Origin of the sequence: Shewanella sp. Shew256 (assembly GCF_002196695.1) — a bacterium.
GTDB lineage: Bacteria > Pseudomonadota > Gammaproteobacteria > Enterobacterales > Shewanellaceae > Shewanella > Shewanella mangrovisoli.
In genome coordinates this window covers 1-54,621 of the sequence record NZ_NAJR01000020.1, presented here as the reverse complement: position 1 = coordinate 54,621, position 54,621 = coordinate 1, and the positions used below count along the sequence as shown (strand labels likewise).

The following is a 54,621-nucleotide window of genomic DNA, read 5'->3' as shown; positions in this document are numbered from 1 at the left end:
GCCGTTGGCATCATGCGCAGGAACAACCAGATCACCAGTGGTAAAAACTACGTGAGAGGGGTTCTTTTCGCGTAGTGCCTGTGATTCTTTCCAGTTTGCCCCGATTAACACTTTGGGGTCATTTTGCAAGGCCGATGGTTCAGGAATAACGAGCAAGTTACCCGCTTTGGCTTGTTTAACTTGCAAGTATTTCTCATTTCCTGTCGGTAAATTGCATACTTCTAGTAAACGAGTGATACCTTCGCCCACGCTTTGATGTTCAGCTGCTTGAGCCGCTTCTCGCTCTTGCTTCTTCGCAGCCGCTTGAGCATTTAAAACCGCTTTTTCCTCATTGGTCATTGAATAGCCCTTCGATGACCAATTCTGTGATTCCCCGGTACGATTATTTGAGATATAAGCCGCTGGTATGCCGTCTGTAAATGCTACGTACATACCTCCACCGCTTTGATCTTTCACAGAAGCTTTATCAGAGAGCAGTCGGCATCGATGTTTCTTGCCGTCCATAATGGGGTGCTCACCAGTCACATCAAAGCCCATGTCTTTCATCACAAGGGCTAATTCTTCTCTAGCTGTTAGGGCTGGGGCTTGCTCAGTGGGGCGATTTTCAACGAGCCATTTATCAATTAATTGCTTATCAGTGCTGGGGTCTACATACCAAGATTTTTGATGTTTATCCCATTTTGCACCAATGCGTTTAGCCTCATCTTTTTCTGAATAAGGCACCGCAATAAACAGTTTAGTTTCTGGCTTGGCCTCAACCTGAACAACAGGCCATTTATCATTAAGCTTGGGTAACTCTGATTTATCAATAGACCAGTAACCAGCTGATCTATCCCATCGAGCGCCAGCTGCTTTGGCTTCGTCTTTTTCTTTAAATGGTACATCGATAAAAACCTTTTCAGTTTTTTTATCCATGCTTTGCGACTCCATATTGATATTTTGGCGCACAGACTCCAAAGGAGTATTACTAGGAACTGCGGCACTTAACCCCTGTTCTAGATTTTGCTCTTGCTTTTGTTCATAGCTGAGTAACAGCGTTTGTATTTTTTCTGCGTCAGCTGCGGCGCGGAAAATTTCTAGAGGGTCATCCTGCAATACTTTAATCCAGCTTTTTACGTAGGCTGTATGTTGTTCTGGATTGTGGCCTATCCCGAGTTCTTCACCCATGATCATTGATGATATTTCGGCGCGTAGTTCTTCCTTTGCGTAAGCCTCACTGCCGAATGGATGCCCAAGATCACGATTTAAGCGGGAGGGGTGCCCTGTCCAGTGGCCTAGCTCATGTAAGGCCGTTGCGTAATAGCCAGCTGCATCACTGAACTGGTTCTTTTCGGGTAGGGTAATACTGTCCCTGCCGGGGCTATAAAATGCCCTATCTTGCGATTTGTGCATAATATTCGCGCCAGATGAGCTAAGAATTTTTTCCGCTCGATTTACGGCGTCCCACGTTTGCTCGGGGGTTTTAGGTTTAATTTCAATCGGGGGTAAACCCTCGATCTGTTCTGCGTTAAACACAGAAGCAAAAAACACTCTTGGCCGTTCTAACGGCACAATAACCGTTTTGGCCTTGCCTTGGCTGTCTAAAATAGGTTTCCCATTGTCGTCTAATAATTTCTGTTCTTCGTTGAACTTCCAATATTGAACGGGGGTACTTTTTGCCCCTTTTATCACTTGAGCATTAACCGAATTTGCTTGGTCGTATGTCATCCAGCGTGGATCGGAAAACCCCTGTGACATAAGGTTTAAGGTATTGATACCTCTGTATCTTTTACCTGTTGACGGATTGTAGGGTAAGGAGTGGTTATCTTGCCCAGGCACCCACGGTTTTTGCCAAGGTGCAGTGCCTTGTTTGAGCTGTTCTATCAAGCGTTCTGCAACAACTTCGTGGAACGGTTTTTTAGGGGTTTTCTTATTCATTTGAACCCCCATCCAGTGCAGACGTTAGCGCATCTTCTTCACTCATTGCGTCCTCGATGAATGCGCCCATCAAATCCGCTTCGATTGGTGAAACCTCAACTTGAAGTTGAGGGGTAAGAGCATCATCCAGTTTTGCATCGATGACTGATTGCTCAGTGACATTCGTTTCGTTACTCATGGGATTTCCTTACTTGAAATAAAAGAGCGCACTAGGCGCTCATTTAGGGGGGTTATTGTTGGGGGGCTTTTTCTTTCGGCACGATAGGTTTTGAATAATTCGGTCTACCGTTAATATCTGCGTACATTTGTTCACACGTTGGATAATGGCTGCAACCCCACCAGAACCGCCCTTTAACCGATGTTGGGCGGCGCACTAATCCATGATTACAGAGCTTACATTTATAAATATCAGAGATTGGTAGAGGTGATTTCGCGCCGGCGATTTTTACCGCCCCGACATTGGCCTTTTCAACTTGCTCAGTTACAAACTTTACTTGTGCTGCGGTAAAGGCATCGAGAGACATTTTGCCGGATTCAACGTCTTTAAGTTGGCGTTCAACTAATGCAGTTAACACCGGGCTCTTTACCATTGTTGGTAAAGCGTCCACGACACTGCGGCCAAGGGCTGAACTAACTAATGCCTTGCCTTGTTCGACCAAATACCCCCGTTCTTTAAGTTCGGTAAGGATTCCGGCTCTTGTGGCTTCGGTGCCGAGTCCATCTTCTTCACGGAGTAATTTCTTCATGGCTGGATCATCGACAAACTTATGAATCCCGACCATGGCCGCAAGAATAGAACCCTCATTAAAGCGGCTTGGTGGTTTTGTTTTCGCGTCTTTGCGCTCGATGACGCTACACGTTAACGAATCCCCTTTTTTCACTTTAGGGAGGCTTTGATCATCCTCTTTTTCGCTATCTTCTTCCGATTCACTATAAACGTCCTTCCAGCCGTTCAGAGTGATAATTTTACCCGAGGCGGTGAAGCATTCGCCGCCAATATCAATTTCAATATTGGTGCTGCGGTATTCATGCACAGGGTAAAACTGCGCTATGTAGGTACGCACAATCAGCTCATAAATGTTGCGCTCCATTTCTGATAGGGCGCTTTTGTTTGCTACTTCGTGAGTTGGGATAATGCCGTGGTGCGCGGTTAACTTGCTGTCGTCCCATGTTTTGGATTTCAGCTTTGGATCGGCTTTATCAATGATAGAAACCAGTTCAGGGTTAACCTTTTTCAATGATTCCAAGATGCCCGGTACATCGGTAAATTGCGATTCAGGCAAGTAACCGCAATCCGTCCGCGGATAAGTGGTCAGCTTGTGTTTCTCATATAAAGCTTGGCATGTATCAAGGACGTTTTGCGCGGAATAACCATATTTTTTACTGGCGGTTACAGTCAGGTTTGATAACGAGTAAGTCAACGGGTGGTGAGCCTTTTTTGCCGTTGATTTCGCCTCTGTTATCGATGCTGCTGCGCCCGTCATGCTTGTTACCAGCGCGTCCGCGATTTCTGTATTCGTTAATCGCCCTTCGCTATCGAGTCCGGCTTGATCTTCTTTAGCTTTCCACTTGGCGTTAAATTCTCCATCACTGCTTTGTAAGGTAGCGCGTAATGTGTGAAATGGGATTGGCGTAAAGTTTTCAATTTCGCGGTCACGATTAACGACCATCGATAACACTGGGGTTTGCACTCGGCCAACCGTGATTAATGCCCGGGAACCCCCGCGCTCCGCTCGTAGAGTGAAAGCCCGGCTAAGGTTCATCCCAATTAACCAATCCGCTCTTTGGCGACCAATGGAAGCATCCCCGAAAGTCTTTTTATCAGCATTATCAAACAGTGAGTTTAAGGCTCGTTCTACTGATACTTGGTCGATACCGCTTGACCAGTAACGCAAAACAGGACTACTATTCGCATGGTATATTAGAGTTTCATCAATTAGATTTTGCCCCTCCCTGTCTGGATCTCCTGCATTTACAATGACTTGCGCTCTTTTTATTAATACCCCAATTTGCTCTAATTGCGTCTTTGCATCCGCTTTGGGGTGAAGAATCCAATCTTGAGGGATAATAGGCAGATCTTCTACGCGCCAGATTTTTTTGCCGTCCCGTGCGGGTGCGTCAGCTGGGGTGTAGTAATCGGGTTCGGCTTGTTCAAGCATGTGGCCGAAACACCATGTAACCGTATCTTCGCCACATTCAATATACCCATTGCCTTTGCGTGTGACTCCTAGCACTTCGGCTATCGCCCTCGCGACACTGGGTTTTTCCGCGATAAATAATCTATTCATTGCGCCCCCTTGTTACTGAGCTTGATTGGCCTGTGGTGAACTGCCAGAAGTAAAATCAATGTTTACGACTCGGCATTTGAGTTTAGCGCCTGTTGTTTTATCCGATCTTTGGAATGTCTCAACACAAACATCATCGGCAGTTAGTACGATTTGACGGCCTTTAGTGAGCTTTTCCGCTAACTTCTGGCCGCGCTCCCCCCAATATTCAGCTTCAATCCATTGGGTTGTCTCATGTGCCCCAAATCCCACGTTATACGCGCAAGAAAAAGAGGTTACGGCGGTGCCCCCGGGAGTAACACGGGTTACGGCATTTTGTCCAATACGGCATAGTTGAATGAGCATACAGGTAGTTCCTTTTTCATTGGTTTGTTTGGAAAGTTCACGACAGTTTTTACCTGACTTATCCACTGAAAATGTGGATAACAGAGGCGCTAGTCGTTCAGGGTGAATTTTTCAGGGGTAACAGGGGTTCTTAACTTATCTGTTTGCTGAGGGGCGGGGATTTTTACGCGCTCAGAGAAAACAGGATCTTGAAAATATAGGATTTGACGGCCATATATAGCGGGAAAACCCGCCGTGTAAATAATCATATCTCCCGCCTTGGTGATCTCCCCTTTTTCATTTTTTATCGGGGCAGGTAAGCGCATACATTCATCGGGGGTTAACAGCGTTCGCTTGGTTTCCGTGAAAGTGCGGGAAACGTTGGTATTACTGGTCGCAAACCGTTTACCTGATGTGGTTATTTGCTCCTTAATAATGGTGGTTTCACCTGTCAGGTTTGCTAAGTGCTGGGCTGTTTCAAGGCGGTTCGGTGGATAGGCGTTTTGAACGTGACAGTTTGAGGTGATCTGTTCGTCACGGCCATAGCCCGTTTTTTCGCTTTTCAACTGATTAAGGTCTTGGCAAATCAAATAAAACTTAATGCCGTAACCCGCTACGAAAGCGAGCGATTCTTGCAAAATATCGAGCTTGCCGAGGCTTGGGAACTCGTCAATCATGCCAAGTAACCGATGTTTATAGTTGGCTACTGGTCTACCGTTTTCAAATTTCATATCTGACGTCAGTAGCCGGATGATCATGTTAATAATGATCCTGACCAATGGCTTTAAACGGTCTTTATCGGTTGGTTGGGTGATGATATACAGGCTAACCGGGTCGCTATGGTGCATAAGGTCTTTTATCGTAAACTCAGACTTGCTCACCACGTTTGCGACTACGGGGTCACGATATAGCATCAAATAACTTTTGGCCGTAGAGAGAACAGAGCCAGCTTCTTCTTCTGGCCTATCAATCATATCTTGTCCAGCAGCCGCTGATAATGGATGCGCTTGGCCGTCAATGTGCGGATATGAAACCATTTCATTCCACAGGTATGAAATGTTGCGGTTGGGTTCTGATAGCATGGCATCGATAGCAGGGAGTGACGCTGTTTTACCTTCGGCTTGGGATTTATAAATCGTGTGAACAACCACGCCACATAACAAGGAAAACGCCGTTTTTTGCCAGTGGTCATTTAGCCCCTTACCTTCGGGATCGACGATTAGGGTGCATAGGTTTTGAATGTCGCCTACTTCTGAATCTGTGCCTACCCTGATTTCATCGATTGGGTTCCAACAGACGCTGTTGCGGTTAGCGGGTTCAAAGCGTAGTACCTTTTGCCCCATTTTTTTGCGATAGCCTGCCGTTAATTCCCACAGTTCACCTTTTAAATCGGAGATAAATGTACTTTTGCGCCATGTAAGCAGCGTGGGGATTACCAATCCAACCCCTTTACCTGAGCGCGTGGGGGCATAACATAAAACGTGTTCCGGCCCACTATGCCTCAGATAATGGGTTACACCTTTTTCATCGACCCACCCCCCCACATAAACACCTTCGCCCGAATCATCGTTAGCTGAATTTGCTTTTTTCAAGAGGGCTGCGTTTTCAATATCAGAGCGGTTTGCCCACCGTGCCGAACCATGTAAAAACTGGTTTGGTTTGGACTTGGTGGATTGCTGTATTTTGTTAGCTAACACAGCAACAAAGCCGAGGGCTGTTGCAATCATGCCAACGCTACCAGAGGTAATAAACTGTTCGGGGTAAACTGAGTACCAATCAAACGCCCACGTTAGAATTTTTGTGGGTAGGTAGATGTGATTCAGATTCTCGCCCAGCTGCGGCTGATAGCCGAATGTGTGGGCAAAATGCTGAGTTGCCATTTGCAAGCCAACCAGTACCGAGGCTGAAACAAGAGCAAGCGGCATAAACTTACTTTGGCTTTTTTGGGGTGAGCGCATTTCGCCACCCACCATATTGTTGTGATCTTTGATTTTCATTTGTGATACTCGGCGTTAAGGCGTTACAGAGGGAATAGAGCTAAGGGGCGAATCGTGCCAATGATGTTTTCCATCGGTACATCACCGAAATAGCGGCTATCAAACGAGTTTTTAGGGGCGTGATCTGAATAAGCGAAAAACGAATTATTAGAAACCGTGAACGGCGGCAGCTGGGGCAGCGCTCTATTTTCACCGTCCACTTGTAAACGAATTGAGCCCGTCAATTCTGAATTGTTGATTTTAACTGCGGGGGTGAACTCAACATAATCCCCGGACATACCCACAATACGTTTTATGATTGGCACTGTGCCGCTTTCACAGCGGCCTGTGTCAATGTAACCCCGCTCTATTGCATCCTGTATCACGGCTTTATTGGGAGGACAAAACAGCACTAAATCATTTTTCTTATAGGAATTAGCCTTTGAAACAATATAAATCCCCGGGGGGAATGATTTACTGGTATTTATTCTTATTCCGATGAAGTATGAGAGTGAAACTGCGGCGGTAAATATGCTTATAGATAGGAGCCAATATTTTGCGGTTTTGCTCATTGAAACACCTTTTATAATTCGATAGCCCCCAATGCACTTGCTTTTTCAAACAATGCAGCCAATGGGTGCATACACACATTTTCAAGCAAGTCATCTGATAGTTTTGACCTAACTCTTATGCGCTCATTTGTTTTGGGGGCTAATGACGAATAAGGCAAAATCCCTGTATTCTCTTTATCGAAATGAAACCCGTTAAAATAAAATGGAATTTTATTTTTGAAAAACCATGTGTCTGTGTAATTTTCCTTTACGCTTTCAAATTCTGAATTTATTAGCCTTTGTATATATCGACAGACAAGGAAAAAAGCCCTTAGCGTTTCTGGCGGGGTTTCGATAAATGTAATAACGCCTTTTTGGATAGTGAACCTGCCCATTGCCCAAGTATCGGCGCGGGTCGCTTTCGTTGGGAGAGTCCACAGCCCCGTAAATGAATACACGCCTTTGCTTTCTTTGGTTATGTACGCTTGCGCGTAAGCATTAAAGGATTCCGTCAGGCCGTCCTCGCTGGCTGGCAGCTTCACTACGATTGCGCCCAGTGATAGCGTGTCACCATTTCGCATTTTGTTTAATGTAGCTTTGTAGTAGATAGGTCGATGCGCTTTTTTGAAAAAAGCGATATTGCTCATTTCCAAGGTGTGACTCCTTAGTAAGACTGAAACTTTAAAGCTGTTTGAATTTCTGATTCACTTAAACCTAAATTTCTAAGCTCATTTTTGAATTCATATAATTTCTTTGTTTTTAAATGATTCTCTGATAATGAGTTAGATTGTTCGTGTCGCTTGGTTTTTGGAGTGTGAGATATAGTGCTATTAAACGCTTTATTTACTTCTGCCATTTTTAGCCTTCCATCTTTATTGTTAAAACGTGCCACTTATTAAGGTTGATATTTCTTAACTTCTCTTTTTTATCTTTGGCGCTATCAATCATCATGCTTATTTTACCGAGGAGGTTTTGCCAAGGCTTCGCCTCGTAGCTTGATAATATGGCGTTTTTTTTAGCTAAGAGTTTTTCTAAAGTTGAAAAGTCTCTTAGTGTCCCGTCAGGGTGGTAAAACATTGGGGAGGTTAACTTTATGTTTCTAACACCATAGTTAGGGAGCGTTTCAACTAAAAATAAAAGTTCTTTATAGGTACGCATGGTGAAGTGTTGGTATGGATTGCGTAGGTGTATGTCTGCGCCCTTGCTGAATAATTTTTTTGTGGTTGCAAGCTCTGAATTATCATCGATGACTAACTCAGGAGGGATTAACAGGGCTAAGGTTACAAATGCCACCGTATAGCTGAACATTTCGGCTATAGGCAGTAAATTGATGAATATCAGCGGCGCAGTGATACAAATAGAATGCGCTAAAAATCGTGCAGCAAGGTCTAATCTTGCTTGAGTAAATCCGTTAGCTAATAAATTTATCGGGCGTTCTGTGAGTGTGGTTTGTGGGAGTTTTTGCAGGAACCACAATAAAAAGACAATTAGCACCAGTATTAAAATTAATTTGGTCATAGTAGCACCTATAAAAACCCACTGCGTAATGAGTGGGTTTTGTGTCGGCCTAGGGTTTAGTTTTAGATTAGTTCACTGGGGTAAACTCTAAACTCGGGTCATTTTCGTTAGCTGCTGCTGAAAAGGCTTTGCTGTATTCAGAATAAGTTTCAGCTAGGTTCTTAGCAAGGAAAAACCGAGCGGGGCATCCTAACTCTATTGCTAATTGAGTCGAATCAATCTGAATAATATTTTTGTTTTCCAACAGAGTGATTTTTGTGCCAACTGGTTGCATAACGCACTGAGGCGACATTTTTTTAATCACTTTATCTTCGGTTAAATAAACCACGACAGGAAATCTACCTAAACCTTTCAATGTATAAGGAAAATTAAGTAGATACTCAGCTTCTTTCTTTGCATTATCAGCATCAATCTCAGCAAAGTAAGCAACTAAGCCCCCCACCGTTAAACTCCCCAACAGAATCAAAAACAATATAACCCGTCTACCCATTTGTTTTTCTTCTCGTAAAACCAAGCCCTAATGCTGCGATTAGTGACATAAAGCCCATTGAACCACCGCCACCTGAACCCGTTTCAGGGTCTGGCGTTGGAGTAACAGGTTTAGTGCGACCTTTGTTAATAGTGATTTTTTGTTCACCATCGAGGGTTACTGTTCCTTCATAGCCGTTGCTTGATACTGTGTATGTGCAAATATCAAATGGCTGTACCGTTGCGCCCGAACAAGTGCCGCCAGTGATGGTTGCATCACCGCTGGCCGTGGCGTTATCCATAAAAGCGTCAGCATAGAGGCTTTGCACTTCGATTGTTACTGAGCCGCCAGAAGTAGGAGTATTAGCCAGAGTTGGATAGTGCCAACCGTTAACGGTCGATAATATGAAATCGCGCGCAAAATAGAGGCGAGTTCCATTAGCTTGTTTGCCTGTTTCGGCATCGAAAGCACTACCCTGATGAATTCCAACGATCAGATTATTTCCATCCGTGTACGGAGCCCCAGAGTCACCGGGGACTGTTGTGCCGAGATTATCAAATTTAAGTTCTAACTTACTTAGTGGCACTCCATTAATGATATATTGAGGTGCTGAAATTTGTTCTGCGACAGCTAAGTTTGTTTGAGGAGTGTTGTTACCAGCCCCAAAGCCAGTAATTTTAATCCGTTCATCAGCCTCAACATTTCGCATGGACAAAAACTTAACATTATTTGTATTTGTTTTACTTACCAGTTCCCATAACGCAATATCGATGCCGTCTGACATATAATCTTCGTGGTTATAAACTTTTGCGACACTTACATTGCCAGTCACGGTTGTTACACCCTGTAACGCCTCTTTATCGCAATGAGCAGCAGTTAAAACCCACTTCCCACTTATGATTGTGCCTGAGCAGTTCATTTTTACCATGTCATCGTTTTTAGACCAGTCTAGGATTGAACCATTTTGAATGGCAAAGGCGGGAGCTGAAACCGCAGAAATAAGAGCTAAAGTGAGCAGAGATTTTTTCATGTGCAACATCCTTTTTTGTTTATATGCACTTATAGTAAGCAATTTTGTTTATAAACACAAGTGTTTATTTTGGTTCTTTTAACTTTATCTTTTTTGATGACGGTTTGTAATGCTCACCTGTTTGCAAGTTTACATGGTGATTTTTTATCCAACGTGTGAGTTCTTGCGGCAGCCAATCGGGATTGTCTCTTAGAAAATCGGCTTGAGCGCCTCGTTGGGTGCCGTAGCGAGTTTTAATATATTCTTTTAGCTTCATGTTTATTATGGTTCTTAGGTTATTTTTACCTAGTATATAAACATATTTGCTTTTAAACAATAACGATTATAGAACGGTGACTCAAGTCACCGCACTATGGTTGCCAATGCTTATGGACATTGTTGAGTTTGAGAAACACAAATTGGGGCGCGGGTAATTGACCAAGGAGTGAAATCACCACTGACTGAACAGGTTTGCGTTCTGGTTCCCACTTCGCATGTTTTCTGTGGGCTATTGCAATACACATTTTCGGTATTTGTTTGCCCTGCTGTGCATGATGGAGTGTTGCTTCCGGGGGCAAATTTCACTCCATAAATTGCATAGATTTTTGAGTTTTCTCCCGTTGTCGTAAAATAGGTGTCTGTTGTGAATTTGCCATTCCATGACACTGAGTCGCGCTCGTATAGAGTTGCATTACCGCTGGAGCTGTTTTCAATCGCGAGATCATACTCAAGTGGAGTAAATCGGTAGTGCTGGACGTATTGGCCGTTGTCATTGCTGCCAATGGTGACAATTTCATCAAAATTGCGGAATGACTCACTCAACGTAACGTTTCCAGTGTTTAGGCCGCTCGTTGAGCTAGATTTCCAAATTTGTTTATACGTGCGTTGTAATGTTGTAGAACCGCCGGAACTTGTATTTGGTGGCTTTACATAGGTGTTCCAGTTGTCGATAGTTTCCTGTAGTGGAATCGAATTGTTATGGAATGTTTTTTTATCAGACTCCATCGCTTTTTCGTATGTCATTTTTTCGGCATTAGCAAAGCTATTCCCTGCTAATAGAGCACTAAAAATCAATAAACTTAATAAGTGTGATTTTTTCATATTTACCTCGTTTAGTTTTTACAGATTAAAAAAGCACTGATTTCACCGTCATGCTGTAACGTCCAAGTAGAAGAACCTTGTAATTGGGCGTAATAATCAAGACCGAGTGTCCAATATGTGCTGCTTTCGGTTGCATAGGTTTTGCTTTGGCTGATCGTATTAATATTGTTGGCGTTGTTTTGAGCAAAGATACTTTTAATGCTGACAATGATTGAAGGGGTTAGATTTGCGGGGCATTTATGTTTATTTACTCGTTCATTGTGTTTACCAACAAACGCCCTTACTACACCAGTGCCAACACTTCGCTGGCTTCCATCACTATTTCTAATCGTGACGTCCTTTGCGTTGGTGATTGCGTAGTTCCCGCCTACGTCCCAATCTCCTGTTAGTGTTGAATCATCACCGCTGCGCTTAACAAGCGCGTCTTGTTGGACACCAGAATCGATGCGATCTACATATACAAATAGGCTGTTGCTGGCCTCGTTAAATTCACTCCCGGGAAAGCGACTCAAGGTTTCCAAAACGGCTTGATGCTCTAACCGGGTTGCATCACTTGTTGCATTCGGAAACGGGATTTGAATTTGTAAACGGTAACGAGGGGTAACTGACGGAGGCACAGGACTGTTAATTTTTGTCATTAACATCGATGTACCCCATGGTGTTTGCTCGGGTTTTCGGCACTTACCAGCGTTGTTATCGGTGGTTGAGCAGTTAGGTAAATAGGCTGGCTGTAAGTCGCTCCAAGCGTTAGGGAATACCGCCGCAGAGCTGGGCGGCCAACCTTGGGCTATCTGGTCAATTTGAAACGCATTAACTTGTTTAGTTATGTATTCCAGATTTTGATAAAACGGGGTTACTTGGGCTTGAATCCGCATGATTTTACTGCGTTGTTGCCAGTGCATAATGAGCATGGTTAACACAGATAAACCGACAATCATTATGACAATATTTGCAAAGCCCCTCTGGCGCTTATGTGATCTCAATTTAGGCATCCTGTGGCGGGGTTGAATGAGCGCCAATCGACATTAAATGTAATTGGCTGTGTAAAACGGAGCTGAGTAGGACTGATAAGGTTTGCATCTAAATAACCAGATACGCGCTCTAGTTCGTCAGTATTTGCAAACGTCAAATCGATATTAATGGCACTTGGTCGTGACCAAGAGCCGTTAGATTTCATAACGTAATCAACTGCGATTTGATATTTTTTGCCATTTACTAAATCGGTGGTAATTAGTTGATTATTAATTAAGTTACTGATGGATAGAGTTTTGGACGGTTGGTAACAATGAGTTTGGCTAATATCTTTACCGTAGAAATTTTTGGCGGCTAATTTTACATATTCAACCGTAGTTTCAATTTCCGCAGCATCGGAGTAATTAAGTAGCGGTCTTGCGACCGCTACCCACATCACGACAGATACCAATATTGAGCAGGTCAAAGCAATTTTTAACTCAGTTGTAGCCACTCCGTTTTGATAACGAGTCGTGAACATACAACCTCTAGAACGTCATGGTTAACGTTGTGCCTGTGGCTGTGATGGTGCTACAGCCAGTCGCTTGCGCGCAATTGCTGCGGGTCGCTGGTGCCATTGTGTCAGCGAGATCAGTCATTCGCGTTGGGTCGTTAGGAATGGTCGCTACAATGTTGTAAAGGCCGGGGTTAGAGTTAGGCGCTACTGTCCAGTTACCGCCGAATTGGTTTGTTGCTACACCGTTGTTAGCGGTGCCGCAGATTGACTCATTGAGATAATTTTGAGTACACAAGATGCCGATGGTAACGCCTGTGTAATTGGGTCTTGCCTTCTTCCAGCGGTAAACACCGTCACTAATTGTAGATACGTCAGTCTGGAATGCAGAAACCCGCATTGCATAACGAATATCCGGCACCTTAGAGATAAGAAAAATCAGTGCAATGATGATTAGTGATGCCCAAATTAGAATGTCGGTTGTAGATGCGCCACGTTGACGTTTTTTCATGTTTACAGTTGTAGTCATTTTGATTTCCTTGAGTGTAAATAAGCCGAATCCCTTCCCTTTATATTTAAAAGAGAAACGACAAGAGGGTTTAAAAAATTGAGATTAGATTTAAGTTGAAAGTAGGTTAAGCGTTAACGCGAGTTGCAATGTCCATTATCTGTAAAATAACACCTCCTCCCATGAGTAAACCGATAGCAAAACCGATAAGTTTTAACGCATCGATACCGATTGATTTAATTAATTCGATTTCTTCCATTAACAGTTCGTGGTGAATATCAGCACTGTTCAACAGTGTTTCAGACGTCCCGCCGATTTGTCCGAGTAAATAAAGCGAATTTTCCTCTGATTTATTAAGCAATCCTGTTGCCATGATATAACCGAGGTTTTTCTCCCCCCATTCAATTTTTTCGAGCATTTTGGCGATATGGTGTAATAAATAGCGATTGGCATGTTTTTTGGTTTGCAAAAGCGCTTCTTTTAACCCGAAGCCAGCCAACGTTAGATTACCCATTGAGCGTAGAAATGCGCCTGTTTGGATCATTCTGTATTGGCGATAAACGGGGAAGTTATCAATTTGTTTTCTAAAGTTGCCCGTCATCACTGATAACGACAAAAACAGAGCAATAACAAATAACAACGTTAGTGAGCCAATTAATAACCCCCAGTCAGCCCAAAAATTTCCGAATGATGCCGCCAGCTGAGATAATTGCCCTTTCTGACCTCGCGTCATAATCTCGTCTAACATGGGGAATAAATACAGGCTGATACCCGCTGATGCGGCGAGCATTGCAACTATCCCGGCTATCGGTTTCCAAAGTGCTTTTACCAGTAACGAGGTAGACGCGCTTTTTGATGACAGCGTGATAATTGCGTTTTGCACTCCCCTTGCCCATTCGCCAGTGTGTTCACCAGCGGCCAACGCCTCAAAAGCGAGCGAATCAAGCCAAGGTTTTGTCCCGAGAGAAAAGCCTTGTCCGTTCCTGATACTGCGCAAAATCCCTTCCCCAATCTTCCGCTCTGTGGGTTGACCGTACTTAATCAGCTGTTCAGCAATTAATTTTTGTTCAACACCAGACCGGGCGAGCCTGTGAATATTGCGCAGTAGTTTGATTTGTCGCTTGTGATTAAAAAGCAATTGTTCAAGTGATTTGGACATAATTCCCCGCCTCACATTTCAAAGGTTTTATAGATGTCGGCAGAGGCAACAGGAAGCAAATCATTCACCCTTCCCGATGCTGTCACCACATCGATAACACCTGCTTTTATTTTGCTGATTGCATGATCTCGGACGTCCTTAAAACCCTTGGCTTTTAGAGCTTTCAACCATCCTGCTTCGTCTTTTTTGATGATAAATTCTCGATCTTCATCATCGAGGACAATCATTTCGACTAGGGCTGTTCTTCCTCGCTCACCTTTTACGCAAAACTTACAACCTTTTGGATTTCTAAACCTGACATTTGTAGTCTCACCATTGCATAGCTTGTCAATTTTATTGAGCCATTCCGCCACTTTAGAATCTGGTTGGTCTTTGTAATGATCAGCGGCTTGTTCTGCCGTCAAACAACAGTGAGGGCATACTTTTCTGACCAGTGTTTGGTAAACCCAAAGCCGCATTAAAGCAGGGGCGGCAATCACGGCGGGAGGGACGTGCATTTGATCTGTGAGCGTGTGTGCAATACCTAATGCCGATGATGTGTGCAGCGTGGTGAACATAAGTTGCCCCGTTTCCCCCTTGCGGGTCAGTTCCATTGCACCGATTTTATCCCGTACTTCGCCGTGCATTTCGACATCCACATCATGCCGCAGTGTCTGCTTTGAATAATAACTAAACCCCCTCATTTCCTCGCCACCTTCTTTTACGGGGGTGTTGGGTTTAATTTGGATTTGAATCGCTTTTTTCAAATTAAATTCAGGGGGATCTTCCAGCGTCACTACACTGCGTTCTTCGGGTATTTCATTTAACACTGATGCGAGCGAGGTAGTCTTACCAGAACCTGTTTTACCAGAGAAGATACAAACACCTGATGGCATATCGCGATAGTTCCTAAGAACCGTCACATGCCCAGCTGTCCATCCCATATCCTCTAGCTTTGGTATCTCAGAGTTCGCATCTAACCAGCGTAAGGTGCAACGCCCCCCGCGCTTCGCTGGAACATAGGCGACCCGCCAGCTAGTTTTGCGCTTCACTTTTTTTATGTCAGAAACACCATTAATGATGATTTCTTCACTACACGTTAGAACTTCTTCCACGTGTCCGTTATTTGCATCTTTTTCTACAAAATCTGAATCTTTTTCAGTCGCTTTCGAGTTGAAAATATACGAGAACAACTGCAAGCCATAACTCGGGTCTGGGATTTCCGACAACAAGATTCGGCGACCATCGACCCGGGCATAGATGACAGTGCTATTTTCATGCACTTCAATGTGAATGTCAGAACACCATTTTTCTACACCAGATTGAAGATAATCGTGCAGTCGTTTTGAAGGCTCAGAATCAGTCACGTTTGCATTGCTAGCGCCGCTTGATTGCGATTCGAGCTGACTCAGATAATGCTCAATTTCAGATGCTGTGACTTTTTTTACTGTAGTCGGCTTTCCAAACAGTACGCCACCATTAAGCGTTCTTGACGCTGTAATATACTCCCTGATTTGCGAGATTTTTTTTGCATCAAAATCGCTAGTTAGGATGGTTCCGTCAGATAGTGCTACTGATTTTCTTTCCTCAAAATAGAGAGGTATTAGCACTTTGTCGCTTAGAACTACAGCAACAGGATTGTGTGAAGGTAACATTTATCACCTCAATAGCTTTTTACTCGGCGGGTTTTAGTCGTGTGGCCGTCTGAAAACGTAATCGACTCAGCCGTGATACCGATAACTGATACATCACCGATTTTGGTACCACGTTTAACATCAATAAGCTCACCACCCACTGACACCATGCCCACGATTTCTCCACCTGATTCAATCAGGCTTTTAACCACAATGAGATCAAGCAGTGACGGTTCTTTGGGCTTCTCTGCCATTTGCTCAATTAAAGCGGCAATTGGTGCCGTTGGGTTATTTAGTTTGTTCGCGGCTTCATCGGCATTTTTTTGGGCTGTGAGCGCGTTAAACCTAGCGGTTTGAACGCTGGCCTGTTTTTCAAAGCTGATAATTTCACTGGCCGCAGGACTCGGAACAAAAACCGCCTGACGAGATACAACTGGCTCAGGTACAGGTTGATTTAGTGTGTCCATCGAATTTAACGTTGTTGACGTGGATTCTTGGAGCGCAGGAGCGGGTATTTTAGTGCTCATTGAGTCATACGCTACGTATGACCCATACCCTAAAACCGCCACAGCTAACGCAGCGGCCAAGGCAATTTTTGACTTTGGTACGGGTTGCTTTGTTGTCATAAGTTAATCTCTCTAGCGGTCTTTATAGCGGTCTTTAGGTCAAATTCAGGTGGATCTATTAGTTCAAAAACTGGCTTCGTGTTTACAGGTAAACCTTCACAGTTTCTTATGGTTGCAGACAAGCCGTCGCCTGTCTTACCGCAGATGATCTGAACGCTTGTCATCGTAACAAGATCGGGATTGTTGGTTTTCATACGCGAGTCTCCTTATAAAACAGCGTCTACACCTTCGATAATAAGATCTAAGGAGCAAGTAACGTTGTTACCCGTCCCTTTGCTCAGGCTTAATTGTTGTAAAAAAACGGGCTCAGATTTAACACTATCTGCAATGATGCCAAGCAGCGCCGGGGGTACATCGGTAAAGGTGGCTGCAATCTTTAGGCGACTGACAGAACCAACGGGCACTGAGTTGGTTAAGCTGACGTTTGTTGCACCCAAATTAAGCAGCGCATCATGTAACCGCCGAGGATAGTTACCGAGCGAAACCAATTCAGGTTTTGCCCTAGGTTCAACATTCAGCACTAATTGCTTTGCCTCGATGTTTAAGTTCAACTCTGGATACATCGAAGCGAAAGCTTGCAGATTGTCATATTTCGCTTGCCCTTCTGTAACGGGTTTTAGCGGCATGACAATTGTTTGGCCTGATACCATCACACCGTCATTTGTCCAGTCAGGCGGTAGAAGGTCTTGATAAGCCAGCGCCAGCGAGACTTGCTTAAGCGCCGAATCTGCTGGCGCTTGAGATATAAACTCCATTGTCCATTGTTGCCACGGGTCTATCTGTTGCTGCTGTTGAACTGGATCAGGTTGACTAGACCAAAGCAAAAGCCCGATGACTCCGACCGCTAAAGCCGCTCCAACTCCGATATGCAGGGGTTTAATACTCGCACTACTGACTAATTGATAGTCAGTCGGAATGTCGCTAATGCTAATACTGATGACTTTGGGCGGGTTTGCTGGTTCATATTCCAGCGGTAGCCGCTCCGATGACAAAACGATTTGAATACCTTGGTGCAGTTCGTAAGCGAAACTGTCCAAGATTGCATTGTGCTGGCCGATTTGCTCACGTTGAACTAGGTGGCCTTTTACGTACAGCGCATAGATTTCTTGGTTTTCCAGTACATGAAAAAACAGAAAATTTTCGTCATCGATTGCCACGGTATCAGCGATAAACTGACCAACGCACATCGAGGGCAAATCAGCGTAATAACGGATGGTTTGCTCGTTTTTAGTGAAAACCCGCTCATATAGCGCGGAGTTGCTTTGCCTATGATCTTTTAACGCGCCTTTTGAATTGGGTAACGTTGCAATATAGGGTAAGTCGAGCGTGTGGATCATTGCACTCTCCTTGGTGTTAGTAGAACCAGCGTTTCTACGGTTTCGCTTACCGTACCTTCACCACCGAGCGCATCAACTCCAAAGTTTTTGCTGGCTTCTGCCGTCTTACTCACTTGCTTGATTGAGCCAATCACAACGGTTTGGCCGTAGAGCAATTTATTGGTGAAGTTGATTTCTGATTCTCGGGTATCTAAAAACTGCAATTGCACATCGTGAACCGTTTCAGAGCGTTCCCCGACTATTTTTGACAACTTGCCAGCGATACGTAACCACACTGCATCGGTTTGTACTTTGGGGGTTATCATCATATCTACCCCTTCGCTTTGCGTAGCGCGAGTGACGGATGCAGATACCACTTTATCGTTAGCCTCGCTCTTTACTTCGTATAAGTAAGGCTTGGTCAGTGTCTGTGCTATACGACTTGGCTGATTGCTGAGAGCTAGTGCTGTGATTGGTGTTTCTGTTGAAACCGTGCCTTGTTTTTCTAAGGCTTTGATAAACGCTGTTGTCCCGTCCCATTTACCAGTGCCTTTAAAGGCCATGCCGTAGGCGCTGCCTTGGCTAACAGTGTTTGTGCCAGGCACTATAAATTCTAATGAGCCTGAGCCAATATCTTTTACGAGATTCCAATCCACCCCGCGCTCTTTTCCACGGTTAGAGCGAAATTCGAGAATGCGAATATCGAGCATCACTTGCTCACCAAATTGAGATTGGAAGCTGTTCACTAAGCTGCGAACCTGTGCCATTCGGCTTGGTGTTGTTCTAACCGCGATAGCGGTTAGGGCTGGCACAACTTCTACACTGCCGACCAGTTTGTCATCGTCAGAATCATTGTCTTTCAGCAATGTGACAATGCTGTCTTTAATTTGCGTAACGGGATCTACATCCTTGTAAGCAGTGTTTAGGTATTGGCCTTCAACTCGGGTGTTTAGTGTATCTGCGCCGCCCCCTGATGACTTTGCCGTACCTTGAGATCCTAACTGGCCGCTATACACTCCCGGGGGAATTGTGATCACAAACGTTTCAGATTCAAAGCGGCTGATAGATACCTTATCGTCAGTTGTGTTAATGCCGTATTCGGTTTGCCTTGCAATCAGGTTTAATACGTCCTCACGACTCGCCTTGAATGAGAGCGTGACACGTTTATTTGGGTCTACATCACCATCAAACCAGATGCGAACAGGTTTGTTGTAATGCTCCGCGCCGTTCATCACTTGGGACATCACCAGTGACAACGGCACATCGTTAGCTGAAATACTTACCGCTTCACTTAACCAAGGAATATCCTTTTTAATCACTAGCGGCGTAGTTGAAATGGGAGGGCGGCTGATGCTTCGCACTTGCGAGCTATGTTTAACTTGAGAAAGAGTGCTAATCCTTTCGTGAACCGAATCAGCTTCGTTTTTCGTGTCAGTATAATTTTGCGAAACACAGCCGATTAATGATGTTAGCGCAGCGGCTATGCCGATAGTTTTTAATAGCTTTAACGACATGATATGTCCTTATTATTTGGTATCAACGATAAACAGGGTTTGAGTGCTATCGAGCAATTGAGCCGAGACGGGAAATCCTTCTAGAACCACCCCTAATGCCCTTGCAATATCGCCTTGGGGCGTGACTATCGGATAGCTCGTCAAAAAGGGGTAATCATTAGCCGCTAACCAGCTGGGGCTTTGTGCTGTTTCGTTCCAGTTCCAGCCATAGTCCCGAGCAAGTTTTTTAACTGCATCACTTAATGATTGCCCGTTAACTAGCGTTATTTGCACTTGGCGGTTATGCCATTGATGAATTGCTGCCAGTGATGACGTTTCAGCAAAATACAACGGCACACCAATTTGTTTAGATAACGTGGGCAACACGGTTCGGACTGAACCCGCAAAGCTCACAATGCTTTTAGGACGTTTCGCTAGTTCCTCGCTGGCCTCGTCATCGATAGACCATGCAACTGTTGTGTAACCGTCATTTCTCAACCAGCGATTAATCGCGTCATAAAACGATTCATCGGGATAAATAAACAGGTTGTGAGTGATAACAGGCGTTGGCACTGCGGCGGTTTCTTGTATTGGTTGCGCTGCTTGGGCGGCCATTTCAGTAACCGTTTCAGTGGGGGCTTCGGGCACAACCTCAATCGCTTTTATTTGGGGTGGAGACTGCGGGGCAACTGGTTGGCTTTTCCTTAGTACATCGGCACTAATCACGATCCCATCTTGTGAGTAGGTGGCCGATTCGTTTTCGATTTTAGGCTGCATTGCCAGCGAAACGGTAGGCACGGCCATTAGCAATAGAGCAAGTTTTTTAGACAAAATGGTTCCTTACCGGCTTTTATAAAAAACCGGGTTTGACTTTGTTTTTATGTGAGTGAAAAGGGTTAGCGAGACGGTTTGTAGGGGGTCAACATAATGTCTTTATTGACCATGATATTGAATTTGTAACCCGGTCTAATTTTGATAGTTGGTTGCACATCGAGGTTCTTTTGGATCAATGTCGAACCTGTTTGCGCGAACTGTTGAGTTACACCGTCAGCAATGGCGCTTTTAGTATCACTGTTGCGACTATCTTCACTAATCCCCGCTTGAGTAGCGCCTGAAATCATCCCAAGGAGTGCCGCATTACCAAATGTTTTCCAGTAGTGATTATCCACTTGATCCTCAAAACCGCTATAACCCTCAACGTCCATCCCACCCATGCCGCCGAGGTTTAGACGTGTACCGTCAGGGTAGTTAATGCGAGTCCATGCGCTCACAGCTCTGGATTGTCCATAAGAGACGTTACTGTCATAAACGCCGTACAATTTTGCGCCTTGGGGGATTAATAAATGTTTCCCTGTGGCGCTGTCATAGACGTTTTGGCTCACTTGGGCAATTAGCGCCCCGGGTATATCAGAGTTCATGCCCGAAATAAGCACGGCGGGGATAATGGTTCCCACGTTTAACTCAAAGGGCGATAACGGCACATCACGAGTAAATTCTAAGTAGTCATCACTGCGTTTTTGACTCAAAAAAGCCTCTTTTCTAGCTTGGCCGTTTGGGTCTGATTGCTGCATTTGCGGCAACATTTGATCTGCGGCCATAGCAGACGACATAAACGGATTTCCTAGGGAGCCTAAGCTAGATTGCAATGACTGAATTTTATCTTGAGCTTGCGCGATACGGCTTTCTCCGTCACCTAAACCATTTTGCCCCCCACCCCCAAGTGACGCTGATTGATTATTATCATTCAGTCGTACTTCGGTATCAGCTGAAAGTGCGGCTAGGTATTGTTGTGCCCTATAATCAGCAATCCGTAACTCTTGTTGGATTCTGCGCTGTTCTTCTAAAGACGGCGGTGGCGGCGCTCTCCTTGGTTGGTATGAATCCTCATAAGCGCCAGCATCGTCATATTCATTGTCTTGATAAGCTGGGCGCGGCGGTGGCGGCGGGGGCGTGTTAGCTGCTGGTATTGACGGTTGTTGACCAGCCAATTGCAATGCCGGGGGAATTGCTGCTGTGCTGCTACCTTCTTTTCGTCCCGAGCTTTTAGACTCGTCTTTTTGCGCTGCGGCCTCTTGTACTTGCTGCCCCTTACTGCCAATCGCATAAAGCACAATCAAAACCAGAAACCCGGCAAATGCAATCGCGATTTTAATCGGGGATTTTTTTAACGATAACCCGGTGTGATGTTGTTGCGGGTCGCCCATTGGAGAAATTTTACTCACGATTTTTTACCCCTTCAAACACAGTGGTTGTTGGTAGTGGGAATAATTGCTCGTCTTGATAAATCCAAATCCGCTGAAATGAAAACTGATTATTTACAACGACACGAATATAAAACTGACGGTCGTTAAGCTTCGACAAGGTGTAATACAACTGATTGTGCTTACCTTGCTTTTCAGTTTCAGAGACATAAACACCAATGCCGAGGCGTCTTAATTCAGTTTCAACGAGTTCAGAAAAGTGAGTGCTGGTTGACCACATCGGATAATTAAAATCGAATACAGCGTTAGCGCCGTGTTTCTCTTTAATATGCCATGCAAGATCTTTCGCTATGGTCACTTGGTCAGCATTTTTTACCGGGAAATCGTAGTAATTCACTTCTGAGGTAGCACAAGCGGAAAGTAGAACTGATAGCAAAACGGCTAAAAATATTTTCATGGTGTTAGCCCCTATGCTTTACAAGGATTGATTCTTGATCGCCGCCGACCCCCATTGTCAAAATGAGTTCTTTTGAGACTTGATCAACAATAAATCGCCCGTTAATTTTCCTGCCGTCATCTTGTGTGTAGCTATTCTGATAACGGTAGTTGACGAGTTCTTTTTGCGAGCCATTCACGACCAAAATCACGGGTAAATTGCCCTGCTCTACTTTGGGGGGCATTTCTATATAGGTTTTTACTCCATCGTTATAAACGCGCAGCGGCTTGAAATACGACTTACCGCTGACTTTGTAGTCAAAGTCGAGTTCAGGGATATACGCCCCGTCAGACAGCGTGTTTTGCTTTACTTGCTGCGCCATTGCCGCCTGATACGTTTCCCATTCCATTTGTCGCTGTTCTGGATATGAAAACGACACATAGGGCATCCATTGGATAGGATCTGAAATCAGTTTGATTTGATATAAACGTCTATCAGTAGCAACGGTCATCGTTGTTTCAAGGGCTATGTCTGTAGGCTTTACAATCAAGTTAGTGCGCTTATTCGCGCCCGAACCCGATACGGCCATGCTGACTTTCCAGCGGGTGCTATCGCCCAGCTGTAACCCGCCCTGTGCGATCATTTCCCCTTCTTCTAGCTCGATAACACAGGTTTTTATCGGGGCACAGACTAGAGAAGGTAAGGAATCACCAAAGTAATAGGTCACTCGGCCTGTGCCGTCAGTAATTGGCGTGGTCGGTTTATCAATCCACTGATTTGAAATGGTGAGTGCGCTATTTTCTTTTAGTGAAAGTGACGGGGCTGGATAGTCATCTTCAAAATTTGCGGCATTAACAAGGGGAGTAAAAATAGAGGATGCAAATACGAGAATTAAACTCGGTTTCATTATAAACGCTCCGTGACGTTGAAGAATTTCACCCACAAACCAGTCGGGTTGCCCATAAACTCTTGAGGCGTTGAAGGGACTTCATAGTAGATTTCAACAGCGGCTTTAAAATGCTGAGGTAATTTGGGGTTGCCTTGACGGTCTGTTATGTTCTCTGTCCATTCGATTTGATAGGTCGATGACTTATCACCAATGGGCAGGATATTATCAATTCTGACCGTGACGGCTTCGGTTTCAGCCCTTTTATGGGGCGGTGCTGTTTCGCTTAAATATTGATTCACTTGTATAAATGCCGGGTCGGTACTCCTTAAGTGCGCGTAGGCTTTTATGACGTATTCACGCTGCGCGTTTATGTCGGTAAAGACTGATCTAACGTGAGTCACAAAATCGCTCAACTGAGTAATTTCAAGCCGTTTCTTTTCATCCATCGGCATCCTTTGAGCTGCTTGCAGTGCTACCAATTTAGTGTCGCTCATTGCTAATACATACGGCTCAATTTTGCTTTGTGCGCCTATGTATATCACTCCGCAGACGGCTAATAAGGTTGCTAGACCTGAAATGATGGAGATAGTGATTAGCTTGTGGTTGAATGCAACGATATTTCCCAGTCTTTCGTCCCATTCCATCCGTGCGCGTTGGTAAAGCAGCGTAAGTTCGTCAGTCGCCGCTTTAGGCTGACTGTCATTTGCCGTTTCTGGCAAAGCGTTATCATCTTTCATTATTTATCCTTGTGATGTTCTTGCGTGTATTGCACATATTTATTTAGGTCGTAGGTGTTTGAATCTGATTCACTACGCCAGCGTGTATGCGCTTCTTTAGCCGCCGCTTTTTGGTCACGTGAGAGATTGTTATAACCACCGGACTGAGAAAACCAATCTTTACCACTGCCCCCGTTATTGCCTTGGCTACCTCCGCTTTGAGGTGATGCTTTAGCATTTTCTATCGGTGCGTCTTGCGAGGGGGCGCCAGCGGTTTTACTGAGTGAGTTTGCAGCACGGCCAATAACAGTGTCTTGATTACGGTTTTCAATCGGACGCTTTAAACCGCTCAGAAAGGCATTTTTGGCGCTTGATAGGGTTTCTTTGGCTACTGTCGCACCTGCAATTTTTGCCGCTTTGCCAGCTGTCGATAACATGCTGCTTTTTGCGGCTGGGGCGCTCGCGCTCGATGAGGGGGAGCTTGAATCTGGCGCGGTGCCTGACGAACTAGGTGAGCCAGAGCCAGAGATTGAGCCTTGAAAGTCGCCGCTGTCAGCGTTTCCACTGCTACCATTGTTTCCATGGGAGCGAGGAAGATCAGAACTCATATTACTTGAACCTGTTGAGCCCGAGCTTTCGCCGCTCCCGCTATCGCTATCTGGAAGTGGAGAAGTGGCAGGGTCGCTATCCGTTCCGTTTGCTTGATCCCACGCATTACGGAGCAAATTACCCATATTTGCGCCGCCACCCATTGCGCCGCCACCCATTGCCCCAGCTGCTGCATACGCCCCCGCGGCTAACGCTGCGGTAGCGGCCACAGCTTGCATAGCCCCTGCAATCGAATTACCTGACGTGCTATCGGTGCCAGATATAAGGCTTTGAGCCAGCGCCGGAACTTCCCGAACTAATCCCCAAATAACGATAATGCACGGTAAAATCAGTAATATTTGCGTCCACGTTAAATCGCTTGTGTTTAACCAGCCTTGTAAGATAGTTAACGATAACGCGACAATCATTTGCATACTGAGCAACTTAACGCCTAGACCTAGCATTAGACGGAAATAGTTAATCGCATATTCTCTACTCCATTCATGGCCTAAAAATCCCATCATAATCACACCAAGATTGAGCATGATGTAATACTGAATAATGACTAATAGCATTTCGAGAGCGATAAACGCGAAAACAATTAAAATCCCTATCCCGGCCAGTACAAAACCAAGGCCGTCAACCATATCTGTCCAACTCAATTTCTTGATAATTTCACTGGCTAATGAGTAACCAATATCGAAAATTGAGCTGGGGTGAATGTATTTCCCTGTCAATGCTTGCGCTAAGAACTGGAACCCTTCAACAATTTTGGCCGCTAAGTATGTACCGTCCATGAGTAGGTAATAAAAGAAACCAATCATCAAGGATCTGCGTGCTAATTCTGCTAACAGCTCCGTGATATTGGCTTCTTTAAAGGCCATCCACATAAATGACCATGCCCACGATATTGTGACTAGAGCGATAAACACATAAGTTGCATACTGCCTAAGCACTGGCGGCCATTGCCCGGCTGCATTTTCAAATGTGCGTAACAGTTCATCGATTGCGCCGGATTCAGGAACACCCTGAGCGTAAGCATTGGGTATCAACAGCAATAAAAGCAACGTGATCACCAAGCGCATAAGATACCCCTTAGAATTTTTTGAGTTCAAATGTCTCAAGTTGGCGAGATTTTAAAGGTGGTGCATCACCTTTTTTAAACTCGCTGGACTGGGCGGCGGCCAGCTGCTCTTTTTCATTCTCTGCTTGCACAAAGGTGCTTGTCTGCTGGATCTGGGCGCTTAATAGCGTTTCGATTTTTTGCAGTTGCCGAATGATTTGAGCGGATAGCTCATTACCAGCTTGAATGGCTTCCATCCGGCCTGTGGCACTTTGAGAGCGTGATTCAATACGATTTAAAACGCGCTCATCTTCATTGCGCTGGTTATAAATCCCGTTGGCAACTTTTAACGCAGCCCCCGCAGAGTCACCCATCGATTGGCTAAGTTGCTGGTAATGGTTTTCATAATCTTGAGGGGATATTTCACGTTGCCAATGCTGATAGCCCTTATAGCGTCTATCCATTTCAGCAGTGAGATCTGATGCTGAGTAGGCAATTGATTGGCCGTGCCGCGCCAGTGCGCTTAATCGCTCAATCTGATCAAATGTATTACCCCATTCACCGTTGGCTAGTGCCTTGGTGTTTTTGATTTGGTCATTGATCATTTTGACTTGGTTTAGGGTTTGTTGAATCTGTTCTGAATACGACTGAACGAGCTGAATGTTATTCATTATCTGCGTCCATTCGGTGCCGCAGTTAACACAAACAACAGGCCAAGCATTAGATGACGGCAAATAAGCTGCGGAGCCTAAACACAGCGAAATACTCAAAGCGATTAGTTTGCTTTTCATAAGTAAAATCCTTTAAAAACTATGCTACTTCTAAAATATCTTGCTCAGACAGAACCTTGCGCTCTACAAGCCAGTGTTTATACCAATCGTCTTGATGTTCATTTACTAGCTCTTTCATCCGGGCAATATCTTCTTTACCCCCAGCCCCGACAAACGACAGCGTTAACTCTCCTAAAGACAGGTCAAACAGTCGGTTTCCTTCCGGGGATGTGATGTAATAATGACGTTTTCGAGTAGCGTTATTGATAATGTCAATCTGACGGTCATTTAAACCGAATGTTTTGTAGATAGGTTTAATTTGATCTGTATTGGCGTTGGGATTTGCCAAGAAAATCTTTGTAGGACAAGCCTCAATCAGAACATCAAGAACACCAGATTTGACGGCATCGTTTAATGACTGGGTAAACAGACCGACCACGCAGTTGGCTTTACGCAGAACCTTAAGCCATTCAACCAGCATTGCCTTGAATATTGGATGACCAAATGCAACCCACGCTTCATCGATAAAAATAAACGCCGGAGAACCATCTAGACCTCGCTCAATTTGACGGAAGATATAGAGCAGAACAGGGATAAGTTCATCACTTCCTCTATTCATTAGTTCTTCAATCTCAAAGACTTGTAAGGTGCCGTCCTTGAACGTATCAGCCTTTGAGTTCAGTAGATTACCCGCGCTACCGATAGTGTAAAAAGTCAATGCTTCAATGATTTCTACATCGTTAGCGATGTTAAGAAACTCACTGATATTGATTTCTTTAATGTCTGAATCTGCTAAATCTTTTAGCCCTGCTTCAATTAAGTTGCGCTGTTTGGCTGTAACCTTAACGCCTCTTAATTCCAGCAGTTTGATGATGTAGTTTACGCACCATGCAAAATCGTCTCTTAAATGCGATAACGGCGCAAAAGTGACTTTATCATCGATACAAATATCATAATGCGCCCCGCCACATTGACTAATCGCATAAGCGCTACGCCCTTTATCAAAGACATATTGCTTACACCCTTTATAGCGGTTGGTTTGTGCCACTAGAGTCGCTAACAGAGTAGATTTACCTGTCCCGGGTGGCCCGAATACTAAGAAGTGTCCTAAATCATCCACATGCAAGTTGAGCCTAAACGGGGCTGCCCCTTCGGCGCTACATTGCATAACTGCGGGTGAGTTAGGGGGATAAAATGGACAGGGGTTAGTTAATCGACCTGACCAGATTGACGACATAGGTAACATATCGGCAAGATTAATGGTTGATACCAACGGACGGCGAATGTTATGTAGTGAATCCGCTGGCAGTGAGCCTAAAAATGTCTCGACAGCGTTAACCGTTTCGACTCTGCAACCAAAACCGAGGTGTTGCACTGTTTTTTCGATTTGCTCACAGCAATATTCAAGGTACTCACGATCTTCATTCATCACGATAATTGACGGGGTGAAATGCCCATATTTCAACTTACCTGAACGAGCATCATTAAGCGCCTGTTCGTACTGCCAAACCATTTGCGCCGCATCTTGATTGATTTTAGGGTTTGGCGTTTTCATTAACTGGTCTTTAAAGCTAATAACTTTTTGAGACCATGTTTTGCGCTCTTTTTCCAACGCTTTTTCAGCGTCAAAAGCATCAAAGAATGAATAGCGACTTGACCAACGATAAGCAAATCCCAGCTTGTCCAAATGGTTTAAAATGTTGGGGGTCGATTGGTCAGGAAAACTCTCAATGCTGATCGCTGCTAAATACTGTTTATTTAATTTGGGACTTAACCCCGTCCACAGCTCATTAGCGCCAATCAACGAATCAATACCAATCGGCACAAAGGGCAATCTAACTGGGCGGTCAACGCCTGTGACCATTAAATTGATTTTCTGCAATAATTCGCAGTACCAATGTGTCGAACCATCATCGTCATTCAACTTATACGCTAAAAGCCGTCTGATTTTGATGTACGACTCTAATCGGCTTTGTACGTCCCGCAGTTTGCGATTGAAGGTTTCAAGACTTTTTGCAAATAGAGATTTCTTTTGGAGGTTATCTTCAAACATCCAATCTCGGATTTTTGCTTTTGATTTTGAGGGGGGCATATATGTTACAAACATATAATAGCTACTCTCGTAACGCTCTGCGACTCGCGAAAAATAGTCGTATCGTTCTGCGTCAATCATGGCAAAAACAGGGTGGCTAAAATGTGACATTTCCTGATTTAAATACTCAGGGGAAGTTTGTCTAACGGCATCCACATGGATCATCCAGCCTGTGCCGAAGCTGACTAGCAAATCAGAGATCCGTGAGGTCAGGTGATTTCGCTCCTCAATGGTGGAGCTAGATATATCAACCCCGCGAAAAACAAAACCAGCCGTAAGCGAACCGTCTTTATTTGCAACAACTCCATCATCACAGAGAATGCCGTAATTGAGTAAATCAGGCATACCTTTAATGGATTTTCTATAAGATGCCGTTTTGAACATCGTTAATTCCTTCTTGAGTAGTCTTTAGGGGCGTGGGGAGGGTAGTAAGGTTGATAGGTCGTAAATCTTTTAAATACACGGGACATTTCTGGATCTGCATTGCCCATCATTCGGAGTAGAGGCATTCCCACAATCCATAAAAACACCCCTATAACAAAGGTGAACCATGTTTGCAGGGTTACTACGAAAATGATTACTACCAAAAGCAACCCATAAACGATCTTACGTTCTCCGCCCAAAACTAAATTACTTCGGTTAAAATTGAATATTGGAGTGCGATTTAGTTTTGACCCCATTTTTAACCCCTTAAATTAGCGTTGAAGATATACCGAACACTGAGGACAGAATGTTTGTTGCAAACACGATGACTGAAACAACGAGTGCTATGTAACATAAGGTTTTAATCAGGTTGGTAATTTCACCACCCCAAATTAGAGTGATGCCAGACCCCGCAATGGCTATAACTGAAATCCCGAAAGCAATCGGGCCAGTAATGGATGAAACGATTTTTGAGAGTGGGCTTTCCCATGGCATACCCGTATTACTGGATGCGTGAGCCATATCGGGGAACATCATCATTAGTAATACAATCGATACACCAATTAGGAAGGGAAGGTGCTTGTTAAAACTAAGCGTGGGTGCATAGTTAGTCATCATTAATCCTTTAAGCAAGTTTTTCATATAGATATTGGTTGGATTTGGAGTCATACCCTGTAACCTGAATCACCTCCTCGATTTTGCGGCCAGTTGGGTTTTTTTTGATAAAAACAACGACATTGATAGTGCTGGCTATCATTGCCTTGTTTACGTTTGGGGTGGCTTCTGAAAGAAGATCTTCTAAGCGTTGCAAGCCTTGGCTTGCGCTGTCGGCGTGGATTGTTGCAATCCCGCCCGGGTGCCCAGTGTTCCAGCCCTTAAGTAATTCAAGAGCCTCACCGCCTCGAACCTCACCCACTAAAATTCGGTCAGGTCTGAGTCGCAATGTTGCTCTCAGTAGGCGGTTAATGCTGGTGTGTTCGTTGCTGCGAAGGATTACAGAATTTGGAGCGGTGCATTGCAGTTCGTTGGTGTCCTCCATAATAACAATGCGCTCATTGATATTATTTTTTACCATTGCATCGATAAGGGCATTGGCGAAAGTTGTTTTACCTGAACCAGTACCGCCGACAATTAATATATTTTTGTGTGACTCAATCGCATCCAAAAGCGCCTTAAATTGATGCTCGCTCAATATTTGGCTTTCGATATAGTTATTCAGAGTGAAAACCCTGAGTGCTTTTTTGCGGATTGTAAAAGTGGGATTCTTTGTCACCGGGGGAAATATCCCCTCGAACCGTGAACCATCGAGCGGTAGTTCACATTCTAAAATGGGCTTTTCATCACTAATTGTTGTGTTGTGATAACCCGCGATTGCTTTCATAAATAAACTGGCATTGCTGGGCTGCATCGAGCCAAATACGCTCATAGGCTCGCCAAATTCTTCAACCCACAAATTCCCATCTGGATTTAACATGATTTCAATCACATTAGGGTCGTTCAATTTGTTAAATAAGGGCATGCCCATGTGTGATTTGATGCTTTGAATTCGGGTATCCATGACTCACCTTTTAGGTTTACGTAATTTCAGTTGAACAAGTGACAAGATATTTAGGAGTGTTATTGCTGCGAAGATGAAAAGAATGTGCGTTATTGTCATCGTTTAAATATCCTTGAGCGCAAGCAAGAAAGGCGTTAGTAAGACACGGCGCAACCCCTAACCCTTTCCTTTGTCCATGTTCGCCCAGGCGCAACTTATGAAATCCGCTGTCTTATGCAGACGTCATCGTTAAGATTCGTTAGTTTCCGTTACTCACTCACGCCTGTTGTGATTCGTAACCCGTCCACATGGAAGTTGCTAATTACATAAAATGCCCTCTTAATCAGAAGTTTATCCAACCTATTTCAAATGACTTTATAAATTAGTTTGTCATCCCAATTGATAAAATCACTTAATAATATCCCCTGTTAACAGGGGATATTATTGATGTGGTTATCTACCAAACCAGCCGTCCGCTGGTGCCGCCGATAACAGGCGGGGCTATATGCGTTTGTGGGTCATGCTCACAAGTCGGGATTGATTCCCTCACAGGCCGCAGGTGTTTCCTGCGTTTTAACGCTTATCTGGGCGTTCCTGTGCTCGGTCGCCACCAGAGGCACATAGGTCTATTTCAGCAGTTTCCGTTACTCCCCTACTGGACGCCGGGAGTGACCATTTCCACCATGTATGACAAATAATGGATGGATGGTCTTTTATGGCTCAAATTGTTAAAGAGCGTGACTAAAATTCGGGGTGTAAAAATCCCTACGCAGAGCACATGATTTTTTAGGATTTAGTGGGTAGTCAGCCCACGTCCTATTAGGATTTAAGCGGGAGCTTATCTAAGTGAGAATTAACAATTCTTTCTACAATCTGCGCCTTTGTCTCTTTTCCACCACCATCAAGACGTAATTCTTGGATTTTCCTATTACTACGACTTGAAAGAGTTACTGTTATTTTTACTGAGGAAAAACCCTCGTCAGAGGCTTCCTGAGCGTGGTTCTGCTTAGGCATCTATTGCACGCCTCATTTATCTTTTCTTAATCACTCTCAAAGGTACAAACTGAAAAAAATGTGTGCCTTATGAGCCTTTTATGTTGCAGATGTATTTTGTGTAAAAAAAACATAAAAGTATGTCACCCTGTAAGGTTACAGGGCGACTTAGTGCTAATTCGGGGAGCTAGGAGAGTAGCGGGAATTGATAATTGAAAGCAGACGCAAGCGTAAAACTGTGGAAACGGCTATGAAAAATCAATCGCAAATCAGTTGAAGATTCAGTATTTAGTTTTACTTTACAACGATTTATATATGTCTTAACTGTATTGCTATTAGCATTCATTAGGGTTGAAACATCAGTGGTATGCACTCCGCAAGCAAACCAATATAAAGCCTCCGTTTCTTTTAAAGACAGTTCGGGAAACAATTTTTCTAAGATGTCTAAGACACTTTTAGGGGGAGTTTGCTTGAAATATGTAATTAGATCTTTAGTATGTGGCATAGCCATACATCCTTCTACTTAGGCTGTGATGGTTAGCTATGTTGAAGTGCGGGAACACTTCAACATAGCGTTATTTTATTTGTTAAGTTGTTGTATCTAATGTTAATAATATTTTTCGATTAAATCTTCTCCATACTTCCCATTGTCAGCTGTTAAGCCTGCAATGAGCAGAATTACTTCTTTTCTTTTATCTTTTGATCTCCATCTATGCCGAAGCGTTGACTCTGATATTTCTAGTTTGCTGCAAAGATCACCAACACTGAGGTTGGTTACATCATTGATGAATGTTTTTAGTTTTACCTGTTTCATTTTCGGCAATAGTTGTCGTTTTTTGTCATGGTAGAGTTTTTATTAGACAACTTCAAATGTTTTTCTAGGGAATTAATATAATCCCCTCCCTCTGTGACGTACCATTAAGTGATTTTTTGACCTAAAAAATTTGAAAAACAAGTAAGACTTAGATAGACTAAGGGTAGTTCTTGAGGTGAGAGTGCAGCACATAGCTTGCTATCACCACATTAACGTTTGTTATGTGGTGTACGTTTACACCAAGAATTAGAGTGTGCTGAGACTGACCTCTTGGCGTGAAGCATTCGACAAGAAAGCCGCCTTATCCGAATGGGGCGGCTTTTTTGTGCTCGAAATTCAGTAAATTAAGATCATTGATCTTTGCGATCGTTTCCATTACATTAGATCCATCGTTTGGATTAGTCACCCAAACACCTACAACATTCGGAACCTATAAAATGCCATTTATTTTTTTTGGCTGCCATTTGCAGCGCCTAATTCATAGACACATACGACCACTTTGCTTAAGTCATGCTTTGATCATTCGATCACCGCTTAACTGCATTGCTGGCATGTGTCATGCAAAAATCTAAAGCAGATAAAGCCCGCATCAAGCGCCAAAAGTTGCGTTCAGCAAAACGCGAAGCGGCGTTACACGTTAAAACGCACAAAACGGCGGTTGGCTCCAATGCTTACAAAGCAAGTCTTGAAGGCTTTAAGGCCAAAGGCGCTCGCTTACCTCGTTATTTTAACGAGGTGATTAATAACGCCCGTAAGCTGATTTACAGCCGCAAGCTTGAAGTGGACGAAGGGGGCATATCCAGAGCTATGTCAGAACGGACTAAGCGCAAGCTGTTTGAAATCGTTGTAACAATGATTACTACGTGTGATCTCCTGACTGGCCAAGTGGGGATGGCCAAGAACTTTGGTTTTGATACAACTAGCCACGATGCACTGATGTTAGCTCATGCAAAACGTTGGGGTGAAGCTATCCCGAGTTCTACTTGGTATCGATACATCGATATACTGAAAAAGCTAGGAGTTTTCACTGTGCAAGAAGTTAAAATCGCAGTCGAAGATAACAGCGAAGCCGGCGAGGAAAAAACTATTCGTTCAGTGGCAGCTTACAAGTGGCTTTCTTCACGATTTTTACAAGCCATAGGTGCCTACTCTGACACGATAAGAGCGCAGATCAAACAAGCATATCAAAGAGCGATTTCTAAGGGATTGTCATTCACTTGGCGAGTATACAAACGCCAGCTGCCGACACAGCAGCGGTTTACCCCTGATCTGTTTTTCTCGCAAAGCCACCCGTTACCCAAAACGCATTAAGCGCCATTTTAACGCACCGTCTAGTTTGACGGTGCCCTACCCTGCCTGAATGAAAATACACACCAAATTAGAGGCGTTTCAGCGCCTAATCACAGCCTTAACGAGCTGATTATCGCCGCCTTACTACTGAAATAATCAACGTTTACGATCTAATTATGCTGGCCTGTGAATAACTCATGTATATCAAGATTAAAATGGGAGTAAGAAAAAGGAGTATAAAGTGAGAGTCCAAAAGCTTTTTTCTTTTCAAGTAAAGATTATGTATTAATAAAAGATAAATTATTAAAAGGCATAAAGAACGGTGGATAAATCCACCTAAATAATGCCTCGCCATTTCCTAGCTAACGCTAGGGGCGAGCTTTAAGAGCGCCGCTGAACATTTCTTTTGTCATCCGACCGTTACGCTACAAACACGCTGAAAACCCGCTAAAAAGCAAAAGCGCCTCGCAGGGTGAATTTGCAAGCATGATGCCAAAGAGTGTTATTTAGAGGCTAATAAACTATGTGATGTTTGGAAGTTAAAAACCATTACACCATGAAAAGAAGATCATGGGGCAATGCGTTTAGAATTGAATTAATGGTTAAACCATACAATGGCAAAACAGGCATACATTGGCCTATTCACTATGAGATAAAATTTCAAGCAGTGCAGATAAAAGTGCTTGGCGCTCACCAATCGGTAGCGCTTCAAATTTCTTAGCCCATCTTGCCGCTTTTCTCTTGATGCGTTGTCTATCGGTAAAGTTTTTTCCCGCAAACGTATGATAGTGAGTTTGGCCGGGCTCAAAGTTACACCAAATTGTTTCCGTTCTGACGCCACCGCGACTCATTGCCTGAAAATCCACACTCCACCAATCAGATAGTGCGTCATCATACATTTTGTTTCTATAGCCCGAGAGTAAGATTAGACAAGGCAGATCAACTATCAGATTCAGCAATTCCCGGTGCTGTTCGTCAGTTAGTTCGTACTCATATCGGGCGGTGCTGGTTCGGGTTTCATGCAGATATGGCGGGTCTAAATATAAAACTGTGCGGCCATTACTTTCATAATCAAAAGTACGCAAAAACTGAAACGCACAACACTGATAGAGTTCTGCTGCAGCATAGCCAAATCCGTCTATACAGGACTTGTTAAGATCAAGCCCAATATCCCGAAGCGCCGGGGCTTTCCTTTTCATCACAGCGCCTGTACCTAAAAATCCTTCAATGTAAGTGTCGTGAGGTGGAAGCAGATTTATTATTGCTTGGTAAACCCCACTACCATTTTTGCCGCCGAGGTAATTATCCATGTCCATTGCACAAGCCCATTAAAAATTTGGCACCATCATAGATAGAACTGTCTATGTGATCAACGTGGCCAACATAGTCAATTTCGTCTATGCGCGGCAGTGTTGCGATAGCCTGTAGTCGTTTGCGAATAAAAATTATACAAAACTGTTGCATGTATAACATTGATGTTATACATTGATATTGTAAGGTGATTTCAATTATTTGTGAGGGATTTATGTTTACGAATGGGAATGCCAAGTTTTTATTTCTGGTTTTACTGTCGGTTGGAATATTTGGGGAATTTTGGGAATGGATGGATGAGTGGGCTTCGCATGAAGCCCCTTATCGATATGCTGCTGCGTTTTATCATTTCACATTTCAAGAATTGCTCAGGGTGTTCCCTTTAATTAAGAATGCTGTTGCTGGTTCAGGGATTACACCCTTTCAAAACTTAAATTGGGTTTTAGGGATAATCTTGATGCTGGTTGCTATAGGGGGGAGTATCAAAGGGGGGGTTATTGCCCATAGATATTTGGTCGATAAACAAGTTCACAAAAAAGTGTACTACGGGTATCTAGCCCCATTTGCCCTTAGCTGCGTTCTTTTCATGGGTAGTATCGCTACATCATGGCTTTTTGCGTAACTCAATGTTTCTTTTAAAAATAAAAAATATACATTTATGTATATCTTTAATGTTATACACATGGTAATCTAGCTTTAGTTTAGTGTATATCTTTAATGTTCTACATGGTGGATTTATGACTAGAATAGTTATGGTTGGGAATCGCAAGGGCGGTGTTACAAAAACGACTACTGTTGTTAACTTGAGCTATGAGTTAGCTAATAGAGGTAAAAAAGTGTTGGTCATTGATTTTGACGGTCAAGCCAACGCTACCGAGTATTTTACCAATGGGGATGAAGAATTTTACATTGGTGATGCTTTACTCAATCGAAAATTTGATATTACCACTGCGATATATCCAGCAATCATCGATGGAGAAAAACAGGCTAACTTACATATCATTCCCGGCAGAAGCGGGGACGTTATGACTAAGTTAGATATGGATATGATCTCACTGCCACGCCGGGAAGAACGTTTGATAGCTCACTTAGCCGCAGTGAAGCATTTATATGACTACATTCTTATCGATACTAACCCGGGAACGTCTGTACTAGGGTTGAATGCGATTATGGCAGCTGATGAATTTATTATCCCTACCTCATATAGAGAAAAATCTATCCAAGGTATTGAAATGTTTTTGGCGCATATTGAAGAAGTTAAATTTATCGATGAATCCGAAATTCGCTTTACTATTTTACGTACTTGTCTGCGCCGAGCTTCTAAACGTGAGCTGGCCTATGGTGACTCTAGAATTGGCTTAACGTGGAACGGCAGAGTTGCGGACACCATAATTTGGGACAAAGTGGTTTTCGGTGATGCTGAACTTGCTAACCTTCCTGTTTCTAAATTTGCCCCTAGTGACGCTGGGGCGGCGTATTACAAAGATTTTGCCAAGGAGTTTGATAGCTATGAACAGTAATTTAGAGCGGATTGCCGAGTTAAAAGCTAAAGCTAAATTGTCTCCACAAGAGAAAGGAGAGTTGGCCGCGCTAGAACGCGCTGAACGTAAGTTGGCTGCTGCAAGCAATAAAGAGCCTCAGAAAGCAAGGGCAAACACATTCGGGACGGTGGCTACAACAAAGATCACTCCAAAACCAATTCGGTTCCTCGAAACGGAGTTGACAGCTTTGGCTACTCGAAGCGATACGCTAAAGGCAAATTGTGCAGATCTTATTATCGACCAGCTGGGCAGTCTGCGGGAGGTTAACACTACAAAGTTGATTAGAGCGGGTCTGGTTCTGTTGATGGAAGCGGGGGATGAAGAAGTTATTCGCGCAATTAAAGACGTTCAGATGAAGATGGTTCAAGGGAATTAATTTAATGTATAACATTGTTGTTATACATTGCTAGGATGGTTAGCGCGGTATCTCACCACCGCACTAACCTGTAACACACTTAAAACTTTCGAGGTAAAAAATATGTCACAGCACGACTATACATTAGTTGCTAATACTCGTCTAATCGATTTACCAGCCTTGCCTGTTGGACTGGTTGAGCAGTGGTTATCGCTTAAAGATGAATGGACACAGAAACAGTTCCGGCGGTTCTTAAGATAATCTCATATAGCAGTGTATAGCTTTGATGTTATACGCTGCGCTTTCTTCCTTATCTTTCTTAGCAAAACTAGCCCCCAGTTCAGGGGGCGGCGGCTCAGACGCTGTTCACCGTGGAATCCAAGCCGTTAACTATCACATTATCAGTAAAACCTTACCATTTCATTTGATTTATCCCTTTATTGTATTTATGTAATAATGTAATGTATTACATGATTACATTACATTATTACATTAAGGGTTAAGTATGGTTGATAAATCAGAAAAGATTACACAAGAGTTAGTGTTCGACTTAGCTGATCGCTTAACCGCTCAGGGGGTTGAACCAACAAATCTACGTATACGCGAATTAAACGGAAATAGAGGGAGTCTGACTTCGATCACTCCATTGTTAAAGGCTTGGCGAGAACAGCGTACCTCACAGGCGATTGAATCCTTACCTGATATGCCTACTGATCGCCTTTTAGGGCTTTTACAGCCTGTTTGGGCTGAATTGGCGCGAGAAGCGCAAGCGTTGTTTAAGGCTGAACAAACAGCCTTTGATGATGCGAAGAAAAGGCACGATGCCGAGGTGACAGGCTATATCGATGAAATTGACCGCCAGAGTAATGAAATAGAGAGTGTGAATCTAACGCTTAGTCGTTTCATTGAAGAAAACCAAGATCTTAAGCAGCAATTGGCGGCATTATCTGAACGTGAGCGGCAACAAGTGACACAAATTTCAAGCTTGGAGCGCGATATTCAGTTGTTGAAGTCGGCGGCTGATGAAAGTAACCGGGTCAATGCAACTCTGAACGCTGAACTCGCAGCGGCAAAAGTAGAGCTGACCTTGGCTAAAGAGTCCTTAACTTTGGCTAAAGAAGCAGAACAAGAAAAAGCCGTTGACTTGCGTGTTGCTGAAAATCAACTTAATGGCTTAAAAGAGCAGTTGGGGTTTGCCAATCAGCAGATTACGGATCTAAAACGGTCACTTGAGTTAAGCGCACAGGCCAGCACTGAACTCGAACAAAAAAATGCCGTGCTAACTAATACAGTCAATAACGCCGAGCGTAACTTAGCTGAATTAAAAGTGTCATTGCTTAACGCCAGTGAGCAATTAGCCCAGGCGAATAGTCGTGCCGACATTGCCGAGGGTAAGCTGAGTGCGTTTACCTTAAATGCAGCTCAACAAAAGCATGGTAAATCAAAGTAAGAAAGAGCGGTGTATATCATTAATGATATACATAAAGGCGCTAGGGCTGACCTAGCTCGTTTAAGTCGGGGCTTTTGTGGTGGCTCTTTTAAATTGGTGTAAGTCTTTATGAGCTACGTGTTTTGGCCGTGGCTCGTTTGGGTATGCTTAAATAAGCTATGAAAGGGGATTTTGTATGTATTACAGCTCGCGGCCTCCAAAAAAGTCCACAGCAAGATTAGCTTGGGATTTTTATGTTCAGATGTTCAATCGGTGCCCTGAATCTGTTTCGTATACTCCTAACTATGAACACCAGATAAAGGGCTGGATTTGTGAACATTTAATTAATGATATTCAAATAAAGCATATGAACTATGGGGGGAGTAGTAATTATGTTTTTTACTCAAGCAGTCATCTTATCGCTAATAAAGAACATATTGAATCTATAGAGTATTGTGAGCCAAAACCAATAGAGCATGTTGTTGAAAAAATCCCTAGTGATGATGAAATCAATCTATTTAATGAGTTAAATAGTCAGCTTTTAGACCGTATAAAACAGCTCTATCAGCAAGGGGTTTACACTATCAGGATCTGAAATCAATTGGTCAGGCTCAATCAATTCGCTTGCAGAGCGCTTTACTCTGCTAATCGAGGACAATACGCCAGAGCTAGCAGAAAATGAATGGCTAGCGTTTTATTGCAGCCAAAACGGCTATATGCCACATCCTGATCCAAAAGTTGAGGCAGACACGCTGCCGTGGCACATTAGCGAGGGCTATCAATATGATTCCCAGATTACGGAATTTCTCGGCTCAAAAGAAGCTGCGATTAACTTAATCGAGCGCGTTAAAAGCTGGAGCACATCACAGCGCCTAGCTGTAATCTATAAAGCTCGTGCATACTGGCGGCAACAACCAGTAGATCTCGATGCTAGTGATGAAATAGATGATGAATAGAGCTGTATGAGCGCCCAGAGAGGGCGCTTTTATTTTGTGGTGTTTGGCACGATCCGTTTATAGTGCCTTGTTATGCGAATGTGCCGCTGAGGTATGGCGAAAAGAGGATTTCATTGGACTGGATTAAGGCTCAAAAACTCACCCCTAATGAGTTTGCTAAATATGCATTGGCCGCACTAACAAAATTCGGACGAAAGGGTACTTATAGTGAACTTGCTGCGCTGATTTACCGTAGTGAGTCTACTATTATGACTTGGTGTGCGCCAAACTCTGAAAATCCGCTTCCACTCCATGCCCGGCATCATATTTGGCTTGCCATATCAGCTTTGCAAACGACAAAGCCAAAGCACCGCAGACCGTGGACGCAAAAAGACGATGATTATCTAAAAGAACATTATCACAAATCTACCAGTGTCGAACTAGCAGCGGCTTTGGGACGAAGCTATTCAGCTGTGGCATCGAGAGTTACAGAGCTTGGTATAAAATCTCACTTGCAGATTAACGATGATTTGTTGTCCAAACTTAACAATTTATCGCTTTCAAACGCGCAAATTTCTAAGATCACTGGCTTGCCACGTCAAACAATTTATAACCAGCGCAAAAAACATCAAATCACTGGCTATTTATCTGACCGGGGACGCCCGAAAAGTAAGCTACGCTAGCTTTCTGTGGAAGCTGGCCGAACAATGAGTAATACAAAACGTATCATACAATTCATCGGTGACACTCAAATAACCAGAAATAGGGTCGATTTAACACCATTTAGTGTTAAATCAAATTTCATTTAACACCAAATGGTGTTAAATGGCCTAAATCGCATTGTAAGTGATAAATCGTTTAGAGAAGGAAATTAGCCATTATTAGTATCATTTGATACAAATGATTGGTTTTATGCTCTTGCGTTTCAATATGTTAGGTTTTTTGATGTGGTTTTGCTATGTATCAAATGATATTTAGAGTGGTAAGCAAAAGACTCTCTTGCTGGTAAGTATATTGCTTTCCGTGAATCCCTTGCGTTATGCCGTGTTACACTGATTAGGCAGTGAATTAATTGCATTGTCTGCATACTCCAGTAACCAGAGGATATACAGACAATGAGTAAAGCTGACGCACTCACACCTGCAGAAATAAACCGAGTCCTAAATACATGCCAAATCATGCAGCATAGCGAAGGTAAACGCTGTGCTTTGGTACTATCTCACGCAGCCATGCGCGTGACTGAGATCGCTCTACTTAGAACGGAACACATCCTTTTTGCCAATGGCAAAATCAAAGAAGAAATCCACCTACCAGCCAGCATTTGTAAGATGTTGAAGCCAAGAACTGTTTGGCTTACAAACAAGACATCGAGGGAGATTATTCAGCAATGGATTGATCACCGCTTAGTAAAAAAGTGGGGGGTATCTGGCCGCGCTGACTTCCAAGGATTAATTCCAGAGTCACGGTTTCTGTATACAGTTCGTGGTGCTCCATATTCGCTCCAGCCTAAGCCTAGAAAACTCGACTCAGGAGAGATACGGGAGTATTGGGCTTGTGATGCACTAGAGCAAGCTATGAGGGAGATCTACAAAAAGTGCGGTTTACCTTTAGCATCTTCACACTCTGGCCGTAAATCGCTTTGTACGAATGCTGTAGTAAAAGGCGTTCCGATTGAAACCGTGTCGCGAATACTCGGCCACGCTAGCCCTGAAACTACTATCGACTATGTTGTTATTCAACCAAGGCGGGTAGAAGAAATGTGCGGGATTGATTGGGTTTAACTTGTTGTCATTTATGAGCGAATAGCGCACACTATAAAGTTGTTAGTTTCGTAAAATTTTGAGGAATTTATGGCGGAATCCGCAGATAAAGAGGCTTTTTCGGCATACTGCCGCGCTCAAGTTGGGCTTGATGCAAAAGAGGTGGCTGATCTCGCCAAAGTGCCGCGGCGCACGTTCTACGACTGGTGGGCAACTCGACGTACTGCCGTTGAATTGATCGTAGATGGAATTAAACATCGCAATAGCAAAAATGTGTGAATATCGCACATTATTTGTTGACTTGTGAGCGGTATTCGCTCATAATTATCTTAAGCTTAAAATTTAAGGATTGCACCAATGCCAACAATTTCAATGTTCTACGGAATTATCGTTTATATGTATTGCTTTGATAATAAGCGTCATAAACAGGCTCATATTCATGCAACATTCGCTGAGTTTAAGGTATCGGTAGCTATCCCAAGTGGTGATGTTTTGGAAGGAAATTTCCCTGCCAAAAAATTGAAATTGTTACAGGCATGGATAGCCATTCACGAAGATGAACTAATGGCCGATTGGTCACTGGCGATTGACGGTGAGAAGCCATATCAAATCGACCCTTTACGGTAGTAGGAGGCGTTATGTTAACAGTTAACAGCGTGAGGTATGCAGGGGCTTTTAAATTACACGTAAGCCTCTCTAACGGTGATTCAGGTCTGTTCGATGTTAGCGGTTATACCAATAAAGGTTTTTTTAAAGAGCTAGCCAATGAAGAATATTTGAAACAAGTATCGGTTGATAGCTCGGGCATGGGGATTCGTTGGCCGAATGAGCAGGATTTTAGCGCGGATACCCTCGAAGCTGAGTTAATCAAAGCAAACTAAACGGAAAGTAGGCACACTAGGCTCAGGAGTAAATTATGCGCACATTCACTGATATAAGCTCAAGAACTAACTGGCGCGTTATCGAAGCTGACGGCCATGCAGAAAGCGTAACGCGAAACGGCGCAGCACATTACCTGCGTGTCGGGCGTAAGCTAGGACGCAAGTGGCAGCGAACTAACAACGGTTGGACTCTACTGTAGACGGCGGAAAATAGAGGTTATCAGGATGGCTAGACGACTAAGTTACGATATGACTGTACGCAAAGACGGTGACATTTGGACTATTTGGGGTTTAGGTGTTGAACGTGACGGTAAAGTTTTCTGCCACCTCGCATCTCAGACCAGATTTAGAAAGCAAAGAAACGGTGAAGTCCCAATCCAACAGAATGATTGGGTTAAAGGCACTAAAGATTAATCAACTTGAACGGAAACTTTGTATGGCTAATCCTGAGTGGGTATCTGATTGCTTTGGTATCGTCCCGCACTTCCGTGGTCGCTGGGTCGTTGTATACGGCGATAATGATTTGTGGGCTTATAACGGCATTTATCGCAACCGTAGGCGTGCCAAAAAAGAGATCACCCATTACATCAACAAAGGCTTGTTCAGAATGCGCCGCGGCGCACAGGCCAAAAAATAACGGAAAGTCTATATGAGTCAAAATTTGGCTGTCGTGCTAATTATCGTCATTGTCTTGGTTAGTGCTTGCATAGGCGGTTGGATTCTATTTATTAGTGATAGTGAGTATAAGTATTGGCATTTTTGTTTGTTCGCGGGATTGTCACTGATTGCTATCAAATGTCTACCGATTAAGAAGCACACTAAAAGTTAACGGAAACTAATTTATGTCACGCCCATTACTTGATGACGCTGTATTAAAGTTGATTGACGCAAAACTCGTGCTTAATGGACACGTTACCAGCCAAGATATTTACCGTCATTTGGGGCTAGGTCGTCAAAAAGTGAGTAAAGTCTTTCAAGACTATTTGGCCGCGAATCCAGACTCAATGATCTACGTGCCAGCTAAGAAAAAATACATCGCCACCGATTCTTTTAAGCCCTGTTTCATTGGTGATGTCAAAGCTGGTGAATTTGTAGATGCTTTGATCACTGTGTTTGGAACATTTAATAAATAACGGACAATTTATGCACAACAATATATTAGTTCCAGATTACAGTTTGCCTCCATCAGGTTATAAACCTTTGTATTTATACGATGAAATGGATTTGATTAACTACCTTGTATCCCAGCAAATCAGTCCAGAATTTCGCTCTGATGTAATTGATCAGCTGATTCAAAAAAAGGGCATTTTGACTCGACACTATGTTTTTTTTCTGCAAGAACAAACCAGACAATCAATATGTCCAACTGCTCCTTACGGTTATTTCGATGACCAATATAATTATATTCCATATGTATGCACTTTTAGTGTGGGTACACCGCAAACATATGACAGAGAACCGGAATGGACTTGGTAAAGGAAAAGCAGATAAATGTCGAAGTCAGAGCGAAAGATGGTAGTAAAAAAGTGATTTGGAGAGTACACCCTGATGATGTTGATTTTACCGATAGCGCGAGCGAACCTGTAATCAGTTTTATGATTGTAACGTTACCTGCCCCAAGTGAGCCCTCTAATTGAAGGTTGCCAGAATTTACATGCGTGTGAGCGCCGATGATCAAGATCTACAGCGTCAAGAGCGCCTTATCTCCGATGCAAAGGCGGCGGGGTACTATGTGGCCGGGGTTTATAGAGAAAAAGCCTCGGGCGCTCGCTCAGACCGTCCAGAGCTGCTACGCATGATCGCAGATTTGCAGCCGGACGATGTGGTAATTGCTGAAAAACTCGACCGGATTAGTCGTTTGCCGCTGCTCGATGCTGAAAAGCTGATCCAGAGCATTAAAGATAAGGGAGCCAAGCTGTCTATCCCGGGGCTAGTTGATCTGTCCGAGCTGGTTGATGATGCGAGTGGGGTTGCCCGGATTGTTTTAGATTCAATCCAAAGCCTGTTGCTGCGCTTGTCGCTTCAAGCGGCGCGGGATGATTACGAACTGAGGCGGGAACGTCAAGCGGAAGGCATTGAACAGGCCAAAATGAAAGGTCTTTATGAAGGCCGAAAACCGAATAAGCAATTGCATCATTTTATCGTTGCGTTGCGTAGCGCGGGTGACTCAATTTCACTCACGGCCACGAAAGCCGGTTGCAGTGAAGCTACTGTAAAACGTGTCTGGAAAGAGCATGTGAAAACGCTTAAAAGTCTTGATACAAAGGAACTGGATTAATGGTTTTTATCGATCAAAAAACGTTTAGTGAGTTAGATTGGCATTGGATTCGTAAGTTTAGAGCAAGTAAGTGTATCGATACGTTGGACATTCAAGCGTCTGGCGCTGAAAGGAAAGTTTCTGAAAATTTAAGTCTCTCATATCAAGAACGTTCGGCTAATCTGTCATCGATTAACACTGCATATTGTTTCCGAGAATTAGAGCTGCAAGGATTCTAAAAAGGGCGATACCCGCGCTTCTCCGGGTTCGCTAACCGCTCATCCCCTTCGGGGACTAAAGCCCTACATATCGCTATCGCAAAAGCCGCAAAAGAACACAGTCTCGCTCAGAGCTAGGCAAGTGTGACTAAGCGGCGCTCGTTTCTTTCGGTGTCATGTTTGCCCCAGGATTATCCCTATCGTTTATCGCTTCCGTTTGATCTGTCGCTGACCACAACCCGCCCGGCAAGGGTTCGCTGCGCCGCTTCGCGCCCTTGTCAGTCAGAACGATGGTAAGCGGCCAGAACGTCAGGCGAAAACGAAGATGATAATCCCAAACGGAGCAAACCAGCCATGACACACTCAATCACTACTCTTGCAAGTCTCACTAAGCCTATCGCTGAACAAGCCAGCAAAGAAGCTAAAAGCAGGCTCTCCAAAGACGATATTCAAAAGAACACCATAAAAGAAGCTGTGCCTGTATACGACTTCCGCAATGCCATTGATAGCCTGTTTGATATGGTTAACGTCCATTATCACGCTTGCGTGGGAAGTGGGGAAATAGCGGACTTTTTAGCGCGTTTGAAACGCAATCATACAAGGCTTTTAGGGTTGACATGCAGAAGGGCTAAACCCTATGACTTTGAGCAATATGAGCGCGCTTTAGCAGCTGCTGAGGCATGTTATCCCAAGGCAGAGGCGCGACTAGCTCAAGCCAAAGCAAAGGAGGCTAAATAATGTCTCAGAACCAATATTGGCAGTTATTAGATAACACCTTGACGTTTATCAATATAGGCACTTATGCCTCTGTTGATGAAGCTATTGCATGTGGGGCGGCGTATGTATCTGGTGATATTACCGCACTTGAAAGCTATACAGATGGAAATGTAACGGCTTTTTTAGATCTGAAAGATGCGTTAAGTGTTTATTCAAAATGCCTTGGGCACAGTGATATTAAGGCTTTTTTACGTACATCTATGGGGTATATCTGCATCGATGATCTTGATTAATTTTGTTTTATATCAACTGGATATGTTAGGTTAAATATTTACACCGCCCCAAAAGGGCGGTATAATCTTTTTGTCGGTCGGGAATAGTCCATGACCCTAAACGGAGATTAGTCCATGTTTACAGCAAATCAAGAAAGCGAAGCGGCCAAGGTTCAAAGAGTAATGGCTTGGCTGGGTGATATTTATGTCACTAATGGCGTGAATGCGTTAACACAATCGCACTCTGACAAATTGGCGCTCACAGAATTATTTTATCGCCATGCTGCGGGTGATTGGGGGGATATGGCAGAGGCCGATAAAAAATTAAATGACGATATGCTTGTTAAGGGTGGCCGAGTGCTTTCAACGTGGAGTCTTAGGGCTCAAAAGATTTTTATCATTACCGAGCCAGATAGAACCCGCACCACTGCAATGTTGCTAAATGATTATTTATATGGTCATTAAGGCTTAATCGTTCAAGAAAGCGCACTCAATGAGTGCGTTTTTTCTTTGTTTTTATGTAGAACATTAAAGATATACATATTTATTGATAAGGTGTTTACATCGCCCCAGCGGGGCGGTATAATCTCTTTGTCGGTCGGGAATAGTCCATGACCCCAAACGGAGATTGATCCATGAACTCATACCATAAATTTGCCCCTAACGTCTTTGCTGCAAAATGTCGCGAAAAACACCAAAAAGGTGATGTTATTCCAGTTTGTTCTAAGCACGGCACAGAAAGGGATCATATTGTTTTTAACTTTTTGGGCAGCAGTGTTAACGGCGAATTTCATTATTATTCGATAGTTCGGTCAGATGGTTATAACGCACAGGAACACGCCAAGGCCAAGGCCGCAAAATATGGTGATTGGGCAAATAAGGCGGCAGTTAAAAGTGATGCGTGTGTTAGTGCCGCTATGGAAGGGCATGAGTTTTTATCGCTCGGTGAGCCTATCAAAGTCGGGCATCACAGCGAAAGTCGTCACCGTGCGCTAATTGCTCGAAATCATGCCCGTATGGATAAGAGCATAGAGTTACAAAATAAAGCGGAATCTCACGCATCCAAAGCGGCGTATTGGGCGAGTAGAACGGACGTTATAAACCTATCGATGCCTGAAAGTCTTGAATATTTCGAGCATTTACTAGAAGTCGCACAGGATAAACACGCTGGCCTTAAGTCGGGTAAATATCCAAAGCGTCACTCTTATTCGCTGCAATATGCCAAGAAAGAAGTTAACGAATGTAAGAAAAAATTAGCGTTGGCCGTTAGGTTATGGGGCGAACAAGAAGAATAAAATAATTGAAACCAGCTTGCGTCACGGTTTAGATTACTAATCTTCAATAAGAACGGGAGCCGCGCTGCGGCTCTCTTTCATTCAACATACTAAGAGATTGGCTTATGAGTGAGTCTGTATTGCCGTTAACTATCGCTGATTATGCGCCGTTGCCCTGTGTCCGTCCTAAATTTGAACCGGGTTACGTGCCCCCCAGGGCGGCAGAGGTAAAACAGCTTAGGCTGCTAATGGGGTACTCTCAGGCGCAGCTGGGCGTATTGCTTGGTAAGGCTATTTCACAAAAAGGCTGTGACAAGGTTTATAAGTGGGAATTGTCTGAAACGAGCAAATATCATAAGCCCATTGAGTATTTAGCATGGCGTCAAATGCTTTACTGTGCTGGGCTGGCGTCCATTCAAGATGACATTGCTATTGCGGCCAAATATAAAGAGATCCTAAACGCACAGAACTTGTAGCCCCCCAAGGGGGAACCCGCTCTATTTCACACGCTCACAGGTTCGCTAGTGAAACTAAGCCCTCACAAGTTCGGTCTTAGCCCATTCGGGTAACGATCAGGGCTAGTTAAGCAAAAATCAAAGGCTTTCACTGTTAATTGCCAAGTGCCTCTACGTTGTGACGTTTTTTGCGTCATGGCTTCCCGTTGCTTCACATCTACGCACTCGCTAGTCGTTCACTTTTGCTTAGTCACAACCTGAATCGCAAGGGTTCGCTGCGCCGCTTCGCGCCCTTGCCATTCAGAACGATGCCACGCTGCAAGTACGACAGGCGATAGCGAAGATGATAACGAAACAACAGGAGAAAGCGCCATGACACATTCAACTTACCCAACTACAGGCACTAAGCAGTTACCAGCGACCAGCGTATCACCGCTGGGGCACTCAGGCTCCAACAAAAATGATATTCCCGCCGAAATTATGGCTCTCTCAAAATATCAAGGCTTGAGTCGTATGATTGCTGACACCAAAGCGAATATTAGTAACTTGCGTAATACCTTAAGCAAGCAACACTATCACGCAAATTATTTAGCCCAATGCAATGAAAGCTTAAAAAGCTATGAGCAGGAACTGATCAAGCTTGAACTCGCTAGTGAGGTGGCCGAGCAATTGAAACCTAAGCGAGTGCCTATATCACAAGAAGATTTTAACAAAGTTGCCGAGGTTGCCGCCAGAGAAGGGCAGTTAAAACGGCGGGACGGTGAGTTTGGAGCTGAGTTTGCAATTTTTCTAAACGGTCACTTGATGATGATTAGTCAAGTTAACAGCGAAGATGAGCGCGAATTTTTTAAATATATCTAGTTTCATTAAAGGGAAATGTTAGCTTATAGGTTAACATTTCCCTTTGTGCTAATTCTATCCAGTGTTATACTGCTTGCAGTAACAGGGAGTTTTTAATGTTTGAATTGATTTTTCATCCAGAGGCCGAAGCAGAGATCTTAGCATTGGCTAGTAACGTGCAGGGTAAGGCACTTCGGGCACTGGCAAAGCTAGAAGCAGAGGGGCACCAACTGCGCTATCCAGACACGGCACCAATAAGGGATGGCTTGTTCGAGTTAAGGGCAGGGGGTAAGGACATTACCCGCACCTTTTTTGCGTTTAGCAAAGGGAAACAAATCTATATTTTACGGACGTTTGTTAAGAAAACCGCTAAAACGCCACCGTCAGAAATTAAACTGGCATTATCAAGATTGGAGCAATTGCTATGACCACTAAAGTAAAAGGTGTTTCATTTGCCGATGTGAAAGCTAAAGCATTCAGAAATCCAGAAGTGCTTGAGGCGTACTTGGCAGAACAACGCAAAGATGAATTAAAGGCGCTTTTGGCTCAACTGCGTAAATCTGCTGGGATCAATAGCGCACAAGTAGCGGCCAAAATGGGCGTGACCCCTGCCACTGTATCTAAGCTAGAAAATCGCGCTGATAGAGCGAGCCTTGAGACATTAGAACGCTATGCCGCTGCCTGTGGCGCGAGCCTTCAAATCAGTATTCAGCAATCACCTATCAATGTATAACAGTAAAGATATACATTAAAATAATTCTTTACACCGCCCCGATGGGGCGGTATAATCTCTTTGTCGGTCGGGAATAGTCCATGACCCTAAACGGAGATTAGTCCATGTTTTCTGTTGAAGAACAACGCATTTTGGCTCAAGCCGCTGAGATTATCCGCTCTAAACTTATTTATACCCCTGTTTTTACTAATCCTGACTTAGCGCGGGAGTTTTTACAAAATCAATTGGTTGCTCGCGAGCATGAAGTTTTTGCAATGTTGCTGCTGGATAGTCAGCATCGTTTAATTCAATTTGTGGAGCTGTTTCGCGGCACGATTGATTCCGCCAGTGTTTATCCTCGGGAAGTAGTTAAAATCGTGTTGCAGTATAACGCTGCTGCGGTCATTTTCGCCCATAATCACCCGTCTGGCATATCCGAGCCAAGCCAAAGCGATAGACGTATCACAGGGCGGTTAACTCAAGCGTTAACGACAATTGATGTGGCTACATTGGATCATTTTGTTGTTGGGCGTGATTCTGTTACCTCGTTTGCCGAACGTGGCTGGCTCTAAATGACATTGGCCGCGTTGCGGCCTTATTTGTTCCGTGGGCTGCAATGCAGCCCTAAACAACCAAAGAGAAATTTTATGGAAACTACAACTCAATATTGCAATTCTGTGCCGCTAACAGTCGATGCGTTTAAAAATCGCCCATGCTCATTGCCAGCTTGTCATCCTGACTATGTGCAGCCAACCCCCGAAGAAGTTGCCGCGCTGCGTGTACTACTAGGGTTTTCGCGTGAAAAACTGAGTCTTTTTGGTAATGTGAAACTGTCTAACAAAGGTAGTGGGGCGGTTCGCAAGTGGGAGTCGCCTTTAAATTCTACAGAGAACCGCCCTGTTAACTATGGCGTTTGGCGCATGATGCTTTATGCGGCTGGGGTGGCTTCTATCGATGATGATTTAAGAGCGTTGGATTTATAGAGGGCTAGGTTATGCGTTTTTTTGACGAATTGAAACAAGTGATGTTAGAAGGGAATGACCCTGAAACTATCGTTATTGCTACCGATGACTTTTGCTGTACCCGTCGCAGCAACAGAGCGAGCTTTGCATTTGAAAATGTGTTTGGCGCTTATCGTTACCCTGTATCGCTTAATTTCTTGCCGTCAGGGGCGGTTAATGTCGTTGTTGGTGGTGGGCGCTCTCGGTGTCATGCGAATGATATTTTTATCATCGAGGACGATTCGGCTAATGATAATCCGACACTTGAACATTTGAAATTTTTGGTTGTGGCCGGAGGGCTTAACTTCAATGTTTCGGCTAGTGTTCACTCGCAGCTAAAAGAGCATCCAGAGTTTAAACAGCAAAAAAGCATGGTAGAGTATCAAAATATTTAGCAATTATCCCCCCTTAACAGGGGATGGATGTGTTAATTTAGTTTGGCGTTATCCCCCTTAACAGGGGATGGTTGTATTAATTTAGTTTGGCGTTATCCCCCCTTAACAGGGGATGGTTGTATTAATTTAGTTTGGCGTTATCCCCTCTTAACAGGGGATATTTGGAGGGGATTTTGGAAGTAGGGCGATTGCTCCAAGGGCAAGTATCTGAAAAGCAATTTCAGTGCTTGCTTCGTTTTACGAAGTTCAATAGTGAGAAAAAGATTGATGCGTTACGAGCTTACTTAGTCTCAGGGTATCATATGGCGTTTGCTTACACGTCTAATGATTTGTCAGCTCAGAAGTTCCATGAAGCCTTAGCGGTGCTAAATGAAAAGTGGTCGATACATCAAGATTTGATCGATGCGACCAATGAATTATCAAGCTGTGGCCAACATAGATAATACTGACTATGCTCGATACTCAAGAGTGGGGGAACCCTGCCGTTAGAGGGTTCCCATTGCAGCTATTACAGCAGAGTGACTAACGCGACAATAACTGAACTAGCCAGTGCAAATATTGATGCAATCATGCTGAATTTGGCTAACTGCATTCCCTTTGCGCTTTCATTCGATAGAATCGTTTTAAACTCAATCAGTGAGCCATTAAGTGTTTTAGATAGCTGGTTATTAAAACTATCAATTTGTTCACTGGTTGCGCGTTCTATATTGGCGCGAGAAGCATTTAACGCAGCCGAAATAACCTTTTCAGCCTTATCCTTAGATTCTTCACTCAATTGTTTCATTGAAAGCTGAATTTCTTCCTGAAATGCTTTCAATTGATTTTCTTGTGCCTCAGTTGCTCTTTTAAGCAGCATTTCGTTTATGGTGTATAAAATCAGTATTGGATCGTCACGACCAATACTGATGTTATGGATCTTGGCAATATCTTGAATGACTTTTTCTATATCTTGGCTCATACGATTGACGCCGCAGTGATTAACTTGAATATATCGGTTTTTAGCATTTTTAAACGCTGGCGATTCATAATCGTTAGAGATTCATCGTTAATGGCTTCGTCAAATGTTTGCTTAGCTTTTAGCATATTTTCGAAATCAATTCCAAAAGTTTCTTTTTTTAAACTTGGCAATCTTACTATTGCTGCAACTCGATCTTTGTTAACTGAATACGCTTGCATGTTTTCAAAGTCTTTTCCATTTATCTCAATTGGCCCCCAAAAAGGATTTAACCATACAACAAACGCGCAATTTTCAGGGTATTCCTGAATCAATGAGACAAAGCCGTTTAGCGTGTCAGCGGCGGCTTGACCACCAGTTATAACTGTATGGATTATTACTTCATGGCCTATATCTTGTATTAAGTCGATAATATTGTTTTCTAACAAATAATTTGAAAACGGAATAAAACAACTTGCGCCGTTATCAATTATGATGTCGTGTTCTGAATGATAAATAGTTTCAATTAGTGAATCAAAGCTTCTTGAATCAACTTCACCATTACTTAACAGTTTTATTTGTTTAACATTAAGTGACTTGTAACCTGATAACGATGCATTTACCGGATCTGTATCGATGCATGTAAACTTTTCAGATTGATTTAATTTATACTGCGCGATGAGTGCGGCAATTAAAGATTTTCCAACACCACCCTTACCCTGTAGTACGATATGAATTTTCATTAATACATCCTTAAATTATGGCAGTTGCCTATTAAACTAATTTTGCTAAATCTGGTACAGGATTAAAATTAAATCCCTTTTTCTTTTCTTGAAAGGTTTGCTTTGGCGGCTTTGTAGATAGCGCTGGTTTTGGTTCTTGAGCTTGTGCTGTTGTGGATGACAAGAGTGGGTTCTGCTGTTTTACGTAACGCTTTTGGTAGCGTAAAAATGTGTCGTAATTACACTCTATTTTTTTCACGTCTGTTAGATATATATGGATCAATTTCAAGCTGTAACCTGCATTAATCCCAGCTTGTATTTCGTCTGCCACGGCTAGAAATTGTGCCCATATTATACGTTTCACTTTGGGATTGTGAGCTGCTTCTTTAGCAAGCCATGCCTCCAGCTGTGCAGTATTGTTTTTCATTACTCTCTCATTTTAATGGATCGTCAGGACTGACTACGAGTTGCTGACGTAGCATAGTTTTAAGCCATAAATAGCAAATTTCGATAGTAATTGCAAAAAACTATACTCAATGTCAAATCGATGCCAAAACGATGTTATATCGATGCCAAAGAGATTCTATCACACTGTCAAAACACTTCTAAATCAATGTTTATCAATATTTTAACGCTTTTATATAACTACAACGTCAATGTTAAGCGCTGTTTTGTCAATGTCTCGCCAAAAGTAGTGTATTTACCAAGCTCTTACCTTGGTGTTATAGTGCTCTAAATGCTGGGCAGGATGTGTAAAGTACATGTACCACGGCAAGCCGTGTCCATGACTTTACTTTTCACTTATTCGCACCCCTTCGGGGATGCTCAACGTGTCCTGCTCTGCGAGGCTTACTGACTACCGTCAGTTAAAAAATCAAGAGAATTTAGTGCCATGAATGAACCGACTTCAAAACCCAAAAAAACATCTAGGAAGGGAAGTCAACGCATTACTGTTTATTGCCTCCCAGAAGAAAAAAATTTGATTGAAGAAAACGCAAGGGCAGCGGGTAAAACAGCGTCATCATATTTATTGACCGTGGGGCAGGGATACCAAGTAACCGGGATCGTTGACGCCGAACAAGTGCGCGAAATGGCAAAAATTAGCGGCGACCTTGGCCGCTTGGGGGGGCTTTTAAAATGGTGGCTAACTGATGATGCTAGAGTGGCAAATTTTACGCCCGAGACTATACGCACTGTGCTTTCAAAAATTGAAGATACACAGATTGAATTAGGTGCTGTTATGTCGAAAGTTATTCGACCACGATTAGAGCAAAATAAATGATTGCGAAGCATGTACCTATTAATTCATTAAAGAAAAGTGACTTTGCAAACCTTGTCAATTATATCACGGATTCACAGGATAAGATTGATAGGGTTGGTCAAATTTCATTTTCAAATTGTCATTCTAATAATTTAGATATGGCAATAAATGAAATTTTAGCCACTCAGCAAATGAATACTCGTACAACTAAAGATAAGACCTATCATTTAATTGTGAGCTTTCGTGCGGGTGAAAATCCGAGTAAAGATATTTTAAATGATGTAGAAAAAACTATCTGTAAAGATTTGGGCTTTGCCGAACACCAGCGAGTAAGTGTTGTGCATTATGATACTGATAACGTACACATGCACATTGCTATTAATAAAATCCATCCTGAAAAACTAACGGCTATTGAGCCTTTTTATCCTTATAAAACATTAGGGAAATCGTGTGCTTTCCTAGAAAAGAAACACGGACTAGAAATTGATAATCACATTGGCCTTAAAATTCCTTCCGCTGGTAGAGCGAGTGATTTAGAGCATCATTCAGGTATTGAAAGTCTTGTGGGATGGATTAAACGAGTTTGTTATGAAGATATAAAGTCCTCTAAAAACTGGGATGAACTTCATAAAGTCATGGCGTTTAATGGGCTGGCTTTGCATAAAAAAGGCAATGGTTTTGTTATTGAGAGTATTGAATCAGGCGTTTTTGTTAAGGCAAGCACAGTTGATAGGGCATTTTCTAAAACAAAATTAGAGGCGAAATTTGGCGAGTTTAAAGAGTCTGATTTTGTCGGTGATAAAAACCGTTCTTATCAGAAAGAACCTAAAAAAACGCGAGTTGATACTAGCGATTTATACGCTCGCTATTTAAAAGAGCAAGCTAATAATAAGAAGCGAAAAACGTCAATGTTAAACGCTTCAAAACGCCGTAAGCAATTTGAAATTGAAATGATTAAACGCTCAGGGAAACTAAAGCGAATAGTGATTTCATTATCAGATAATTATCTAATGAGAAAGGTACTTTATCGTCAAGCGAGTAAGTCATTACAAGATAATATTAAGAAAATAAATCAGAAGTACCAGAATGAGCGGGTCGCGTTAAACAAGAATAATCGCCGTCATACGTGGGCTGACTGGTTAAGGGAACAGGCCGAGGCCGGGAACGTTGAGGCATTGAACGCATTAAGAGCCCGGAAGGGTACGACCTTAAAAGGTAATACCTTCTCAGGCCAAGAGTCACACCATGTAAAGAGCGGCGAGGTAGTCACTAAAGGGGGGGCGGTGAGTTACCAGAAGGGCATCGAGGCGGGAATACGTGATGACGGGCAACAGCTAAAAATAGCTCGAAACATTACAGCTGAGGGCGTTATTGCGGCGCTGAAAATGGCACAGGAGCGATTTGGTAACACGATCACCATTAACGGAACTGATGAATTTAAGACCCTCGCAGTTAAGGCCGCTGTCGTTGGTAATGTGCGGGTTACGTTTTCTGATCCTGAACTTGAAAAATTAAAACATAACTTACTATTAGGAAAGCAAAATGCCGAAATCAAACGAAGAATCATTGCCGATGCCGGACGAGGATTTGATCGCTCTAGCTATGGCGCAGATGGACGAAGAACTGCCAACCGAAACGAATTTAGACCCGGGGATGAGTTTGGTTACAGAGGTCGATCCGAACAAAAGCCAGACCTTGGAGTATTTGGAGCGAGAAGCGGCAGACCGCCTGCCGCCGGATATAACGGCGTGCGCTCAATGTCCAGCATCGATGTGGCAAGCCACCTCAAGCCAAGTGCAGTGTTATTGCCGGGTGATGCACGCAATAACATGGACAAGCACAAAGAAAGACGAAGTGCTGACTCATTGCGATGGAATGTATTTCATTCCAAAATAACGCCTATTCAAATGGCGGCGGCAGAAGCCTATATTTCTGAGCGTTTAGAGAAGCAAAAGCAGGGGATCTCAATACCAGAGCATCGACCGTTAACCCATCCGACTAAAGCGGCTTATCTTGGCGCGAGAAACGTTAACGGAGTCCCGTTGATGCTATTTGCTGAACCAGATGGAGCCGTGGCCGTGCTACCTGTTAGCACGTTGAAGCAATTCAAAGTCGGTGAGTTGTTATCGATTAATAAGGATGGTTTGGTATCGAGGGCGAGGAAGGTTAAGCGTTAGTGAAAGGAAAGCGCCTAAACGGCGCTTTTTTT

73 protein-coding genes (1 of these 73 only partly in view) are annotated in these 54,621 nt (G+C 43.5%); 33 read left to right on the top strand and 40 right to left on the bottom strand.

Annotated elements, in window-relative coordinates; genetic code table 11:
* The 36 genes from B5P39_RS22420 to B5P39_RS24570 all read right to left on the bottom strand — a co-directional run.
* Positions 1-1,917: the 5' portion of a zincin-like metallopeptidase domain-containing protein gene (locus B5P39_RS22420; RefSeq protein WP_176400021.1), read on the bottom strand. It extends 678 nt beyond the left edge of the window; the window shows 1,917 of its 2,595 coding nt (coding positions 1-1,917); its start codon is at positions 1,915-1,917; the stop codon falls past the left edge of the window.
* Positions 1,910-2,095 carry a conjugal transfer protein TraD gene (locus B5P39_RS22415; RefSeq protein WP_088212985.1) on the bottom strand — a complete coding sequence of 62 codons (186 nt, stop codon included), beginning with the start codon at positions 2,093-2,095 and terminating at the stop codon, positions 1,910-1,912. The genes B5P39_RS22420 and B5P39_RS22415 overlap by 8 nt, the downstream gene beginning before the upstream one ends.
* A 52-nt stretch (positions 2,096-2,147) precedes the next feature.
* Positions 2,148-4,205, bottom strand: coding sequence for a DNA topoisomerase 3 (locus B5P39_RS22410; protein WP_088212984.1), 2,058 nt, complete (start codon positions 4,203-4,205; stop codon positions 2,148-2,150).
* 12 nt (positions 4,206-4,217) lie between these two features.
* Positions 4,218-4,547, bottom strand: a complete 330-nt coding sequence (locus B5P39_RS22405; protein ID WP_088212983.1) for a single-stranded DNA-binding protein — start codon at positions 4,545-4,547, stop codon at positions 4,218-4,220.
* 89 nt (positions 4,548-4,636) lie between these two features.
* On the bottom strand, positions 4,637-6,523 hold the full coding sequence (locus tag B5P39_RS22400) for a type IV secretory system conjugative DNA transfer family protein (protein ID WP_088212982.1): 1,887 nt from the start codon (positions 6,521-6,523) through the stop codon (positions 4,637-4,639).
* Positions 6,524-6,546: 23 nt separating this feature from the next.
* A complete protein-coding gene (traF, locus tag B5P39_RS22395; protein ID WP_088212981.1) occupies positions 6,547-7,074 on the bottom strand; it encodes a conjugative transfer signal peptidase TraF in 528 nt (175 codons plus the stop codon).
* A gap of 11 nt (positions 7,075-7,085) precedes the next feature.
* Positions 7,086-7,706, bottom strand: coding sequence for a hypothetical protein (locus B5P39_RS22390; protein ID WP_140418347.1), 621 nt, complete (start codon positions 7,704-7,706; stop codon positions 7,086-7,088).
* Between the two features lie 11 nt (positions 7,707-7,717).
* Positions 7,718-7,909, bottom strand: a complete 192-nt coding sequence (locus B5P39_RS22385) for a hypothetical protein (protein ID WP_088212979.1) — start codon at positions 7,907-7,909, stop codon at positions 7,718-7,720.
* 2 nt (positions 7,910-7,911) lie between these two features.
* Positions 7,912-8,571: a hypothetical protein gene (locus tag B5P39_RS22380; protein ID WP_088212978.1), complete on the bottom strand. Its 660-nt coding sequence runs from the start codon at positions 8,569-8,571 to the stop codon at positions 7,912-7,914.
* A 67-nt stretch (positions 8,572-8,638) separates the two neighbouring features.
* A complete protein-coding gene (locus tag B5P39_RS22375; protein WP_088212977.1) occupies positions 8,639-9,061 on the bottom strand; it encodes a hypothetical protein in 423 nt (140 codons plus the stop codon).
* Positions 9,054-10,070: a trypsin-like serine protease gene (locus B5P39_RS22370; protein ID WP_088212976.1), complete on the bottom strand. Its 1,017-nt coding sequence runs from the start codon at positions 10,068-10,070 to the stop codon at positions 9,054-9,056. The genes B5P39_RS22375 and B5P39_RS22370 overlap by 8 nt, the downstream gene beginning before the upstream one ends.
* A 64-nt stretch (positions 10,071-10,134) precedes the next feature.
* On the bottom strand, positions 10,135-10,326 hold the full coding sequence (locus B5P39_RS22365; protein ID WP_088212975.1) for a hypothetical protein: 192 nt from the start codon (positions 10,324-10,326) through the stop codon (positions 10,135-10,137).
* A gap of 110 nt (positions 10,327-10,436) precedes the next feature.
* Complete coding sequence (locus B5P39_RS22360) at positions 10,437-11,150, bottom strand: hypothetical protein (protein WP_088212974.1); 714 nt, start codon at positions 11,148-11,150, stop codon at positions 10,437-10,439.
* Between the two features lie 11 nt (positions 11,151-11,161).
* The gene (locus B5P39_RS22355) at positions 11,162-12,133 is read right to left on the bottom strand and encodes a hypothetical protein (RefSeq protein ID WP_140418346.1); all 972 of its coding nucleotides are present in this window, start codon (positions 12,131-12,133) and stop codon (positions 11,162-11,164) included.
* On the bottom strand, positions 12,130-12,642 hold the full coding sequence (locus B5P39_RS22350) for a hypothetical protein (RefSeq protein WP_088212972.1): 513 nt from the start codon (positions 12,640-12,642) through the stop codon (positions 12,130-12,132). The genes B5P39_RS22355 and B5P39_RS22350 overlap by 4 nt, the downstream gene beginning before the upstream one ends.
* Before the next feature lie 7 nt (positions 12,643-12,649).
* Positions 12,650-13,144 carry a type 4 pilus major pilin gene (locus B5P39_RS22345; RefSeq protein ID WP_217895755.1) on the bottom strand — a complete coding sequence of 165 codons (495 nt, stop codon included), beginning with the start codon at positions 13,142-13,144 and terminating at the stop codon, positions 12,650-12,652.
* Between the two features lie 106 nt (positions 13,145-13,250).
* Positions 13,251-14,282 (bottom strand): hypothetical protein, encoded by a 1,032-nt coding sequence (locus tag B5P39_RS22340; protein WP_088212971.1) that lies wholly within the window; start codon positions 14,280-14,282, stop codon positions 13,251-13,253.
* Positions 14,283-14,293: 11 nt separating this feature from the next.
* Positions 14,294-15,916 (bottom strand): GspE/PulE family protein, encoded by a 1,623-nt coding sequence (locus B5P39_RS22335; RefSeq protein WP_088212970.1) that lies wholly within the window; start codon positions 15,914-15,916, stop codon positions 14,294-14,296.
* Between the two features lie 8 nt (positions 15,917-15,924).
* The gene (locus B5P39_RS22330) at positions 15,925-16,521 is read right to left on the bottom strand and encodes a hypothetical protein (protein ID WP_088212969.1); all 597 of its coding nucleotides are present in this window, start codon (positions 16,519-16,521) and stop codon (positions 15,925-15,927) included.
* On the bottom strand, positions 16,518-16,715 hold the full coding sequence (locus B5P39_RS22325) for a hypothetical protein (protein WP_088212968.1): 198 nt from the start codon (positions 16,713-16,715) through the stop codon (positions 16,518-16,520). Before B5P39_RS22325 ends, B5P39_RS22330 begins: the two co-directional genes overlap by 4 nt.
* Before the next feature lie 12 nt (positions 16,716-16,727).
* Complete coding sequence (locus tag B5P39_RS22320; protein WP_088212967.1) at positions 16,728-17,858, bottom strand: hypothetical protein; 1,131 nt, start codon at positions 17,856-17,858, stop codon at positions 16,728-16,730.
* Entirely contained in the window at positions 17,855-19,351 is a 1,497-nt protein-coding gene (locus B5P39_RS22315) for a hypothetical protein (protein WP_088212966.1), read from the bottom strand. The genes B5P39_RS22320 and B5P39_RS22315 overlap by 4 nt, the downstream gene beginning before the upstream one ends.
* A gap of 12 nt (positions 19,352-19,363) precedes the next feature.
* A complete protein-coding gene (locus B5P39_RS22310) occupies positions 19,364-20,161 on the bottom strand; it encodes a hypothetical protein (protein WP_254915844.1) in 798 nt (265 codons plus the stop codon).
* A gap of 65 nt (positions 20,162-20,226) precedes the next feature.
* A complete protein-coding gene (locus B5P39_RS22305; protein WP_217895754.1) occupies positions 20,227-21,552 on the bottom strand; it encodes a TrbI/VirB10 family protein in 1,326 nt (441 codons plus the stop codon).
* A complete protein-coding gene (locus B5P39_RS22300) occupies positions 21,545-21,988 on the bottom strand; it encodes a hypothetical protein (RefSeq protein WP_088212963.1) in 444 nt (147 codons plus the stop codon). The genes B5P39_RS22305 and B5P39_RS22300 overlap by 8 nt, the downstream gene beginning before the upstream one ends.
* A 4-nt stretch (positions 21,989-21,992) precedes the next feature.
* Positions 21,993-22,874 carry a P-type conjugative transfer protein TrbG gene (trbG, locus tag B5P39_RS22295; protein ID WP_088212962.1) on the bottom strand — a complete coding sequence of 294 codons (882 nt, stop codon included), beginning with the start codon at positions 22,872-22,874 and terminating at the stop codon, positions 21,993-21,995.
* Positions 22,874-23,593 (bottom strand): type IV secretion system protein, encoded by a 720-nt coding sequence (locus B5P39_RS22290; RefSeq protein WP_088212961.1) that lies wholly within the window; start codon positions 23,591-23,593, stop codon positions 22,874-22,876. The genes trbG and B5P39_RS22290 overlap by 1 nt, the downstream gene beginning before the upstream one ends.
* Positions 23,593-25,275, bottom strand: a complete 1,683-nt coding sequence (gene trbL / locus B5P39_RS22285) for a P-type conjugative transfer protein TrbL (RefSeq protein ID WP_254915843.1) — start codon at positions 25,273-25,275, stop codon at positions 23,593-23,595. The genes B5P39_RS22290 and trbL overlap by 1 nt, the downstream gene beginning before the upstream one ends.
* On the bottom strand, positions 25,256-26,014 hold the full coding sequence (gene trbJ / locus B5P39_RS22280) for a P-type conjugative transfer protein TrbJ (RefSeq protein ID WP_088212959.1): 759 nt from the start codon (positions 26,012-26,014) through the stop codon (positions 25,256-25,258). The genes trbL and trbJ overlap by 20 nt, the downstream gene beginning before the upstream one ends.
* Positions 26,015-26,033: 19 nt before the next feature.
* The gene (locus B5P39_RS22275) at positions 26,034-28,469 is read right to left on the bottom strand and encodes a TraG/VirB4 family ATPase (RefSeq protein ID WP_088212958.1); all 2,436 of its coding nucleotides are present in this window, start codon (positions 28,467-28,469) and stop codon (positions 26,034-26,036) included.
* Between the two features lie 2 nt (positions 28,470-28,471).
* Entirely contained in the window at positions 28,472-28,765 is a 294-nt protein-coding gene (gene trbD, locus B5P39_RS25210; protein ID WP_047532983.1) for a conjugal transfer protein TrbD, read from the bottom strand.
* Between the two features lie 10 nt (positions 28,766-28,775).
* Positions 28,776-29,123, bottom strand: coding sequence for a TrbC/VirB2 family protein (locus B5P39_RS22265; RefSeq protein WP_081990880.1), 348 nt, complete (start codon positions 29,121-29,123; stop codon positions 28,776-28,778).
* Between the two features lie 10 nt (positions 29,124-29,133).
* Positions 29,134-30,066 carry a P-type conjugative transfer ATPase TrbB gene (gene trbB / locus B5P39_RS22260; protein ID WP_088212957.1) on the bottom strand — a complete coding sequence of 311 codons (933 nt, stop codon included), beginning with the start codon at positions 30,064-30,066 and terminating at the stop codon, positions 29,134-29,136.
* 798 nt (positions 30,067-30,864) lie between these two features.
* Complete coding sequence (locus B5P39_RS22255) at positions 30,865-31,059, bottom strand: hypothetical protein (protein ID WP_088212956.1); 195 nt, start codon at positions 31,057-31,059, stop codon at positions 30,865-30,867.
* A 166-nt stretch (positions 31,060-31,225) separates the two neighbouring features.
* Positions 31,226-31,543, bottom strand: a complete 318-nt coding sequence (locus B5P39_RS22250; RefSeq protein WP_176400020.1) for a LuxR C-terminal-related transcriptional regulator — start codon at positions 31,541-31,543, stop codon at positions 31,226-31,228.
* Between the two features lie 102 nt (positions 31,544-31,645).
* On the bottom strand, positions 31,646-31,861 hold the full coding sequence (locus tag B5P39_RS24570; RefSeq protein WP_140418345.1) for a hypothetical protein: 216 nt from the start codon (positions 31,859-31,861) through the stop codon (positions 31,646-31,648).
* A 549-nt stretch (positions 31,862-32,410) separates the two neighbouring features.
* Between B5P39_RS24570 and B5P39_RS22245 the strand changes: the two genes are divergently transcribed.
* Positions 32,411-33,163: a hypothetical protein gene (locus tag B5P39_RS22245; protein ID WP_088212954.1), complete on the top strand. Its 753-nt coding sequence runs from the start codon at positions 32,411-32,413 to the stop codon at positions 33,161-33,163.
* A gap of 617 nt (positions 33,164-33,780) precedes the next feature.
* Here the strand turns inward: B5P39_RS22245 and B5P39_RS22240 are convergent.
* Positions 33,781-34,458: a DNA adenine methylase gene (locus B5P39_RS22240; RefSeq protein WP_088212953.1), complete on the bottom strand. Its 678-nt coding sequence runs from the start codon at positions 34,456-34,458 to the stop codon at positions 33,781-33,783.
* A 209-nt stretch (positions 34,459-34,667) separates the two neighbouring features.
* Here B5P39_RS22240 and B5P39_RS22235 point away from each other — a divergent pair, with 209 nt between their 5' ends.
* From B5P39_RS22235 to B5P39_RS22095, 30 genes are all read left to right on the top strand, one after another.
* On the top strand, positions 34,668-35,075 hold the full coding sequence (locus tag B5P39_RS22235; protein ID WP_088212952.1) for a hypothetical protein: 408 nt from the start codon (positions 34,668-34,670) through the stop codon (positions 35,073-35,075).
* Between the two features lie 115 nt (positions 35,076-35,190).
* Complete coding sequence (locus tag B5P39_RS22230) at positions 35,191-35,973, top strand: ParA family protein (RefSeq protein ID WP_047533125.1); 783 nt, start codon at positions 35,191-35,193, stop codon at positions 35,971-35,973.
* Positions 35,963-36,370 (top strand): hypothetical protein, encoded by a 408-nt coding sequence (locus B5P39_RS22225; RefSeq protein WP_088212951.1) that lies wholly within the window; start codon positions 35,963-35,965, stop codon positions 36,368-36,370. The genes B5P39_RS22230 and B5P39_RS22225 overlap by 11 nt, the downstream gene beginning before the upstream one ends.
* Before the next feature lie 484 nt (positions 36,371-36,854).
* Positions 36,855-37,799, top strand: coding sequence for a DNA-binding protein (locus B5P39_RS22220; protein ID WP_088212950.1), 945 nt, complete (start codon positions 36,855-36,857; stop codon positions 37,797-37,799).
* Between the two features lie 175 nt (positions 37,800-37,974).
* Positions 37,975-38,373, top strand: coding sequence for a hypothetical protein (locus B5P39_RS22215; RefSeq protein WP_088212949.1), 399 nt, complete (start codon positions 37,975-37,977; stop codon positions 38,371-38,373).
* Positions 38,374-38,494: 121 nt separating this feature from the next.
* Entirely contained in the window at positions 38,495-38,734 is a 240-nt protein-coding gene (locus tag B5P39_RS22210) for a hypothetical protein (protein WP_088212948.1), read from the top strand.
* Positions 38,735-38,847: 113 nt separating this feature from the next.
* Positions 38,848-39,396, top strand: a complete 549-nt coding sequence (locus B5P39_RS22205; protein ID WP_088212947.1) for a hypothetical protein — start codon at positions 38,848-38,850, stop codon at positions 39,394-39,396.
* Between the two features lie 432 nt (positions 39,397-39,828).
* Positions 39,829-40,494, top strand: coding sequence for a tyrosine-type recombinase/integrase (locus tag B5P39_RS22200; protein WP_088212946.1), 666 nt, complete (start codon positions 39,829-39,831; stop codon positions 40,492-40,494).
* 69 nt (positions 40,495-40,563) lie between these two features.
* Positions 40,564-40,752, top strand: a complete 189-nt coding sequence (locus tag B5P39_RS22195) for a hypothetical protein (RefSeq protein ID WP_041413370.1) — start codon at positions 40,564-40,566, stop codon at positions 40,750-40,752.
* A gap of 78 nt (positions 40,753-40,830) precedes the next feature.
* Entirely contained in the window at positions 40,831-41,100 is a 270-nt protein-coding gene (locus B5P39_RS22190; RefSeq protein WP_088212945.1) for a DUF4160 domain-containing protein, read from the top strand.
* An 11-nt stretch (positions 41,101-41,111) separates the two neighbouring features.
* Positions 41,112-41,354 carry a DUF2442 domain-containing protein gene (locus B5P39_RS22185; RefSeq protein WP_088212944.1) on the top strand — a complete coding sequence of 81 codons (243 nt, stop codon included), beginning with the start codon at positions 41,112-41,114 and terminating at the stop codon, positions 41,352-41,354.
* A gap of 35 nt (positions 41,355-41,389) precedes the next feature.
* On the top strand, positions 41,390-41,554 hold the full coding sequence (locus tag B5P39_RS24790; protein WP_176400019.1) for a hypothetical protein: 165 nt from the start codon (positions 41,390-41,392) through the stop codon (positions 41,552-41,554).
* Between the two features lie 25 nt (positions 41,555-41,579).
* Positions 41,580-41,768 (top strand): hypothetical protein, encoded by a 189-nt coding sequence (locus tag B5P39_RS22180; protein ID WP_088212943.1) that lies wholly within the window; start codon positions 41,580-41,582, stop codon positions 41,766-41,768.
* A gap of 22 nt (positions 41,769-41,790) precedes the next feature.
* On the top strand, positions 41,791-41,991 hold the full coding sequence (locus B5P39_RS22175; RefSeq protein ID WP_088212942.1) for a hypothetical protein: 201 nt from the start codon (positions 41,791-41,793) through the stop codon (positions 41,989-41,991).
* A 205-nt stretch (positions 41,992-42,196) separates the two neighbouring features.
* Positions 42,197-42,487, top strand: a complete 291-nt coding sequence (locus B5P39_RS22165) for a hypothetical protein (RefSeq protein WP_014611686.1) — start codon at positions 42,197-42,199, stop codon at positions 42,485-42,487.
* Between the two features lie 10 nt (positions 42,488-42,497).
* Entirely contained in the window at positions 42,498-42,830 is a 333-nt protein-coding gene (locus B5P39_RS24565; RefSeq protein WP_014611687.1) for a hypothetical protein, read from the top strand.
* A gap of 157 nt (positions 42,831-42,987) precedes the next feature.
* Positions 42,988-43,632 (top strand): recombinase family protein, encoded by a 645-nt coding sequence (locus B5P39_RS22160; protein ID WP_254915841.1) that lies wholly within the window; start codon positions 42,988-42,990, stop codon positions 43,630-43,632.
* Positions 43,632-43,850: a hypothetical protein gene (locus B5P39_RS22155; protein WP_088212939.1), complete on the top strand. Its 219-nt coding sequence runs from the start codon at positions 43,632-43,634 to the stop codon at positions 43,848-43,850. The genes B5P39_RS22160 and B5P39_RS22155 overlap by 1 nt, the downstream gene beginning before the upstream one ends.
* Before the next feature lie 333 nt (positions 43,851-44,183).
* Positions 44,184-44,567, top strand: a complete 384-nt coding sequence (locus B5P39_RS22150; protein ID WP_088212938.1) for a hypothetical protein — start codon at positions 44,184-44,186, stop codon at positions 44,565-44,567.
* Positions 44,567-44,839: a hypothetical protein gene (locus B5P39_RS22145; RefSeq protein ID WP_088212937.1), complete on the top strand. Its 273-nt coding sequence runs from the start codon at positions 44,567-44,569 to the stop codon at positions 44,837-44,839. The genes B5P39_RS22150 and B5P39_RS22145 overlap by 1 nt, the downstream gene beginning before the upstream one ends.
* A 114-nt stretch (positions 44,840-44,953) precedes the next feature.
* A complete protein-coding gene (locus B5P39_RS22140; RefSeq protein ID WP_088212936.1) occupies positions 44,954-45,283 on the top strand; it encodes a hypothetical protein in 330 nt (109 codons plus the stop codon).
* Between the two features lie 170 nt (positions 45,284-45,453).
* Positions 45,454-46,113: a DUF3560 domain-containing protein gene (locus B5P39_RS22135; protein WP_088212935.1), complete on the top strand. Its 660-nt coding sequence runs from the start codon at positions 45,454-45,456 to the stop codon at positions 46,111-46,113.
* A 104-nt stretch (positions 46,114-46,217) separates the two neighbouring features.
* Positions 46,218-46,568: a hypothetical protein gene (locus B5P39_RS22130; RefSeq protein ID WP_088212934.1), complete on the top strand. Its 351-nt coding sequence runs from the start codon at positions 46,218-46,220 to the stop codon at positions 46,566-46,568.
* Positions 46,569-46,919: 351 nt separating this feature from the next.
* Positions 46,920-47,408, top strand: coding sequence for a hypothetical protein (locus B5P39_RS22125; RefSeq protein ID WP_088212933.1), 489 nt, complete (start codon positions 46,920-46,922; stop codon positions 47,406-47,408).
* Between the two features lie 95 nt (positions 47,409-47,503).
* Positions 47,504-47,815, top strand: a complete 312-nt coding sequence (locus B5P39_RS22120; RefSeq protein WP_047533067.1) for a type II toxin-antitoxin system RelE/ParE family toxin — start codon at positions 47,504-47,506, stop codon at positions 47,813-47,815.
* Positions 47,812-48,120: a helix-turn-helix domain-containing protein gene (locus B5P39_RS22115; protein ID WP_088212932.1), complete on the top strand. Its 309-nt coding sequence runs from the start codon at positions 47,812-47,814 to the stop codon at positions 48,118-48,120. Before B5P39_RS22120 ends, B5P39_RS22115 begins: the two co-directional genes overlap by 4 nt.
* Before the next feature lie 104 nt (positions 48,121-48,224).
* Positions 48,225-48,671, top strand: a complete 447-nt coding sequence (gene radC, locus B5P39_RS22110) for a RadC family protein (RefSeq protein ID WP_088212931.1) — start codon at positions 48,225-48,227, stop codon at positions 48,669-48,671.
* A gap of 75 nt (positions 48,672-48,746) precedes the next feature.
* On the top strand, positions 48,747-49,082 hold the full coding sequence (locus B5P39_RS22105; RefSeq protein WP_088212930.1) for a hypothetical protein: 336 nt from the start codon (positions 48,747-48,749) through the stop codon (positions 49,080-49,082).
* A gap of 11 nt (positions 49,083-49,093) precedes the next feature.
* A complete protein-coding gene (locus tag B5P39_RS22100; protein ID WP_088212929.1) occupies positions 49,094-49,495 on the top strand; it encodes a hypothetical protein in 402 nt (133 codons plus the stop codon).
* A gap of 173 nt (positions 49,496-49,668) precedes the next feature.
* Positions 49,669-49,938, top strand: coding sequence for a PapB/FocB family fimbrial expression transcriptional regulator (locus B5P39_RS22095; protein WP_088212928.1), 270 nt, complete (start codon positions 49,669-49,671; stop codon positions 49,936-49,938).
* A gap of 65 nt (positions 49,939-50,003) precedes the next feature.
* On the opposite strand, the gene B5P39_RS22090 is transcribed toward B5P39_RS22095, so the two are convergent.
* The 3 genes from B5P39_RS22090 to B5P39_RS22080 are packed head-to-tail and all read right to left on the bottom strand — an operon-like array spanning position 50,004 to position 51,578.
* A complete protein-coding gene (locus B5P39_RS22090; protein WP_088212927.1) occupies positions 50,004-50,453 on the bottom strand; it encodes a conjugal transfer protein TraM in 450 nt (149 codons plus the stop codon).
* Positions 50,450-51,172, bottom strand: coding sequence for a nucleotide-binding protein (locus tag B5P39_RS22085; protein ID WP_088212926.1), 723 nt, complete (start codon positions 51,170-51,172; stop codon positions 50,450-50,452). Before B5P39_RS22085 ends, B5P39_RS22090 begins: the two co-directional genes overlap by 4 nt.
* A 31-nt stretch (positions 51,173-51,203) precedes the next feature.
* Positions 51,204-51,578 (bottom strand): TraK family protein, encoded by a 375-nt coding sequence (locus tag B5P39_RS22080; protein WP_088212925.1) that lies wholly within the window; start codon positions 51,576-51,578, stop codon positions 51,204-51,206.
* 465 nt (positions 51,579-52,043) lie between these two features.
* Here B5P39_RS22080 and traJ point away from each other — a divergent pair, with 465 nt between their 5' ends.
* The gene (gene traJ / locus B5P39_RS22075) at positions 52,044-52,433 is read left to right on the top strand and encodes a conjugal transfer transcriptional regulator TraJ (protein WP_088212924.1); all 390 of its coding nucleotides are present in this window, start codon (positions 52,044-52,046) and stop codon (positions 52,431-52,433) included.
* Positions 52,430-54,589, top strand: coding sequence for a TraI/MobA(P) family conjugative relaxase (traI, locus tag B5P39_RS22070; protein WP_088212923.1), 2,160 nt, complete (start codon positions 52,430-52,432; stop codon positions 54,587-54,589). The genes traJ and traI overlap by 4 nt, the downstream gene beginning before the upstream one ends.
* Positions 54,590-54,621: the final 32 nt, after the last annotated feature.

What these genes read in the sequence shown, in the direction of transcription:
- B5P39_RS22415 (WP_088212985.1), bottom strand. Translation starts at nt 2,095, where the DNA reads ATGAGTAACGAAACGAATGTCACTGAGCAATCAGTCATCGATGCAAAA.
- B5P39_RS22410 (WP_088212984.1), bottom strand. Translation starts at nt 4,205, where the DNA reads ATGAATAGATTATTTATCGCGGAAAAACCCAGTGTCGCGAGGGCGATA.
- B5P39_RS22405 (WP_088212983.1), bottom strand. Translation starts at nt 4,547, where the DNA reads ATGCTCATTCAACTATGCCGTATTGGACAAAATGCCGTAACCCGTGTT.
- B5P39_RS22400 (WP_088212982.1), bottom strand. Translation starts at nt 6,523, where the DNA reads ATGAAAATCAAAGATCACAACAATATGGTGGGTGGCGAAATGCGCTCA.
- traF (WP_088212981.1), bottom strand. Translation starts at nt 7,074, where the DNA reads ATGAGCAAAACCGCAAAATATTGGCTCCTATCTATAAGCATATTTACC.
- B5P39_RS22385 (WP_088212979.1), bottom strand. Translation starts at nt 7,909, where the DNA reads ATGGCAGAAGTAAATAAAGCGTTTAATAGCACTATATCTCACACTCCA.
- B5P39_RS22380 (WP_088212978.1), bottom strand. Translation starts at nt 8,571, where the DNA reads ATGACCAAATTAATTTTAATACTGGTGCTAATTGTCTTTTTATTGTGG.
- B5P39_RS22375 (WP_088212977.1), bottom strand. Translation starts at nt 9,061, where the DNA reads ATGGGTAGACGGGTTATATTGTTTTTGATTCTGTTGGGGAGTTTAACG.
- B5P39_RS22370 (WP_088212976.1), bottom strand. Translation starts at nt 10,070, where the DNA reads ATGAAAAAATCTCTGCTCACTTTAGCTCTTATTTCTGCGGTTTCAGCT.
- B5P39_RS22365 (WP_088212975.1), bottom strand. Translation starts at nt 10,326, where the DNA reads ATGAAGCTAAAAGAATATATTAAAACTCGCTACGGCACCCAACGAGGC.
- B5P39_RS22360 (WP_088212974.1), bottom strand. Translation starts at nt 11,150, where the DNA reads ATGAAAAAATCACACTTATTAAGTTTATTGATTTTTAGTGCTCTATTA.
- B5P39_RS22350 (WP_088212972.1), bottom strand. Translation starts at nt 12,642, where the DNA reads ATGTTCACGACTCGTTATCAAAACGGAGTGGCTACAACTGAGTTAAAA.
- B5P39_RS22345 (WP_217895755.1), bottom strand. Translation starts at nt 13,144, where the DNA reads ATGACTACAACTGTAAACATGAAAAAACGTCAACGTGGCGCATCTACA.
- B5P39_RS22340 (WP_088212971.1), bottom strand. Translation starts at nt 14,282, where the DNA reads ATGTCCAAATCACTTGAACAATTGCTTTTTAATCACAAGCGACAAATC.
- B5P39_RS22335 (WP_088212970.1), bottom strand. Translation starts at nt 15,916, where the DNA reads ATGTTACCTTCACACAATCCTGTTGCTGTAGTTCTAAGCGACAAAGTG.
- B5P39_RS22330 (WP_088212969.1), bottom strand. Translation starts at nt 16,521, where the DNA reads ATGACAACAAAGCAACCCGTACCAAAGTCAAAAATTGCCTTGGCCGCT.
- B5P39_RS22325 (WP_088212968.1), bottom strand. Translation starts at nt 16,715, where the DNA reads ATGAAAACCAACAATCCCGATCTTGTTACGATGACAAGCGTTCAGATC.
- B5P39_RS22320 (WP_088212967.1), bottom strand. Translation starts at nt 17,858, where the DNA reads ATGATCCACACGCTCGACTTACCCTATATTGCAACGTTACCCAATTCA.
- B5P39_RS22315 (WP_088212966.1), bottom strand. Translation starts at nt 19,351, where the DNA reads ATGTCGTTAAAGCTATTAAAAACTATCGGCATAGCCGCTGCGCTAACA.
- B5P39_RS22300 (WP_088212963.1), bottom strand. Translation starts at nt 21,988, where the DNA reads ATGAAAATATTTTTAGCCGTTTTGCTATCAGTTCTACTTTCCGCTTGT.
- trbG (WP_088212962.1), bottom strand. Translation starts at nt 22,874, where the DNA reads ATGAAACCGAGTTTAATTCTCGTATTTGCATCCTCTATTTTTACTCCC.
- B5P39_RS22290 (WP_088212961.1), bottom strand. Translation starts at nt 23,593, where the DNA reads ATGAAAGATGATAACGCTTTGCCAGAAACGGCAAATGACAGTCAGCCT.
- trbJ (WP_088212959.1), bottom strand. Translation starts at nt 26,014, where the DNA reads ATGAAAAGCAAACTAATCGCTTTGAGTATTTCGCTGTGTTTAGGCTCC.
- B5P39_RS22275 (WP_088212958.1), bottom strand. Translation starts at nt 28,469, where the DNA reads ATGTTCAAAACGGCATCTTATAGAAAATCCATTAAAGGTATGCCTGAT.
- trbD (WP_047532983.1), bottom strand. Translation starts at nt 28,765, where the DNA reads ATGGGGTCAAAACTAAATCGCACTCCAATATTCAATTTTAACCGAAGT.
- B5P39_RS22265 (WP_081990880.1), bottom strand. Translation starts at nt 29,123, where the DNA reads ATGACTAACTATGCACCCACGCTTAGTTTTAACAAGCACCTTCCCTTC.
- trbB (WP_088212957.1), bottom strand. Translation starts at nt 30,066, where the DNA reads ATGGATACCCGAATTCAAAGCATCAAATCACACATGGGCATGCCCTTA.
- B5P39_RS22255 (WP_088212956.1), bottom strand. Translation starts at nt 31,059, where the DNA reads ATGCCTAAGCAGAACCACGCTCAGGAAGCCTCTGACGAGGGTTTTTCC.
- B5P39_RS22250 (WP_176400020.1), bottom strand. Translation starts at nt 31,543, where the DNA reads ATGCCACATACTAAAGATCTAATTACATATTTCAAGCAAACTCCCCCT.
- B5P39_RS22245 (WP_088212954.1), top strand. Translation starts at nt 32,411, where the DNA reads ATGCAAAAATCTAAAGCAGATAAAGCCCGCATCAAGCGCCAAAAGTTG.
- B5P39_RS22240 (WP_088212953.1), bottom strand. Translation starts at nt 34,458, where the DNA reads ATGGACATGGATAATTACCTCGGCGGCAAAAATGGTAGTGGGGTTTAC.
- B5P39_RS22235 (WP_088212952.1), top strand. Translation starts at nt 34,668, where the DNA reads ATGTTTACGAATGGGAATGCCAAGTTTTTATTTCTGGTTTTACTGTCG.
- B5P39_RS22230 (WP_047533125.1), top strand. Translation starts at nt 35,191, where the DNA reads ATGACTAGAATAGTTATGGTTGGGAATCGCAAGGGCGGTGTTACAAAA.
- B5P39_RS22225 (WP_088212951.1), top strand. Translation starts at nt 35,963, where the DNA reads ATGAACAGTAATTTAGAGCGGATTGCCGAGTTAAAAGCTAAAGCTAAA.
- B5P39_RS22220 (WP_088212950.1), top strand. Translation starts at nt 36,855, where the DNA reads ATGGTTGATAAATCAGAAAAGATTACACAAGAGTTAGTGTTCGACTTA.
- B5P39_RS22215 (WP_088212949.1), top strand. Translation starts at nt 37,975, where the DNA reads ATGTATTACAGCTCGCGGCCTCCAAAAAAGTCCACAGCAAGATTAGCT.
- B5P39_RS22210 (WP_088212948.1), top strand. Translation starts at nt 38,495, where the DNA reads ATGCCACATCCTGATCCAAAAGTTGAGGCAGACACGCTGCCGTGGCAC.
- B5P39_RS22200 (WP_088212946.1), top strand. Translation starts at nt 39,829, where the DNA reads ATGAGTAAAGCTGACGCACTCACACCTGCAGAAATAAACCGAGTCCTA.
- B5P39_RS22195 (WP_041413370.1), top strand. Translation starts at nt 40,564, where the DNA reads ATGGCGGAATCCGCAGATAAAGAGGCTTTTTCGGCATACTGCCGCGCT.
- B5P39_RS22190 (WP_088212945.1), top strand. Translation starts at nt 40,831, where the DNA reads ATGCCAACAATTTCAATGTTCTACGGAATTATCGTTTATATGTATTGC.
- B5P39_RS22185 (WP_088212944.1), top strand. Translation starts at nt 41,112, where the DNA reads ATGTTAACAGTTAACAGCGTGAGGTATGCAGGGGCTTTTAAATTACAC.
- B5P39_RS24790 (WP_176400019.1), top strand. Translation starts at nt 41,390, where the DNA reads ATGCGCACATTCACTGATATAAGCTCAAGAACTAACTGGCGCGTTATC.
- B5P39_RS22180 (WP_088212943.1), top strand. Translation starts at nt 41,580, where the DNA reads ATGGCTAGACGACTAAGTTACGATATGACTGTACGCAAAGACGGTGAC.
- B5P39_RS22175 (WP_088212942.1), top strand. Translation starts at nt 41,791, where the DNA reads ATGGCTAATCCTGAGTGGGTATCTGATTGCTTTGGTATCGTCCCGCAC.
- B5P39_RS22165 (WP_014611686.1), top strand. Translation starts at nt 42,197, where the DNA reads ATGTCACGCCCATTACTTGATGACGCTGTATTAAAGTTGATTGACGCA.
- B5P39_RS24565 (WP_014611687.1), top strand. Translation starts at nt 42,498, where the DNA reads ATGCACAACAATATATTAGTTCCAGATTACAGTTTGCCTCCATCAGGT.
- B5P39_RS22155 (WP_088212939.1), top strand. Translation starts at nt 43,632, where the DNA reads ATGGTTTTTATCGATCAAAAAACGTTTAGTGAGTTAGATTGGCATTGG.
- B5P39_RS22150 (WP_088212938.1), top strand. Translation starts at nt 44,184, where the DNA reads ATGACACACTCAATCACTACTCTTGCAAGTCTCACTAAGCCTATCGCT.
- B5P39_RS22145 (WP_088212937.1), top strand. Translation starts at nt 44,567, where the DNA reads ATGTCTCAGAACCAATATTGGCAGTTATTAGATAACACCTTGACGTTT.
- B5P39_RS22140 (WP_088212936.1), top strand. Translation starts at nt 44,954, where the DNA reads ATGTTTACAGCAAATCAAGAAAGCGAAGCGGCCAAGGTTCAAAGAGTA.
- B5P39_RS22135 (WP_088212935.1), top strand. Translation starts at nt 45,454, where the DNA reads ATGAACTCATACCATAAATTTGCCCCTAACGTCTTTGCTGCAAAATGT.
- B5P39_RS22130 (WP_088212934.1), top strand. Translation starts at nt 46,218, where the DNA reads ATGAGTGAGTCTGTATTGCCGTTAACTATCGCTGATTATGCGCCGTTG.
- B5P39_RS22125 (WP_088212933.1), top strand. Translation starts at nt 46,920, where the DNA reads ATGACACATTCAACTTACCCAACTACAGGCACTAAGCAGTTACCAGCG.
- B5P39_RS22120 (WP_047533067.1), top strand. Translation starts at nt 47,504, where the DNA reads ATGTTTGAATTGATTTTTCATCCAGAGGCCGAAGCAGAGATCTTAGCA.
- B5P39_RS22115 (WP_088212932.1), top strand. Translation starts at nt 47,812, where the DNA reads ATGACCACTAAAGTAAAAGGTGTTTCATTTGCCGATGTGAAAGCTAAA.
- radC (WP_088212931.1), top strand. Translation starts at nt 48,225, where the DNA reads ATGTTTTCTGTTGAAGAACAACGCATTTTGGCTCAAGCCGCTGAGATT.
- B5P39_RS22105 (WP_088212930.1), top strand. Translation starts at nt 48,747, where the DNA reads ATGGAAACTACAACTCAATATTGCAATTCTGTGCCGCTAACAGTCGAT.
- B5P39_RS22100 (WP_088212929.1), top strand. Translation starts at nt 49,094, where the DNA reads ATGCGTTTTTTTGACGAATTGAAACAAGTGATGTTAGAAGGGAATGAC.
- B5P39_RS22090 (WP_088212927.1), bottom strand. Translation starts at nt 50,453, where the DNA reads ATGAGCCAAGATATAGAAAAAGTCATTCAAGATATTGCCAAGATCCAT.
- B5P39_RS22085 (WP_088212926.1), bottom strand. Translation starts at nt 51,172, where the DNA reads ATGAAAATTCATATCGTACTACAGGGTAAGGGTGGTGTTGGAAAATCT.
- B5P39_RS22080 (WP_088212925.1), bottom strand. Translation starts at nt 51,578, where the DNA reads ATGAAAAACAATACTGCACAGCTGGAGGCATGGCTTGCTAAAGAAGCA.
- traJ (WP_088212924.1), top strand. Translation starts at nt 52,044, where the DNA reads ATGAATGAACCGACTTCAAAACCCAAAAAAACATCTAGGAAGGGAAGT.
- traI (WP_088212923.1), top strand. Translation starts at nt 52,430, where the DNA reads ATGATTGCGAAGCATGTACCTATTAATTCATTAAAGAAAAGTGACTTT.